Origin of the sequence: Foliimonas ilicis, assembly GCF_039939195.1 — a bacterium.
In the GTDB taxonomy this organism is placed as follows: domain Bacteria; phylum Pseudomonadota; class Alphaproteobacteria; order Rhizobiales; family Rhizobiaceae; genus Foliimonas; species Foliimonas ilicis.
Genome location: NZ_JBDUUH010000001.1, coordinates 882,501 through 940,054 on the forward strand (window position 1 = coordinate 882,501; position 57,554 = coordinate 940,054).

General features: G+C 56.1%; 54 protein-coding genes, 1 tRNA gene, 2 rRNA genes and 3 pseudogenes (2 of these 60 cut by a window edge). 33 read left to right on the forward strand and 27 right to left on the reverse strand.

What is annotated here, in order from left to right:
• The 3 genes from ABFT80_RS04425 to ABFT80_RS04435 all read left to right on the forward strand — a co-directional run.
• Positions 1–1,978 (forward strand): 23S ribosomal RNA (locus tag ABFT80_RS04425); it begins 827 nt to the left of the window's first position.
• Positions 1,979–2,233: 255 nt separating this feature from the next.
• A 5S ribosomal RNA gene (gene rrf, locus ABFT80_RS04430) occupies positions 2,234–2,348 on the forward strand.
• 164 nt (positions 2,349–2,512) lie between these two features.
• Positions 2,513–2,589 (forward strand) — tRNA-Met (locus ABFT80_RS04435).
• Between the two features lie 162 nt (positions 2,590–2,751).
• Here ABFT80_RS04435 and ABFT80_RS04440 read toward each other — a convergent pair.
• Positions 2,752–3,483: an HAD-IA family hydrolase gene (locus ABFT80_RS04440; protein ID WP_347970622.1), complete on the reverse strand. Its 732-nt coding sequence runs from the start codon at positions 3,481–3,483 to the stop codon at positions 2,752–2,754.
• A 138-nt stretch (positions 3,484–3,621) separates the two neighbouring features.
• Here ABFT80_RS04440 and ABFT80_RS04445 point away from each other — a divergent pair.
• Positions 3,622–4,682, forward strand: a protein-coding gene (locus ABFT80_RS04445; protein ID WP_347970623.1) for an IS630 family transposase whose coding sequence is annotated in 2 segments (ribosomal slippage) — positions 3,622–4,114 and positions 4,114–4,682 — 1,062 coding nt in all. Because the reading frame shifts where the segments join, the coding sequence is not laid out codon by codon here.
• Positions 4,683–4,722: 40 nt separating this feature from the next.
• Here the strand turns inward: ABFT80_RS04445 and ABFT80_RS04450 are convergent.
• The 7 genes and pseudogenes from ABFT80_RS04450 to ABFT80_RS04480 all read right to left on the reverse strand — a co-directional run bounded on the left by ABFT80_RS04450 (position 4,723) and on the right by ABFT80_RS04480 (position 10,690).
• Entirely contained in the window at positions 4,723–5,973 is a 1,251-nt protein-coding gene (locus tag ABFT80_RS04450) for a pyridoxal phosphate-dependent aminotransferase (protein ID WP_347970624.1), read from the reverse strand.
• Positions 5,974–6,065: 92 nt separating this feature from the next.
• A pseudogene (locus tag ABFT80_RS04455) lies at positions 6,066–6,296 on the reverse strand (nitrite/sulfite reductase); the annotation flags it as partial.
• Positions 6,297–6,746: a DUF2849 domain-containing protein gene (locus ABFT80_RS28040; RefSeq protein WP_455189867.1), complete on the reverse strand. Its 450-nt coding sequence runs from the start codon at positions 6,744–6,746 to the stop codon at positions 6,297–6,299.
• On the reverse strand, positions 6,688–7,911 hold the full coding sequence (gene hemA, locus ABFT80_RS04465; RefSeq protein WP_347970625.1) for a 5-aminolevulinate synthase: 1,224 nt from the start codon (positions 7,909–7,911) through the stop codon (positions 6,688–6,690). The genes ABFT80_RS28040 and hemA overlap by 59 nt, the downstream gene beginning before the upstream one ends.
• Positions 7,912–8,212: 301 nt before the next feature.
• Positions 8,213–9,118, reverse strand: a complete 906-nt coding sequence (gene dapA / locus ABFT80_RS04470; protein WP_347970626.1) for a 4-hydroxy-tetrahydrodipicolinate synthase — start codon at positions 9,116–9,118, stop codon at positions 8,213–8,215.
• Between the two features lie 36 nt (positions 9,119–9,154).
• Complete coding sequence (gene cysE, locus ABFT80_RS04475) at positions 9,155–9,991, reverse strand: serine O-acetyltransferase (RefSeq protein WP_347970627.1); 837 nt, start codon at positions 9,989–9,991, stop codon at positions 9,155–9,157.
• A gap of 9 nt (positions 9,992–10,000) precedes the next feature.
• Positions 10,001–10,690 carry a 2-dehydro-3-deoxy-6-phosphogalactonate aldolase gene (locus tag ABFT80_RS04480; protein ID WP_347970628.1) on the reverse strand — a complete coding sequence of 230 codons (690 nt, stop codon included), beginning with the start codon at positions 10,688–10,690 and terminating at the stop codon, positions 10,001–10,003.
• 324 nt (positions 10,691–11,014) lie between these two features.
• On the opposite strand from ABFT80_RS04480, the gene ABFT80_RS04485 reads away from it, so the two are divergent.
• Positions 11,015–11,248: a hypothetical protein gene (locus ABFT80_RS04485; protein ID WP_347970858.1), complete on the forward strand. Its 234-nt coding sequence runs from the start codon at positions 11,015–11,017 to the stop codon at positions 11,246–11,248.
• Positions 11,249–11,461: 213 nt separating this feature from the next.
• On the opposite strand, the gene ABFT80_RS04490 is transcribed toward ABFT80_RS04485, so the two are convergent.
• Positions 11,462–12,388 (reverse strand): IS110 family RNA-guided transposase, encoded by a 927-nt coding sequence (locus ABFT80_RS04490; protein ID WP_347970629.1) that lies wholly within the window; start codon positions 12,386–12,388, stop codon positions 11,462–11,464.
• A 197-nt stretch (positions 12,389–12,585) separates the two neighbouring features.
• Here ABFT80_RS04490 and ABFT80_RS04495 point away from each other — a divergent pair.
• Both ABFT80_RS04495 and ABFT80_RS28045 read left to right on the forward strand, forming a co-directional pair.
• A protein-coding gene (locus ABFT80_RS04495) for an IS3 family transposase (protein WP_347970630.1) occupies positions 12,586–13,763 on the forward strand; the annotation gives its coding sequence in 2 pieces (ribosomal slippage) (positions 12,586–12,841 and positions 12,841–13,763; 1,179 coding nt in all).
• Between the two features lie 148 nt (positions 13,764–13,911).
• Positions 13,912–14,418: pseudogene (locus ABFT80_RS28045) on the forward strand (aminotransferase class I/II-fold pyridoxal phosphate-dependent enzyme); the annotation flags it as partial.
• Between the two features lie 301 nt (positions 14,419–14,719).
• On the opposite strand, the gene ABFT80_RS04500 reads toward ABFT80_RS28045, so the two are convergent.
• Positions 14,720–15,625: a methylenetetrahydrofolate reductase gene (locus ABFT80_RS04500; protein WP_347970631.1), complete on the reverse strand. Its 906-nt coding sequence runs from the start codon at positions 15,623–15,625 to the stop codon at positions 14,720–14,722.
• On the reverse strand, positions 15,612–16,052 hold the full coding sequence (locus ABFT80_RS04505) for a ferredoxin family protein (RefSeq protein WP_347970632.1): 441 nt from the start codon (positions 16,050–16,052) through the stop codon (positions 15,612–15,614). Before ABFT80_RS04505 ends, ABFT80_RS04500 begins: the two co-directional genes overlap by 14 nt.
• A gap of 94 nt (positions 16,053–16,146) precedes the next feature.
• On the opposite strand from ABFT80_RS04505, the gene ABFT80_RS04510 reads away from it, so the two are divergent.
• From ABFT80_RS04510 to ABFT80_RS04530, 5 genes are read left to right on the forward strand one after another with little or no spacing between them, the layout of a single operon-like run.
• A complete protein-coding gene (locus ABFT80_RS04510) occupies positions 16,147–17,508 on the forward strand; it encodes an aminotransferase-like domain-containing protein (RefSeq protein WP_347970633.1) in 1,362 nt (453 codons plus the stop codon).
• A 16-nt stretch (positions 17,509–17,524) separates the two neighbouring features.
• The gene (locus ABFT80_RS04515; protein WP_347970634.1) at positions 17,525–18,523 is read left to right on the forward strand and encodes a carbon-nitrogen hydrolase family protein; all 999 of its coding nucleotides are present in this window, start codon (positions 17,525–17,527) and stop codon (positions 18,521–18,523) included.
• Entirely contained in the window at positions 18,511–19,926 is a 1,416-nt protein-coding gene (locus ABFT80_RS04520) for a cytochrome ubiquinol oxidase subunit I (RefSeq protein WP_347970635.1), read from the forward strand. The genes ABFT80_RS04515 and ABFT80_RS04520 overlap by 13 nt, the downstream gene beginning before the upstream one ends.
• A gap of 14 nt (positions 19,927–19,940) precedes the next feature.
• A complete protein-coding gene (gene cydB / locus ABFT80_RS04525; RefSeq protein ID WP_347970636.1) occupies positions 19,941–20,948 on the forward strand; it encodes a cytochrome d ubiquinol oxidase subunit II in 1,008 nt (335 codons plus the stop codon).
• Positions 20,948–21,091 (forward strand): DUF2474 domain-containing protein, encoded by a 144-nt coding sequence (locus tag ABFT80_RS04530; RefSeq protein ID WP_347970637.1) that lies wholly within the window; start codon positions 20,948–20,950, stop codon positions 21,089–21,091. Before cydB ends, ABFT80_RS04530 begins: the two co-directional genes overlap by 1 nt.
• A 773-nt stretch (positions 21,092–21,864) precedes the next feature.
• On the opposite strand, the gene tnpC is transcribed toward ABFT80_RS04530, so the two are convergent.
• From tnpC to ABFT80_RS04545, 3 genes are all read right to left on the reverse strand, one after another.
• Positions 21,865–23,505 carry an IS66 family transposase gene (tnpC, locus tag ABFT80_RS04535; protein WP_347970841.1) on the reverse strand — a complete coding sequence of 547 codons (1,641 nt, stop codon included), beginning with the start codon at positions 23,503–23,505 and terminating at the stop codon, positions 21,865–21,867.
• Positions 23,506–23,580: 75 nt separating this feature from the next.
• Positions 23,581–23,925 carry an IS66 family insertion sequence element accessory protein TnpB gene (gene tnpB / locus ABFT80_RS04540; protein WP_109462507.1) on the reverse strand — a complete coding sequence of 115 codons (345 nt, stop codon included), beginning with the start codon at positions 23,923–23,925 and terminating at the stop codon, positions 23,581–23,583.
• Positions 23,922–24,323 (reverse strand): transposase, encoded by a 402-nt coding sequence (locus ABFT80_RS04545; protein WP_288081970.1) that lies wholly within the window; start codon positions 24,321–24,323, stop codon positions 23,922–23,924. Before ABFT80_RS04545 ends, tnpB begins: the two co-directional genes overlap by 4 nt.
• 569 nt (positions 24,324–24,892) lie before the next feature.
• Here ABFT80_RS04545 and ABFT80_RS04550 point away from each other — a divergent pair.
• Entirely contained in the window at positions 24,893–25,357 is a 465-nt protein-coding gene (locus tag ABFT80_RS04550) for a nuclear transport factor 2 family protein (protein WP_347970842.1), read from the forward strand.
• Between the two features lie 329 nt (positions 25,358–25,686).
• Here the strand turns inward: ABFT80_RS04550 and pdxR are convergent, their stop codons facing one another.
• Positions 25,687–27,120 (reverse strand): MocR-like pyridoxine biosynthesis transcription factor PdxR, encoded by a 1,434-nt coding sequence (pdxR, locus tag ABFT80_RS04555; protein WP_347970638.1) that lies wholly within the window; start codon positions 27,118–27,120, stop codon positions 25,687–25,689.
• A gap of 451 nt (positions 27,121–27,571) precedes the next feature.
• Here pdxR and ABFT80_RS04560 point away from each other — a divergent pair, with 451 nt between their 5' ends.
• From ABFT80_RS04560 to ABFT80_RS04580, 5 genes and pseudogenes are all read left to right on the forward strand, one after another.
• On the forward strand, positions 27,572–29,038 hold the full coding sequence (locus tag ABFT80_RS04560; RefSeq protein ID WP_347970639.1) for an L-lactate permease: 1,467 nt from the start codon (positions 27,572–27,574) through the stop codon (positions 29,036–29,038).
• 291 nt (positions 29,039–29,329) lie between these two features.
• Positions 29,330–30,034, forward strand: a complete 705-nt coding sequence (locus tag ABFT80_RS04565) for a glutamine amidotransferase (protein ID WP_347970640.1) — start codon at positions 29,330–29,332, stop codon at positions 30,032–30,034.
• A gap of 244 nt (positions 30,035–30,278) precedes the next feature.
• Entirely contained in the window at positions 30,279–30,590 is a 312-nt protein-coding gene (locus ABFT80_RS04570) for a hypothetical protein (RefSeq protein WP_347970641.1), read from the forward strand.
• An 18-nt stretch (positions 30,591–30,608) separates the two neighbouring features.
• A complete protein-coding gene (locus ABFT80_RS04575; RefSeq protein ID WP_347970642.1) occupies positions 30,609–30,851 on the forward strand; it encodes a hypothetical protein in 243 nt (80 codons plus the stop codon).
• A gap of 538 nt (positions 30,852–31,389) precedes the next feature.
• Positions 31,390–32,335 (forward strand): annotated as a pseudogene (locus tag ABFT80_RS04580) (IS630 family transposase).
• Positions 32,336–32,442: 107 nt separating this feature from the next.
• Here the strand turns inward: ABFT80_RS04580 and ABFT80_RS04585 are convergent.
• Positions 32,443–33,141: a FadR/GntR family transcriptional regulator gene (locus ABFT80_RS04585; RefSeq protein WP_347970643.1), complete on the reverse strand. Its 699-nt coding sequence runs from the start codon at positions 33,139–33,141 to the stop codon at positions 32,443–32,445.
• 155 nt (positions 33,142–33,296) lie between these two features.
• Here ABFT80_RS04585 and ABFT80_RS04590 point away from each other — a divergent pair, with 155 nt between their 5' ends.
• From ABFT80_RS04590 to ABFT80_RS04640, 11 genes are all read left to right on the forward strand, one after another.
• Entirely contained in the window at positions 33,297–33,962 is a 666-nt protein-coding gene (locus tag ABFT80_RS04590) for an amino acid ABC transporter permease (RefSeq protein ID WP_347970644.1), read from the forward strand.
• A 15-nt stretch (positions 33,963–33,977) separates the two neighbouring features.
• Positions 33,978–34,628, forward strand: a complete 651-nt coding sequence (locus ABFT80_RS04595) for an amino acid ABC transporter permease (RefSeq protein ID WP_455189877.1) — start codon at positions 33,978–33,980, stop codon at positions 34,626–34,628.
• Between the two features lie 32 nt (positions 34,629–34,660).
• On the forward strand, positions 34,661–35,488 hold the full coding sequence (locus ABFT80_RS04600) for a transporter substrate-binding domain-containing protein (protein WP_347970645.1): 828 nt from the start codon (positions 34,661–34,663) through the stop codon (positions 35,486–35,488).
• 66 nt (positions 35,489–35,554) lie between these two features.
• Positions 35,555–36,364 (forward strand): carbon-nitrogen hydrolase family protein, encoded by an 810-nt coding sequence (locus ABFT80_RS04605; RefSeq protein WP_347970646.1) that lies wholly within the window; start codon positions 35,555–35,557, stop codon positions 36,362–36,364.
• Positions 36,365–36,394: 30 nt separating this feature from the next.
• Entirely contained in the window at positions 36,395–37,129 is a 735-nt protein-coding gene (locus ABFT80_RS04610; protein ID WP_347970647.1) for an amino acid ABC transporter ATP-binding protein, read from the forward strand.
• Positions 37,130–37,169: 40 nt separating this feature from the next.
• On the forward strand, positions 37,170–37,838 hold the full coding sequence (locus ABFT80_RS04615; protein ID WP_347970648.1) for an RraA family protein: 669 nt from the start codon (positions 37,170–37,172) through the stop codon (positions 37,836–37,838).
• A gap of 33 nt (positions 37,839–37,871) precedes the next feature.
• Complete coding sequence (locus ABFT80_RS04620) at positions 37,872–38,411, forward strand: MOSC domain-containing protein (RefSeq protein WP_347970649.1); 540 nt, start codon at positions 37,872–37,874, stop codon at positions 38,409–38,411.
• A gap of 11 nt (positions 38,412–38,422) precedes the next feature.
• A complete protein-coding gene (locus ABFT80_RS04625) occupies positions 38,423–39,400 on the forward strand; it encodes a PDR/VanB family oxidoreductase (RefSeq protein WP_347970650.1) in 978 nt (325 codons plus the stop codon).
• Positions 39,401–39,418: 18 nt separating this feature from the next.
• Positions 39,419–40,198, forward strand: a complete 780-nt coding sequence (locus ABFT80_RS04630) for an NAD-dependent epimerase/dehydratase family protein (RefSeq protein WP_347970651.1) — start codon at positions 39,419–39,421, stop codon at positions 40,196–40,198.
• A 117-nt stretch (positions 40,199–40,315) separates the two neighbouring features.
• A complete protein-coding gene (gene kdgD, locus ABFT80_RS04635) occupies positions 40,316–41,224 on the forward strand; it encodes a 5-dehydro-4-deoxyglucarate dehydratase (RefSeq protein ID WP_347970652.1) in 909 nt (302 codons plus the stop codon).
• 63 nt (positions 41,225–41,287) lie between these two features.
• The gene (locus tag ABFT80_RS04640) at positions 41,288–42,721 is read left to right on the forward strand and encodes an aldehyde dehydrogenase family protein (protein ID WP_347970844.1); all 1,434 of its coding nucleotides are present in this window, start codon (positions 41,288–41,290) and stop codon (positions 42,719–42,721) included.
• 461 nt (positions 42,722–43,182) lie between these two features.
• On the opposite strand, the gene ABFT80_RS04645 is transcribed toward ABFT80_RS04640, so the two are convergent.
• Genes ABFT80_RS04645 through ABFT80_RS04655 form a run of 3 tightly spaced genes read right to left on the reverse strand, consistent with a single transcriptional unit; the run spans position 43,183 to position 44,563 of the window.
• Positions 43,183–43,425 carry a hypothetical protein gene (locus ABFT80_RS04645; protein WP_347970642.1) on the reverse strand — a complete coding sequence of 81 codons (243 nt, stop codon included), beginning with the start codon at positions 43,423–43,425 and terminating at the stop codon, positions 43,183–43,185.
• 18 nt (positions 43,426–43,443) lie between these two features.
• Complete coding sequence (locus tag ABFT80_RS04650; RefSeq protein WP_347970653.1) at positions 43,444–43,671, reverse strand: hypothetical protein; 228 nt, start codon at positions 43,669–43,671, stop codon at positions 43,444–43,446.
• 58 nt (positions 43,672–43,729) lie between these two features.
• Positions 43,730–44,563 (reverse strand): DMT family transporter, encoded by an 834-nt coding sequence (locus ABFT80_RS04655; RefSeq protein WP_455189878.1) that lies wholly within the window; start codon positions 44,561–44,563, stop codon positions 43,730–43,732.
• Positions 44,564–44,751: 188 nt separating this feature from the next.
• Here ABFT80_RS04655 and ABFT80_RS04660 point away from each other — a divergent pair, with 188 nt between their 5' ends.
• Entirely contained in the window at positions 44,752–46,008 is a 1,257-nt protein-coding gene (locus ABFT80_RS04660; RefSeq protein ID WP_347970655.1) for an MFS transporter, read from the forward strand.
• Positions 45,998–46,780 (forward strand): YggS family pyridoxal phosphate-dependent enzyme, encoded by a 783-nt coding sequence (locus ABFT80_RS04665; protein ID WP_347970656.1) that lies wholly within the window; start codon positions 45,998–46,000, stop codon positions 46,778–46,780. Before ABFT80_RS04660 ends, ABFT80_RS04665 begins: the two co-directional genes overlap by 11 nt.
• A gap of 175 nt (positions 46,781–46,955) precedes the next feature.
• On the opposite strand, the gene ABFT80_RS04670 is transcribed toward ABFT80_RS04665, so the two are convergent.
• The 8 genes from ABFT80_RS04670 to cyoA form a co-directional block, all read right to left on the reverse strand.
• Complete coding sequence (locus tag ABFT80_RS04670) at positions 46,956–47,486, reverse strand: response regulator transcription factor (protein WP_347970657.1); 531 nt, start codon at positions 47,484–47,486, stop codon at positions 46,956–46,958.
• Positions 47,483–48,796: an ATP-binding protein gene (locus ABFT80_RS04675; RefSeq protein WP_347970658.1), complete on the reverse strand. Its 1,314-nt coding sequence runs from the start codon at positions 48,794–48,796 to the stop codon at positions 47,483–47,485. The genes ABFT80_RS04670 and ABFT80_RS04675 overlap by 4 nt, the downstream gene beginning before the upstream one ends.
• Positions 48,797–49,204: 408 nt before the next feature.
• A complete protein-coding gene (locus ABFT80_RS04680) occupies positions 49,205–49,804 on the reverse strand; it encodes an SCO family protein (RefSeq protein WP_347970659.1) in 600 nt (199 codons plus the stop codon).
• A complete protein-coding gene (locus ABFT80_RS04685; protein WP_347970660.1) occupies positions 49,791–50,624 on the reverse strand; it encodes an SURF1 family protein in 834 nt (277 codons plus the stop codon). The genes ABFT80_RS04680 and ABFT80_RS04685 overlap by 14 nt, the downstream gene beginning before the upstream one ends.
• Positions 50,621–51,001, reverse strand: coding sequence for a cytochrome o ubiquinol oxidase subunit IV (gene cyoD / locus ABFT80_RS04690; protein ID WP_347970661.1), 381 nt, complete (start codon positions 50,999–51,001; stop codon positions 50,621–50,623). The genes ABFT80_RS04685 and cyoD overlap by 4 nt, the downstream gene beginning before the upstream one ends.
• Positions 50,998–51,630, reverse strand: coding sequence for a cytochrome o ubiquinol oxidase subunit III (gene cyoC / locus ABFT80_RS04695; RefSeq protein WP_347970662.1), 633 nt, complete (start codon positions 51,628–51,630; stop codon positions 50,998–51,000). The genes cyoD and cyoC overlap by 4 nt, the downstream gene beginning before the upstream one ends.
• Before the next feature lie 4 nt (positions 51,631–51,634).
• A complete protein-coding gene (gene cyoB, locus ABFT80_RS04700; protein WP_347970663.1) occupies positions 51,635–53,638 on the reverse strand; it encodes a cytochrome o ubiquinol oxidase subunit I in 2,004 nt (667 codons plus the stop codon).
• Between the two features lie 41 nt (positions 53,639–53,679).
• Positions 53,680–54,747 (reverse strand): ubiquinol oxidase subunit II, encoded by a 1,068-nt coding sequence (gene cyoA, locus ABFT80_RS04705; RefSeq protein WP_347970664.1) that lies wholly within the window; start codon positions 54,745–54,747, stop codon positions 53,680–53,682.
• Between the two features lie 161 nt (positions 54,748–54,908).
• Between cyoA and ABFT80_RS04710 the strand changes: the two genes are divergently transcribed.
• The gene (locus ABFT80_RS04710) at positions 54,909–56,258 is read left to right on the forward strand and encodes an MFS transporter (protein WP_347970665.1); all 1,350 of its coding nucleotides are present in this window, start codon (positions 54,909–54,911) and stop codon (positions 56,256–56,258) included.
• A gap of 292 nt (positions 56,259–56,550) precedes the next feature.
• Positions 56,551–57,554: the start of a DUF2849 domain-containing protein gene (locus tag ABFT80_RS04715; protein ID WP_347970666.1), read on the forward strand. The gene runs 1,006 nt beyond the window's last position; only the first 1,004 of its 2,010 coding nucleotides appear in the window; its start codon is at positions 56,551–56,553; the stop codon falls past the right edge of the window.

Here is a 57,554-nt window from a genome sequence, read left to right on the forward strand (position 1 = left end):
GCCAATCAAACTCGGAAATAGCTGGTTCTCCGCGAAATCTATTTAGGTAGAGCGTCGACCGAATACCTCGGGGGGTAGAGCACTGGATGGGCTAGGGGTCCTCACCGGATTACCAAACCTAACCAAACTCCGAATACCCGAGAGTAATAGTCGGCAGACACACGGCGGGTGCTAACGTCCGTCGTGAAAAGGGAAACAACCCTGACCAACAGCTAAGGTCCCCAAGTTATGGCTAAGTGGGAAAGGATGTGAGGATCCCAAAACAACCAGGATGTTGGCTTAGAAGCAGCCATCATTTAAAGAAAGCGTAACAGCTCACTGGTCTAAATAAGGGTCTTTGCGCCGAAAATGTACCGGGGCTAAAGCCATACACCGAAGCTTTGGGTTTGCATGTTTACATGCAAGCGGTAGCGGAGCGTTCTGTAAGCTGACGAAGCCATACCCGTGAGGGGTGGTGGAGGTATCAGAAGTGCGAATGCTGACATGAGTAACGTAAGGGGAGTGAGAGACTCCCCCGCCGAAAGTCCAAGGGTTCCTGCTTAAAGCTAATCTGAGCAGGGTTAGCCGGCCCCTAAGTCGAGGCAGAAATGCGTAGACGATGGGAACCACGTTAATATTCGTGGGCCTGTGGGTAGTGACGGATCACGTGTGTTGTCAGGTCTTATTGGATTGATCTGGCAGCGAAGTGGTTCCAGGAAATAGCTCCCACTAATAGACCGTACCCGAAACCGACACTGGTGGACTGGTAGAGTATACCAAGGCGCTTGAGAGAACTATGCTGAAGGAACTCGGCAAATTGCACGCGTAACTTCGGAAGAAGCGTGACCCATATGTACGCAAGTATATGTGGGTGGCACAGACCAGGGGGTAGCGACTGTTTATCAAAAACACAGGGCTCTGCGAAGTCGCAAGACGACGTATAGGGTCTGACGCCTGCCCGGTGCTGGAAGGTTAAGAGGAGGGGTGCAAGCTCTGAATCGAAGCCCCAGTAAACGGCGGCCGTAACTATAACGGTCCTAAGGTAGCGAAATTCCTTGTCGGGTAAGTTCCGACCTGCACGAATGGCGTAACGACTTCCCCGCTGTCTCCAGCATAGACTCAGTGAAATTGAATTCCCCGTGAAGATGCGGGGTTCCTGCGGTTAGACGGAAAGACCCCGTGCACCTTTACTATAGCTTTACATTGGCATTCGTAGTGGCATGTGTAGGATAGGTGGTAGGCTTTGAAGCCAGGGCGCCAGCCTTGGTGGAGCCACCCTTGAAATACCACCCTTATCTCTATGGATGTCTAACCGCGGCCCGTTATCCGGGTCCGGGACAATGTATGGTGGGTAGTTTGACTGGGGCGGTCGCCTCCTAAAGAGTAACGGAGGCGCGCGATGGTGGGCTCAGACCGGTCGGAAATCGGTCGTCGAGTGCAATGGCATAAGCCCGCCTGACTGCGAGACTGACAAGTCGAGCAGAGACGAAAGTCGGTCATAGTGATCCGGTGGTCCCGCGTGGAAGGGCCATCGCTCAACGGATAAAAGGTACGCCGGGGATAACAGGCTGATGACCCCCAAGAGTCCATATCGACGGGGTTGTTTGGCACCTCGATGTCGACTCATCGCATCCTGGGGCTGGAGCAGGTCCCAAGGGTATGGCTGTTCGCCATTTAAAGCGGTACGTGAGTTGGGTTCAGAACGTCGTGAGACAGTTCGGTCCCTATCTGCCGTGGGTGTAGGAATATTGAAAGGATCTGTCCCTAGTACGAGAGGACCGGGATGGACGGATCTCTGGTGGACCTGTTGTGGCGCCAGCCGCATAGCAGGGTAGCTATATCCGGACGGGATAACCGCTGAAGGCATCTAAGCGGGAAACCCACCTTAAAACGAGTATTCCCTGAGAACCGTGGAAGACGACCACGTTGATAGGCCGGGTGTGGAAGTGCGGCAACGCATGAAGCTTACCGGTACTAATAGTTCGATCGGCTTGATCGTTCTCATTACTTATGTCCATCTAAAGCGCTCACGCATGAGCGGGCCTTCGGCCCTATGCTCCGCGAGGGCGCCGGACGACCGGCGACGCGCAGTCGCGCTTGCGGGCTTTGCCCGAAAGTAGCGATTAACGTCGTCAAGGCACAAACAAGACCAGCGAAAAGCTCATGAGCGGGCAGCAAACAGGATATCCCTATTCGCTACTCACTATTGGCTATTCGCTCAAAAAGCTTCTCGATAAAACATGCACTTTGCCGACCTGGTGGTTATGGCGGAGCGGCTGCACCCGATCCCATTCCGAACTCGGCCGTGAAACGCTCCAGCGCTGATGGTACTTCGTCTTAAGACGCGGGAGAGTAAGTCGCTGCCAGGTCTGCAAATTGCATGTGAAAATCTTCTCAACACAAAACAAAAGGCCCGCTCAATCGGGACCGCGGGCCGCGTAAGCGGCCCTTTGCTTTGGCAAAAACATCTGCTTTGGCAAAAAAAGGCGACACCGTCGCCCAATTCTAAAGCGGCATCGCCGCTTCTTGGTGACGCGGGGTGGAGCAGCCCGGTAGCTCGTCAGGCTCATAACCTGAAGGCCGCAGGTTCAAATCCTGCCCCCGCAACCAAATTTTAGCCCGCTAAGTCAATGACTTAGCGGGCTTTCTGCTGTCCTTAAAATGGTCCGAAATTCGGCGTAGGAATCATATCGGAATCAATAGGGCGGGTATTTTTGGTCCGGAATAGGACGGAATCGGCGGCAATTTGCGCCGACCTTTTTTCCCGCGACATCACTCGCTGGCTGGACCTTTGTCGCCAAGCACAAGGTCTACCAACGTCGAGAAGTCCGATATGACGGCTTGAACCCGAGGATCAAGCGCCGCCGGAGAGCCGCCGATCATATCGACGATGACAATCGGCAGACCAGCTGCTTCGGCAGTTGCGATGTCCACCCCGGTGTCGCCGACGAAAAGGGCCGATGACCTCGCGGTGCGTCTGACTGCTTCCAGCAAGGGTGCTGGATCCGGTTTGCGCGTCGATAATGTATCTCCGCAGATGACCGCGGCAAACACGTCCTCGAGTCCGAGCCTTTCCAGGAAAGGGATAGTGAGCTTCTCAAGCTTGTTTGTGCACAGTGCCAGCGCCACACCGGATGACAGGAGAGCTTGCAGCGCATTTGTCACACCTGGCCAAGCGCGGCTATGGTCTGCAAGGTGGTTTTCATAGTGGTTTATGAACACTGGGAAGTGGAGGTCGAAAATGTCTTCCGAGCAGCGTCCCGACGCCGCCAGTGCCCTGCGAACCAGCTCGTGAACACCGTCACCCACGAATGGCCGGACCTGGTCGACGGTCAGAGCGTTTCGCCTCATCTGCTGAAGCATGTCGTTTATCGAGGCGGCAAGATCAGGAGCTGTATCAGCAAGCGTTCCATCCAGGTCAAAGACGACCGTTCGATAGCGAGGTGCGCGGGCTGATTGGCCAGATGCTCTATGATCTGCATTATGCCTGTTCAAGATATTCACTCCGTCAGGAAACGCGCGGCGGCCTGGAATACTGCAGCTCGCCTCTGACTTATACCAGTCGTCATTGAGTATGACTCTGATGGGGGGATTCCCATCAGCCGACGAATCTGAATCTCTGGTGCAAACGGGAGGTTTGCGATGGGTTCAGCGCTTTCATTACGGTCGGACTTCGACGGAGCCAGGTTGCGGCTTCTGGCTCGGCAGACACGCGATGCCGATCAGGCGCGGCGGCTTCTGGCACTCGCATCGATCTATGATGGCGGCTCACGCGCCGATGCCGCCCGGCTTGGCAGTGTGACGGTTCAGATCGTGCGCGACTGGGTTGTGCGCTTCAATGAACGCGGTCCCGACGGCCTGATCAACGGCAAGGCCCCGGGCAAGCCTTCTCTCCTGAACGATGAACAGCGAACGGCTTTGGCGCAAGCCATAGAGCGCGGACCGACCCCGTATCTGGATGGCGTCGTTCGCTGGCGTCTGTGTGATCTTGCACAGTGGATTTGGGAAGACTTCCGTATCTCGGTGAGCGAGGAGACCCTGGGCCGCGAGGTGCGTGCCATGGGCTATCGCAAGCTCTCGGCTCGCCCAAGACATCATGCGCAGGATGCCGGGGCGGCCGGGGCATTTAAAAAAACTTCCCCGCCGCTGTGGCAGAAATCGCTGCAGGTCCCGCCAAGGGCAAAGTGATCGAGGTCTGGTTTCAGGACGAGGCTCGTATCGGGCAGAAGAACAAGATCACCCGCCGCTGGGCCAAGCGGGGATCAAGGCCATCCGCGCCCCATGACCAGCGAACGCGCTCGGCCTACATCTTCGGCGCGATCTGCCCCAAGCAGGGCAAGGCGGCGGCTCTCGTCATGCCGTGGTGCGACACCCATGCCATGAACCAGCACCTGATCGAGATATCCCGCAATGTCGACGACAACGCACACGCCGTCCTCATCATGGATCAGGCGGGATGGCACATGTCCAACAATCTCATCGTCCCAGAAAACATCACCATCCTGCCACTGCCGCCCAAATCGCCCGAGTTGAACCCCGTCGAAAATATCTGGCAGTTCATGCGGGATAACTGGCTTTCAAACCGTGTCTTCAAGTCATACGAGGATATCGTCGATCATTGCTGCTACGCCTGGCGAACACTGCAGGACCGACCGTGGAAGATCATGTCGATCGGAAGGCGTGAATGGGCACAAGGGTTCTAATCAATGACGGTTGGTATTAGTTCGGTTGCGTTAAGGTTGGCTACGGTGAACATGCATCGCGTATGGCAGCAAGCAGGAGGTCATTTTCTTGCTGCGTTCCGATGGAAATCCGAAGCTTCCGAGTCAGGCGGTCTTCATTGAACCAGCGGACATAGATATTCCGTGCCTGTAGTTCATTGAGAAGGCTCGCGCCGTTGGGCCAACGTGATTGCGTGGGAAGAGAGGCGAGGAGGAAGTTCGTTTGCGGCTCGATCACATCAAATCCGAGCAGCCCAAGATCGTGCCGAACCCGACCACGCTCTTGTCGGACATGGACCCAACTGATTCTCGCATAACTTTGATCCAGAAGCGCGGCGACCCCAAGATGTTGCGCGATCGCGTCGACGTTATACGAATCTTTAGTTCTCTCGACCATTGGCGCAATGAGACCATTGCTGCCGATCCCGTAGGCGAGGCGTAATCCTGCGAGTGCATATCCCTTGCTCAATGTTCGCAGCAAAAGAACATTGGGATGTTTGATGGTGAGTGCGATGGTGTCTTGCTGGAGAGAAGGGTCGACGAAATCGATGTAGGCCTCATCGATCAACAACACGCCGCGGAAGGCGGATGCTAGTCGTTTGATATCCGAAAGAGAGAACAGAGTCCCTGACGGTGCGTGGGGATTTGTTAGCAGCGAGAGTTGTGCTCCATCTGCATTCCATCGTTCCGCTGTCGCGTCAGAGATTTTCCAGTCTTGCGTCAAGGGGACAGCGCTCAACTCGGCCTGATGGATTTCGGCCAGAACCGAATAGACTCCGTAACTTGGCGTAATGATGCCGATCGGGCGACCTGGGTCGACGAACGTGGTGAGTGCCAAGCGCAAAAGCTCGTCTCCACCGTTTGTCGCGATGATCTGGTTTGAGGTTACGCCGTGAAGTTTGGCGGCCACTTCCCTGAACTGACGCGACAAGGGATCTGGATAGCGTTGGAGTGAGCGTGCTGTGATTTCCGCCAGAGCAGCCATGACCGTGGGGCTTGGAGGAAATGGGTTTTCATTAGTGTTTAGTTTGATAGACGTTTCGTCGGGCTGTGCGCCCGGAATGTATCCGCTAGTCGCCGCAGATGCATGCGCTCCATTGGTAATCCCTTTGCTGGAACCATACTGTCGCCCTCGGTGTACGAGGCGGTGTCGGGCTGCCGATTGAGTAGCTGTTACGCATGTCCATTGAGAGCGACCTGAAGGAGACGACGTTCCTTCGTCCAGTCCTGTGGCATGGTTTGAGATCGGACTGAGCCCGGTCGCCCTACGCACGACGGTTCCTCCGTCTCGTGTCCTCCGGGGCTGTCTGGAGTTCCGGCGAATGTCTTCCGACCCAAGATAGCGGCTTGCAGCCTCATCGTCATACCCGAGGTTAAATATCGCGCGACATAGGCGAGCTGGCGCATCTGCGAGGCGCTCAAGACACCATAAGGCAGCGCGACGCGCAGCATGTATCCATGGAGTTGGAGATATAGGCCGTTCATCAGCCGCAATGGCTTGAACTCCTCTTCGCTCAACTCCCCGGAAAGGCGCCGCCGTACTTGACCGCGAAATTGCTCTGCTCTGTCACGGAGAAACTGGCGGTCATATTCGTCCTAACGATGGATGCCGGCGAAGGGTGATGTCGAACTCGGTAGAGGGCGGTTCTGGCAGCGGAGGCGCCGCCCAACGCTCGTTGGGTGGAGTTCCGGTGAGGTCGGGGCGCACGCTTGGCCCGACGCCGCGCAACTTTTCTCGGCGAGCCTGGGGACGGGGGTGTTACCTATAATATTGACCGCGATGCCGCGAATGTCGACGGCAAGGTTGGAGTCTCGCTCCTGCAGGCGTTCAAGGGAAACAGGCAGAATTTCGTCATCGAGAACCAGAGCGGTATCGAGACGATCGCTCCATTGATCGGTGTGGTCGAGCCAGACGACGGCACCGTCGGTCAGGCGATTGGCTGTAATGACGCTTTGAGACATAGAATTCTCCTGGACAATGGTGCCGTCAGGCGGCTTGCCTAACGGCGGCCCAGCCCAGATCGCTCCCGACTGCGACGAGAGCATCGACCAGCGCTCGCATGTGAGCCTCGATGTGGAAAGGTGTCGGGGTAATACGTAGCCGTTCCTGCCCGCGCGCGACGGTGGGATAGTTGATCGGCTGCACGTAGATGCCATGCTCGGTGAGCAGGCGCTCACTGATGCGTTTGCAAAGATGTGCCTCGCCGACAATGACCGGCAGGATGTGGCTCGGTGTATCTAGTACCGGCAAGTTGGCATCCCTCAGCATGGCCTTCAGCAGCGTAGCATTGGCGGCTTGCCGTGCCCGTTCTTCTGGATGCGCCCTTACGTGCTGAATAGCCGCAAGCGCGCCGGCGGCGAGATGCGGACAGAGCGATGTCGTGAAGATGAAACTGTCGGCCATGCTGCGGATGACATCGATCAACATTGTCGGTCCGGTGACATAGCCCCCCATGACACCGAACGCTTTGGCAAGAGTTCCCTCGATGATGGTCAGGCGATCTGCAAGTCCGTCGCGTTCTGCAACACCTCCGCCGCCCTGCCCATAGAGGCCGACGGCATGAACTTCATCAAGGTAAGTCAACGCACCGTGTTTCTCCGCGACATCGCATATATCGGCGATCGGGGCTATATCGCCGTCCATACTGTAGACGCTCTCGAACGCGACGATTTTCGGGCGCGCGGGATCGATCTCGCTCATGAGTTCGTCGAGATGTGTGACGTCGTTATGCCGGAAGATAAACCTCTCCGCGCCGGATCTCCGGATGCCTTCGATCATTGAGTTGTGGTTCTGAGCATCGGAGAAAATCGCGCAGTTGGGCAGGACACGGCCAAGCGTGCCGAGGGCCGCAAGGTTGGAAATCCAGCCTGACGTGAAGATCAGCGCCGCATCTTTGCCGTGAAGGTCTGCCAGTTCGGTCTCCAGCGCGACATGCTGGCGATTGGTACCGGATATATTACGCGTTCCGCCCGTACCTGCGCCTGAAAGATCGATAGCTTTGTGCATTGCGGCGAGTACATCCGGATGCTGGCCCATGCCGAGGTAGTCGTTGCTGCACCAGACCGTGACGCGTTGTTTCTCTCCGTCTGGACGATGCCAGAGGGCGGTCGGGAACTCGCCTGATATCCGTTCGAGCTCCGCGAAGGTTCTGTAGCGGCCGTCGAGCTTCATCTCGGCCAGCAAATCTTCGAAGGTCTTGTCGTAATTCATGTCCGTACCCTTGGATCGTATGCGCGCTCTCTCCCCATCCAACTGGGTCTCGCCATACACTGTTTGCAGTTTATGTATGTTATTATGCCATACAATACAAGAATTATGTAGGTCCATGGCTTGCGCCGAGGTGTCGCAAGCATAGTTGCGACGCCTTTCCTCGTTTCGGGCACGGGCCTTGCCGAAGGCTAATCCGTCTGCGCCAAGGGCAAGCCCATCCCTGATTTCGATTGGTTTGACGACGTCAATCCAATGGCTGCATCTCTGGGTACGAGGGACCTTTGGCGTCCCATGGCAGTTCTCAAGCCGACGCTCGTTGAAGCGCTGCATCAATCATTTCGTGAAAGATCGGGTTCAGCGGTGTAAGCGGCGAACGGTAATGTGCTTCCAGCAGGCCAAGGCGTTCGAGCGCCCACTTGACCGGAATCGGGTTGGACTCCACGAACATTGCTTGATGCAGGGGAGCAATCCGCCTGCTGATCTCTCGAACTTCCTCGACGTTGCCCGATCGGGCAACAGCGCACAGTCGACTCATGATTTGTGGGATTACATTGGCCGTGACGGAGATGTTGCCTCTTGCCCCCATCAACATGAGCGCTGCGGCTGTCGGGTCATCACCACTGTAGACAGCGAAGTCCTCAGGCAGATCCCGCATGAGCATGACGCCGCGACCAATATCACCGGTCGCGTCCTTGATGCCGACAATGTTCGGAATGTCCGCAAGGCGCAGAACGGTTTCATTCGTCATGTCTGCGATCGTCCGGCCCGGCACATTATAGAGGATGAGTGGAATCTCTACAGTCTCGACGATCGTGCGGAAGTGCTGGAAAATACCTTCCTGCGTTGGCTTGTTGTAATAAGGAACCACGGACAGGGCGGCTATTGCCCCGGCTTCACGAGCATCGCTCGTGAGCTCGATCGCCTCACTGGTCGAATTTGCACCTGTCCCGGCGATGATCGGTATGCGACCGGAAGCGTGATCGACGGCGGCGGCGATGATGTCGCGATGTTCTGTCATCGAGACTGTCGCGCTTTCACCGGTCGATCCCATGACGACAAGGGCATCGGTGCCAGAAGCGATGTGCCAGTCGATCAAACGGCGATAGGTGGCCCAGTCGATGGCTCCGTCCGCGAGCATGGGAGTCACCAGAGCGGGGATGCTGCCATTGGGTAGCGTGCTTCTGGTCGTCGGGGTGGTGTCGGACATCTGATCCATGTTTGTGACCTTGGGTTTTCGTTTGCGCTAAAGGCCGACGTCAAAGAGGGGCTGCTCCTCGTCGAAGACCTGATCCATGGTGCGGGAGGGTTCAAAAGAGCGATTCTGGCTAAGCACGCGGGCTGGAACGCCAGCGACAGTCGAGCCGGGTGCAACGGGTTTTAGGACGACTGATCCAGCGCCGATGCGTGCGTTGGCGCCGATCTCGATGTTTCCGAGAATAGCTGCTCCAGCTCCGATCAGGACGCCAGATCTGATTTTCGGATGACGGTCTCCGGTCTGTTTGCCAGTGCCACCGAGCGTGACATTTTGAAGAATCGACACGTCGTCGTCGATGGTGCTGGTTTCGCCTATTACGATACCGGTCGCATGATCGAAGAATATTCCGACGCCCAGATGTGCTGCCGGATGGATGTCCACCTGGAACAGCCGTGAGGCGCATCCCTGTAAATATAAGGCGAACTCCCGGCGGCCTGTCTTCCATAAGGTGTTTGCGAACCGGTGGGTTTGGAGCGCCAGAAAGCCCTTGGCGTGGAGAATGACGTGCAGCGCCTTGCTGGTGGCGGGATCACGATCAAGGACGGCTGCGAGATCGAAGCTCGCGGCTGCCAGAATAGGTGGGCTCTCGACCAGCAAGGCGTGCAAAGTTGCCTGGAGCGATGACCCTGGCTGTGGTGGCGTCAGGAGACTCGCGATCCGCTTGACTATTGCGGCGGGTAGATCGTCCGACTGCGAGATGCAGTCAGCGATAACGGGCTCAAGAAAAGCTTCCTCGTTTGAGACCTGGTCAGCTTCGGACAGGATGCGCGACCAGAGTTGGCGCTCCGTAAAGTCGACGTTGATGAGGTTGCTCGTGGTGTGCATAGCGTCCCCTTATGGGCTTTCAGCGCTCTGGGGGGATGCCAACTCCCGCCAGGCTTGAACGAAAGCCGTGGCGCTGGCTGCGATTTCGTCGAGAGAGCGGCCCGGTCGATAAAGATTGCCACCGATACCGAATCCGCTTGCTCCGGCATCTCGCCAGGAGCGCATGGATTCGGGTGTGATTCCGCCTGTTGGCAGAAGTGGGATGTCGGCAGCAAAGACTGCGCGCCAAGCTCTGAGGACGGTGGGAGAGATCGCTTCGGCCGGGAAGATTTTCAATCCGTCGGCGCCGGCCTGGAGAGCTGCAAAGCCTTCGGTTGGCGTGGCAACGCCGGGGAAGCAGGCCATCTGTTGAGCATGAGCGGCGGTGACAACGGCGAGATCGGCGTGAGGCATGACTACGAGGCGTCCGCCGGCATCGCGAACTTGGGTAACGGCGGAAGGTGACATCACCGTCCCTGCCCCGATGAGGGCGTCCGCTCCGAATCGCCTCGCCAGCCGCTCAATGCTGTTTAGCGGATCAGGGGAGTTCAGCGGCACTTCGATCAGGCGGAAGCCCGCCGCAATGAGTACCTCCGTAACGGCCTCGGCCTCTTCCGGCGCAATCCATCGCAGAACCGCCACGAGGGGGCAGTGTGCAAGAGAGGCTTTGAGCGTCAGCGCGGAATTTTGGTCTGAGGACTGTGTAGGTCGACTATGCATTGTATGGCTCCTTTGGTTGAGGCCATACATTTCTCCGCAGAATTTCGCCCAAAATCACCCTTTGTTCGCGTGCACATTGCGCGTTTCGTCGCAAGTTAGCTTTGCTCGCAGATCTGATCTGATTGGGTTTGGATTATGCCTGTATGATGAGTGTATGGCGTTTGCCCATACTTATATTGCAATCGTGTCTTTGTCTAGGTGCGTCGGCAGCAGGAGCGGGTTTGGGAATGGATAATGCGGTAACTCAGGCGGGGCGGCAGGACGCCATTGCATTGCGCGCTTCCGGTTGAGTTGGTTGCGACAGCGGCACGGGCGAACGGGCTGTTGACCGTACTGGCCGGAGATAATGTTCTGCGCCTGTTGTCGCCATTAACCCTGACGGATTCAGAGATCGATGAAGGATTGGCGAGGCTGGAAAAGGTCAGCCCGTCACTCAAGCTTGGCGGGTCAGCACCTGCGCGTGAGGTTGGTGAGCATGTTTTAAACATTATCGCCGCCGCCGCCGGATCCCATCCTTGCGCTTGGGAACGCCGTGCGTTCCGACATGCGTCCTCTTAAACTCGATTGGGGGATCGGCGTTTTTCGTGACGAGAATGGCCACACGCCGATCATGGCAGCAGTAACAGAGGCGGAAAGGCGCCTTCTGGCCGAGCGCGATACGAAGACTTATGTAGGTGCCAAAGGGGATGCTCGGTTCGTCGAGCGAATCGGCGCGCTGCTAGTTGGGAAGTCGAATGGACTTCCCCTTCAAAAGTGGAGTATCCGTTTTAATCAAGCAGTTTTATCGGACCACATTCGTTCCTGTTTAAGCAGGGCGTTCGCGATTATAATAAGCTTTCGCATGATTGCGGTTATGGCCACTTTTGCAGGTTTTCCAAATTCTCTTAAAGCGGTGTACTTTTGCTTTAAATCCGGATTGAAGCGCAGAGCAACTACGGCTGGCATGTACATGGCGCATCGCAATGTCCTTCGCCCACCTTTTATGTATGCGTTGCCTTTCCATGTTCCGGACTGCCTGGTAAGCGGAGCCAAACCTGCGAGAGATGCGGCTTCTTTCGAATCCAAACTTCCGAGTTCGGGCATTTCAATCAACATTGTGATTGCGGTGATTGCGCCAATACCTGGAATGCTTCTGAGAATTTGATAGCGCCTGTTCAATTGATCATCACTTTCAATCAACTCGATCAGTGCGCCATCCAACTCGGCTAGCTGCTTCTCAATGAAACGAAGGCGAGCTTTTAGTTGACGTCTCACCAAAGCTTGCTGAGCTATTTGCAATCGGTTAGCCGTAGCTGTGCGATCCTTGATGAGCCCTAATCGAGACATCGATAGCTCTTTAAGCACATGTAATAGTTCGACTTTTACTGTGGTTTCTTTTAAATCAAGTGCGGCCTCCATCTTGGCGAGCATGGCCGCGTCTATTTTGTCAGTTTTTGCCATGAACCCTGCGGCTTCAGCGAAGCGGCGGGCTTGCCTTGGGTTAACTTTGACGAATGCTATTCCGGTCTCAGCAAGGGTTTTCTCAAGAACTCTATGGTAGGAGCCGGTCGCTTCAAAAATTACTTTGGTATGATCGAGCCAACGCAACAAGGCGCAGCATCCCCGGGGATTATTGGGAAATTGCTTATGCTCTTTTGTAGTTGTCTTATAAGCATCCAAAAAGGCTTTAGAAACGTCAATTCCGATAACGTCACGCATAATCTTTTCCGCTTCCTATTCTTGTCATACGGTCACAAAGACCAAGTATCCGTTCAGGACAGTTGAAAAGATAAGGGTGACCACACTCCACTTCGGTTCTTTAAACCAGGCCTTCTTCGATCCAACCCTTATCGCCACTGGCATGTTATTATAGCCTCGGCAAAAATTCATAAGACAAGGGCTTCTGTTAAATAAAAGTGACAGGAGAGTTAGAATTGAAGCAGCGAGAATTTACAGAAGAGTTCAAACGCGAAGCCGTTCGTATTTTAACGACGAGCGGTCGAAGCATTTCATCGGTTGCCGACGACCTTGGCATTGGCAAGTCAACACTTGACCGTTGGCGGCGTAATATTTCTGAGAAAGATTTGCTTTCTGGTCCGCATGAGGACATGAACCAGGAGCTTGCCCGTCTTCGAAAAGAAAATGAGCTTCTACGACAGGAACGAGATTTATTAAAAAAAGCGACGGCCTTCTTCGCGCGGGAGACAAGTCGATGAAGTTTGCGTTCATCGACACGGAGAAGGCCCATATGTCTCTGTCACGGCTATGTGCTTTCGCAGGTGTCAGCATCAGCGGCTATTATGCATGGAAGCATCGTTTGCCCAGTCGTCGTCAGCTTGATGACATGATTATCTTGGCCCACATTCGTAACCAGTTTGCGCTGTCGCGTGAAACTTATGGAAGTCCTCGCATGCATGTCGAACTGAATGAAGAAGGCATTCGGGCAGGTCGTCACCGCACGGCGCGACTGATGCGCGAAAACAGTCTTAAAGCCCGGCAGAAAACGCGCTTCAAACGCACGACCGACAGCAATCATGGCGAGGCTGTCGCTCCCAATCTTCTGGATCAGGACTTTACCTGTGATGGACCGGATCAGAAATGGGGTGTCGATATCAGTTACATATGGACCACCGAAGGCTGGCTATATCTGGCAATCGTTGTCGATCTCTATTCTCGTCGCATCATCGGTTGGGAAGCGCGTGACCGGATGAAAAAGGATCTGGCTATCTGTGCTTTGAATAAGGCTATTGCAATCCGGCAACCAAAGCCGGGGTTGATCCAGCACTCGGACAGGGGAAGTCAATATGCCAGTTATGAGTATCGCAAAATCCTCAGAGCTCACAAAATGCTTCCATCCATGAGCGGAAAAGGAAATTGTTACGATAATTCGATGGTGGAAACCGTCTTCAAGACGATCAAGTCGGAACTGATATGGAGAACTGTGTTCCAGACACGCAAGGATGCGATCAAAGCCATTGGCGAATATATTGACGGATTCTATAATCCCATCAGAAGACATTCTGCCCTCGGGTATAAATCGCCGGTGCAGTTCGAGACGGCGAACCGTAAATTAATGACAGAACCTCTCCACTAAATAAGGGCAAGTCCAGAATTCAGATAAGTTCGCTGGAATTCAGGCGACCGGCGGGACGGGCGCGCTCCGAATTCTTGCCGGCTTGATCGCTCGCGCAAGACCTGAAGCCACAATCTGGCTACCAGACCCTTCCTGAGCCAATCACCAGACAATTTTCGCAGATGCCGGGCTTAGGATCAATTCATACGCTTACTATGACCGTGCGCGATCCGGGATTAAGGTAGATGAAATGATGGCGGCCCTGAGCTGCTTTCCTGCTGGCGATGTGGACCTGTTGCATGGCTCCTGCCACAATCTATGTGGAGCCGATCTGTCACCTGACATATGGAACGGAATTGCACATCTCCTGACAGGGCGGGGTATCGTCCCGCTTATTGACCTTGCATATCAACGTTTTGGGCGTGGGCTTGACGAGGATGCCGAGGGCGTTCGCGCACTCGTGTCGCAAGTGCCGGAAATGCTTGTGGCGTTCTCTTGCTCAAAGAATTTCGGGCTCTACTCGGAGCGAACCGGATGGGCCCTTGTGATGACTGGGAATGCCAACATAGCTGCAAAGGCGGTAGAGCACATGGCGCTTGTCGCTCGTCCTCTCTATCGATGCCACCTGATCATGGCAGCGCAATCGTTCGTACCATACTCGAAGATCCGCTTTTGATGGCATCGTGGCGGAAGAGCTGGAGTGGGTGAGGCGGTCTATCGTGTCGAAGCGACGCCTGCTTTCGGAAGCGTTTCGGGAGGAAAGGGGTACGCAAAAGTTTGATTATCTGGGGCACGGGTCAGGTGTGTTTTCGCTCATGCGGCTCTCGCGAGAGGAAATAATTCAGCTACGCGAGGCGAGGGGGATATATGCGGTCGAAGACGAGCGCATCAATATAGCTGAACTTCCGTCGGCCAGAATAGCGGACTTCGTGGCCGCCGTTGCTCACGTGAGCGCGACACGAGTCTGAACTATAACGCTATTCCGCCTTATTCGTCTTCGCAAGTGCGGGATAGCGGTCCGCCAATCGACCGTTTATCCAATGTGTGCCTTCATCAATGCCGCCAAATGGATAGAGGTGGTAGAGGACTGGTCCAAGATTCCGGCCAGTCAACCCGGCGCTGATTCGATCCCAATAGCGGTCAGGACCAACCGATTGGAGGACGTTGACCAGAGACAGGCCGTACCGGCGCGCTATTCCGGCCGACGTGACCACACCAAACTGCCTGGCATATCTCAACAGCTTTCCTGCTTTTGCGGGACCGGGTATCCCGATGCGTACCGGCGCAGTGATACCCTCATCTCGCAATCGCTCTATCCACTTTACAATGGCATCGGCGTCAAATCCGAACTGGGTGGTAATCTCAATTGTGCATCCTGAACCCACGAGAAATTCATACTTCCATTTCAGGGACTGCCATAGCGTTTCGGTGTCAATCTTGGGGTGCCCCTCCGGGTATCCAACGATGCCAACGTGGCGAATTGCATGCCTTTGAAGAACATTGCTTTGCAGCAGGGCTATCGAGTCTTTGAAGGGGCCGGATGGCGTCGCTGGATCGCCACCGACCAGAATAAACCGCGACGGTGCGGCCTCGCTTATGAGAGCGCTTAGAAGACTATCCCGGTCCTGTTCTGAACGCAGTCGTCGTGATGAGATGATTGGGACCGGCTCGAATCCGCAAGATCGTATGACCTTTGCGGCATTAATGCGTTGGGCGTGGTCCTCGTTTCCTAGGAAGGCGATGTTGATTGGAGTGCCCCATGGGATCGAGGTGCGAGCAGCATTGATTTGCGCGATATCCTTTCCAGTTATCTCAAGCGTGTAGAGGCCGCCTTTCGGCGAGATTGCGGGTTGGGCCGTCCTGTTTGAGCTAGATGTTTCCATCGCCTGGGCTTTCTGAAAGGAAGTGATTCAACTTGTCTGGTTGCCCAATAAATGCGGCTGCGTCGCTCGGAGGCGACTTTGAGATCGAAATATTGGGCCGGTTGGCAGAAAAGCGAGCGTTGAGCTTCAGCCATTGGGCCGCGTCTGGCGCGCTATCAGGAGGAAGAGCTTCTGCCGGGCATTCTGGTTCGAGAATCCTACAATCAGCGGATTTGCGCGGATGGATTACCAGAATGTTCTCCCCGTCATAGAAGCAGTCGACGGCCCATACATTTGCAAAGTCCATTTTTTTGCAGGATATGCAAATTCCGGTGACGGCGTTCGCCATGCCTAGCCCCCCCTGACAGGTCTCCTGATCGGCTTTGCGGTTTGTTGGGACTGCTTCGAGCAGTGTGGTCGGCGCATCTTCCTGAGAACTGTGCGCCACCTATTCTCCGCTTCCCTCACTGGTCCATACATGCTATGTAAACTGTATGTCAATAAGCCATACAGTTTGAGAGGGCAAGATGTGGAAGCCACGAATGATCGAAAATGCGAGAATGAAGTATCTCGGTATCGTCGAGGCGTTGGAAGCCGATATCCGCTCCGGAAGGGTTGCGAGAGGCGATCGCCTTCCCGCGCAGCGGGCGATCGCCGAGGCGCTCAACGTCGATCTGACTACAGTCACGCGGGCTTTTAACGAGGCCCGTCGTCGCGGGCTTGTCGAGGCGCAAGCGGGTCGCGGAACATTTATCAGCGAGACGCTCGATGGTGCAGCCGCTGGTCAGGCGCATCCTCTGATCGACCTGAGCATGAACATTCCCTCGCAGCCATCTGATGTCGATTTCAGGAAGATATTTCCGAACGGCATCGCCGGTGTCCTCGGAAGCGCCCGAGGTTTACTCAGTCTTCACTATCAGGAAAGCACGGGATCTGAACCTGACAGGCAGGCGGCTGCAAGCTGGCTTGGCCCCCGGATCGAGGGCGTGACCTCTGATCGCGTGGTCATTACGGGTGGCGCGCAGAGTGCGCTGTTTGCGGTGTGTGAATTTCTGCTCAATCGCGGTGATGTGGTCGCTGCTGGTGCCATGACCTATCCGGGCCTCAAGGCGGTCGCCATTCAAAAAGGGGTGGCGATCGAGCCCTTGGCGATGGACGAGAAGGGCATCATTCCCGAAGCTTTCGAAAAGGTGTGCCGTGAGCGAAGCCCCAAAGCGCTCTATGTCATTCCAACGATCGACAACCCTACGACCGCAAGCTTGCCGGAAGATCGGCGGAGGGCACTGGCGACCATTGCGGTCAAAAATGGCGTAGCGATCATTGAGGATGACCCTTATGCGCCGTTGAGACCTGAGCGCGTGGTTTCGCTGGCTGAATTGGCGCCTGACAGCACCTGGCATATCGCCACTTTGTCCAAATGTGCGAGTCCGGCTCTGCGCGTTGCCTATGTCGTTGCGCCAAGCGGTACGAAAGCACTGCGTCTGGCCGGTGTGTTGCGCGCTACGATTCTCATGGCGCCTCCTTTGATGTCGGCTTTGGTGAGCCGCTGGATTGTCGAGGGGGCTTTGGACGAAATTACCCGTTCAATTCGTGAAGAAAACGCAGAACGTCAAAAGCTTGCGGCGTCCATTCTTGGTGATCTGGGGTACGCGGCAGATCCGTGGGGACATCATCTCTGGCTGCGGTTGCCGGAGCATTGGCGTGCAGCGGATTTCGCTGAGCATGCAGACCGGGCGGGTGTCTCGATTGTGCCGGCTTCCGCTTTTGCAACTGTTGCCCATCCTATCGAAGCTGTCCGCATTTCGCTGGGTGTGGCACCCGATCGTGAAGATCTTGAAGATGGCCTTACACAACTCGCCGGTCTCATCACGCAGCCCTCGCTCAGCACACGTGCGGTAGTTTAACTATAGGAAATTCGTCATGTCCCTTGTTAAAGCAGCGGTGATTCAAGCTGCACCAATCCTTTTTGATACCCCCCGGACCATCGACAAGCTGTGTGAATTGACACGCGACGCCGCCGGAAAAGGCGCAGATCTCGTCGTTTTTCCCGAAGCGTTTGTCGGCGGATATCCCAAGGGGTTGGATTTTGGTGCGCGGCTCGGACTGCGTAGTGCGGAAGGCAGGGAGGACTTTCGACGTTATTTCGAAAGCGCCATTGATGTTCCCGGATCTGAGGCATCGCGGATCGGAGAGATCGCGAGGGACAACGGCGTCCATATGGTGGTGGGCGTTATCGAGCGCGATGGGGGTACGCTCTATTGCTCGACCCTGACCTACGCCCCTTCAGGCCAGCTCCTCTACAAGCACCGCAAGCTGATGCCTACCGCGCTGGAGCGCCTGGTATGGGGTTTCGGTGACGGCTCCACGATTGGTGTGGTCGATACGTCGATTGGTAGGATTGGCAGCGTGATCTGCTGGGAGAACTACATGCCGCTGTTACGGGCGGCGATGTATGCTCAAGGTGTTGAACTCTATTGCGCTCCCACCGTCGATGACCGCGATGCCTGGCTTCCCACAATGCGAACGATTGCAGTGGAGGGGCGCTGCTTTGTCGTCTCCGCCTGTCAGTATCTCACGCGCGGCGATGGCCCCGCTGACTACGCGCCTATTCAAGGTGATGATCCCGGCACTGTTCTGATCCGCGGCGGCTCGTGCATCGTTGATCCGCTTGGCAATGTTCTCGTTGAGCCCGATTTTGCTGGTGAGACTATCAAGGTTGCGGAAATCGATCGTCGAATGATCGTGCGCGGAAAGTATGATCTCGACGTCGTAGGGCATTATGCTCGACCGGATGTTTTCCAGCTTGCGGTTGATACGCGCCCGAAATCAGCAGTCACGTTTTCGGCTCGAACAGGGGCTCTTGCGATCGAGGAGGATCAACCCGCCCAGCCACAGGAGGCTGTAAAATGTTCGGATTGACCGCGCTTGAACTTGCTCGCATCCAGTTCGGCTTCACCATCTCGTTCCACATTATCTTTCCTGCCATAACAATTGGTCTGGCAAGCTATCTTGCTGTGCTCGAGGGGTTGTGGCTCTGGAAAAAGAACACGGTCTATCGCGACCTCTATCACTTCTGGTCGCATATTTTTGCCGTCAACTTCGCCATGGGTGTCGTGTCCGGGTTGGTTATGGCTTACCAGTTCGGCACGAACTGGAGCTATTTCTCGGCATTTGCGGGTTCGATCACGGGGCCGCTTCTTGCCTATGAAGTGTTGACCGCATTCTTTCTTGAGGCTGGTTTCCTCGGCGTGATGCTATTCGGCTGGAATAAAGTCGGGCCGGGTCTTCATTTCTTCTCGACCATTATGGTTGCGATCGGCACGTTGATTTCTGCGACTTGGATTCTTGCCTCCAATAGCTGGATGCAGACGCCGCAAGGGTTTGAAATCGTCAACAACGTCGTCGTGCCTGTCGACTGGATGAAGGTCATTTTCAATCCCTCCTTCCCATACCGACTCGCTCACATGACGGTCGCTGCTTTTCTTGCCACGGCACTTTTCGTGGGTGCGTCGGGCGCGTGGCATCTGTTGCGCGGTCGTCAGGATGCTAGCGTCCGGAAGATGTTTTCCATGGCTATGTGGATGGTGTTGATCGTTACCCCGGCGCAGATCTTTGTCGGCGACTTGCACGGATTGAACACGCTCGAGCACCAACCGGCCAAGGTTGCGGCAATGGAAGGCCATTGGCGCAATGAACCGGGTGCCGGCGTACCGCTCATTTTGTTCGGCTGGCCGGACATGGAGGCCGAAGAGACCCGCTATAAGGTCGCGATCCCAAGGCTCGGCGGGCTGATTCTGACCCATAGCCTTGACGGCCAGTATCAGGGATTGAGCGAATTCGCGCCCGAAGATCGCCCGAACTCGACAGTTGTGTTCTGGTCTTTCCGTATCATGGTCGGGCTGGGCGTGCTCATGCTTGTGCTAGGCGCCTGGAGCCTCTGGCTGCGTTGGCGCAGGGGATTGTACGAACAAACTTGGTTTCTGCGCCTCGCGATATGGATGGGGCCGTCCGGTCTCATCGCGATCCTGGCCGGGTGGTACACGACTGAGATCGGTCGCCAGCCCTGGCTTGTTTACGGAGTGATGCGCACGGCTGATGGGGTCTCGAACCACTCGGCACTGGCACTGTCAGTCACCTTGGTGGCCTTCATGGTCATGTATTTCGCAGTTTTTGGCACAGGCGTTAGCTACATGCTGAAGCTGGTCGCCAAGGGGCCTGCCAAGAGTGAAGACGAGCACCCGCCACATGATCCGGGCCAGTCTCTACGACCGTCGCGACCGTTGTCGGCCGCGCCCGATAACATCGACCCAGCGATCGGTTGAAGAGGAGAAAGAACATGGGAATCGATCTTCCTCTTATCTGGGCAATCATCATCGGCTTCGGTCTCATGATGTATGTCATCATGGATGGCTTCGATCTTGGGATCGGCATCTTGTTTCCCTTCGTCCGCGACCGCGAATACCGCGACACCATGGTCAACAGTGTCGCGCCGGTCTGGGATGGAAACGAGACTTGGCTGGTGCTTGGCGGAGCCGCTTTGCTCGCCGCTTTCCCATTGGCCTATGCCGTCATCCTGAGCGCGCTCTATTTTCCGCTGCTTCTCATGTTGGCGGGGTTGATTTGGCGCGGGGTCGCATTCGAGTTCCGCTTCAAGGCGGATGAGGGGCACAAGGCGTTTTGGGATAAAGCCTTCATGTGGGGTTCCTACATTGCCACCTTTTCCCAAGGGCTTGCGCTCGGTGCGTTTATCAACGGCTTCGAAGTTCGGGATGGGGCGTATGTGGGCGGCATGTTTGATTGGTTGACGCCGTTCAGCCTGTTTACGGGCTTCGGTATGTTGATCGCATATGCGTTGCTCGGAGCGACATGGTTGGTGATGAAAACCGAAGGCGATCTCCAGCGGCGTATGCGTCAGCTGGGCCGACCGATTACGATTGCGGTGCTCCTTACAATCGCAATCGTCAGCCTCTGGACGCCTTATGCAAACCCTGACATCGCGGGGCGCTGGTTCGCGCTCCCCAACCTGTTCTTCTTTGCACCCGTGCCCATACTGGTTGGTTTGGCTACATGGGTGCTCCTCAAGACGCTTGCGGGCGAAAGTCATGCCGCACCTTTTATACTGTCGCTGTCGCTCTTGTTCCTTGGATATTCAGGGTTGGCGATCAGCTTGTGGCCAAACATAGTCCCGCCGGGAATTTCGATCTGGGCTGCTGCGTCGCCGCCTCAGAGCCTGGGCTTCGCGCTCGTCGGAGCGCTGTTCATCATCCCATTCATTCTCGCCTATACCGCATGGTCTTACTACGTATTCAGAGGCAAGGTGACAGTGGGGGAGGGGTATCACTAATGTCCGATGCTCCGCACGATCAAAGGCTATGGTTGCGACGTGTTGGCTGGCTGGCTTTGATCTGGGCCGGCAGCGTTGCGGCGTTGGCAATTGTGGCGGTTTTATTTCGGCTCCTGATGAACATGGCGGGAATGACGGTCTGACTGCCTGAGCGCTAGGACAAATCCTTTATTAGTGCGGCCAATTCTAGCAGCCGAAGGAACAATGATGTGGAGCCGCTCATCGTAATGTGGTGGCGATCCCGAGGGAATGATCATGAAGAATAACGCCGCCACGCCGGAGCAGTCGGTATCGGTAGTTGCGTGCCCCCTCAACTAAAGCGCAGCCCGCTAAGTCAATGATTTAGCGGGATTTTTGCTGTTTGAAGGATTTGGTAGAAACGGGAGCAGAATCATATCGGAATCAAAAGGTCGGGTAATTCTGGCTTGGAAAACGCAAGGGCGGCGGTGAATTTCGCATGCCCATAAAAAAACGCGACACCGCTATACTCTGCCGCTAAGGAGAAATATCGACAAAAATTTGAGGCATGGATAATTCGGGAGTGACGGTCCATCGCTACCCTGTTTGTCTGTGAGCTGATCCAGAGTAACGCCTTGTGCTTCTCGGCAGAGAAATCGAGAGTCGCACAGACGCGGAACGGTAGCAGCTCGTGCTCACCACCATAGATGGGATGAAAGGCTTCGCCACGCCGACTTCTCGTGCTTTGGCGAACCTGCCTGGCATCCGCCCGGAATCCAGGTATGGGTCTCCGCATGGGTTTGGTCGTTTGCCCATGGTGGGACACTCGCCTCCGAGACCTGTCGGCGGTGTTAGCCGCGCCCCTCGAGAAGTGTGAATGTCCGATCCGAGCAGCAACGCCGACGTCACAACAGGGGGCTGCGAAGTACTCGAAGTTGCCGCAGTCGATTGTAAGTGGTCAGCCGATGGCGTCGGACCTGAAGTTCCAGGGCATGAGGGCTTCGATGTCAGACGCGGGCCAGCCTTGAGCGATGCGGGTCAAGGTTTGGCAGAGCCAGGCGAGCGGATCGACGCTGTTCATTTTGCAGGTCTGAAGGAGAGTGGCCAATGTCGCCCAGGTGCGTCCACCACCTTCGCTGCCGGCGAATAGACTATTTTTTCTCGTGATTGTTTGAGGCCTGATCGCGCGTTCGACGATATTGGAGTCGATTTCGACACGGCCGTCCGCCAGGAACTGCTCCAGCGCGTCCCGCCGGGAGAGCGCATAGCGGATCGCATCGGCGGTCTTGGATTTCCCGGAGATTTTGCGCAGCTCTCTCTCCCACAGATCGAAGAGGCCGGTGACAATGACTGCGGACTTTTGCTGTCGCAGCGTCGCTCTGGTATCGGCGTCCCTGCCGCGAACCTCATCCTCGACCTTCCATAGCGCGCTCACGGCGACGACCGTATCCGTCGCGGCCTGCGAGACCCCGGTGATGTGCAGGTCGTAAAACTTGCGCCTCAGATGCGCCCAGCAGCCTGCGAGCTGGATCGTCTCGTTGTTGCCGCCTTTGGCCCGCGTCTTGGCCAGGCTGGTGTAGGCCGTGTATCCATCGACTTGCAGGATGCCATTGAAGCCAACGAGATGCCGCGCCACGCACTGCGCACCTCGGCTGTCTTCGAAGCGATAGGCGACCATCGGCGGGCTGGTTCCGCCATAGGGCTGATCATCGCGTGCGTAAGCCCAAAGCCAGGCTTTCATGGTCTTGCCCGAACCGGGCGCAAGGGTGGGTAACGTCGTTTCGTCGGCAAAGACCCTCTCGCCTTCCTTGACCCGCTCCAGGATGTAGTTGGCGCATATCTGAAGCTCGAAGCCCAGATGCCCCATCCATTGCGCCATCAAGTTCCGGCTAATCTCGACGCCATCGCGCAGATAGATCGCTTCCTGCCGGTAAAGCGGAAGGCCGTCGCCGTATTTGGAGACCGCAATATAGGCCAGCAGCCGCTCCGTCGGCAGGCCGCCTTCGATGATGCGCGCCGGTGCCAGAGCCTGGATCACGCCGTCACGCCCCCGGAAAGCGTATTTGGGGCGGCGCGTCACGATGACCCGGAACTTCGGCGGCACGACATCCAGCCGTTCGGAGCGGTCCTCGCCGATCAGCACCTTTTCCAGACCCTCGCATTCAGCAGGGATTTCCGGTTCGATGATCTCCTCAATGCGTTCGAGGTGAACGGCAAAGCCCTTGCGCGGACGCGGCGCACGCTTCGGCTTGTCCCCGGCAGCGCGATCAAGCTCGGACTGGATCGCCGAAAGACCCGTCTCGACCTCCTCGAAGGCAAAGGACACCTGCTCGTCATTGACGGCCAGGTGCAATCGCTCGGACCGCGTGCCATTCTGCGTGCGCTGCAGGACCTTCATGATCGTCGTGAGGTTAGCGATCCGCTCGTTGGCCGCCGCCTCGACCGCCTGCAACCGGATAACCTCTGCCTCGGAGGCGACGAGCCGAGCTTCTGTAACCGCTATCCGCGCCTCGTTTGCCGCCTGCTCGCGCGCCATCGCCAGGACCATCGCCTTCAGCGCATCGACGTCATCTGGCAATTCGGAAACAGGCAAAACCATGGGAGGAATAGAGCACAAAAGCGGCCGTTTTCCCAAGCGTTCCCGCCACATGATTCATCTTGCCGCAGGCCGGTATCAGCCCGTCAGCAGCGGTCGCCGGACCTTGGCTGGACGGATCTTTTTCCAATCCATTCCCGCCAGAAGCGCCATCAGTTGCGAATGGTCGAGACGCACCCGCGCCGCCGATATGCCCGGCCAGCAGAAGCTGCTCTCTTCCAGGGTTTTTGAATAGAGGCAGACCCCGCTGCCGTCCCACCAGACAATGCGGACACGGTCCGCCCGTTTCGACCGGAAGACGTAAAGCGCGCCATTGAACGGGTCGAGGCCGCCATCCCGCACCAACGCCATCAACGATGCGGCTCCCTTGCGGAAGTCGACCGGTTGGCAAGACACGTAAACCACAACGCCGGAAGCGATCATGCCTTGCGCACCGCGCCGATAATGCCCGCCAACTGATCCGGATCGATATCGCCGCGTACCCGGATGACGATATCGCCAACCACAATCTCCACCGTCGCGCCGCCGCTCACCTCAAAGCGCGTGAACTTCGCCGGCTCGCTTTCCATCATGGTTCGACCGCCCAATGGCACCGTCAATGGCGCCATCGTCCCCATGGAAAGCGCCTTCCTGCGCCACGCATAAAGTTGCGACACGTCCAGTTCATAGGCGCGCGCAACCTCCGCAACCGTCCCTCCGGGCGAAAAAGCTTCCGCCACAAGCCGCGCTTTCTCGTCATCAGACCAATGCCGCGGCGAACGTCGCGACGGCGTTGCCGTCAAAACTTCGAATGTCCGGACCTGATTCACCTTGTCGCTCATATGACTCTCCGCATGATTCATGCAGAAAATGAGCTTCCGCGAACAAACGCGCTACGTGGGATCGCCTACACGCTTACAGTCGATTTGCGTCTTCAAAGGGTCAAAATAGCCTCGCGGCCCATTCAGCCGCGAGATCGCTGATCTCGAAGGTGTGGCTTGAGCCAGATATGGAGGGCTTCCCGGATCTGCGTAGTGACGGCATGGCTCAACGAGCCAGGATCGGGATGTGCGACAATGATGAGTGCGTGCATGTCTGTCATATGCCGCAGTGTCTGGCGAGATCACGGCGGCGCAGGCGAAGGACGAACTGGGCGAAATCATCCTCACGATCATCGCACGGTGCCCCCAAGCCTCCGCAAGCGCTCTCTAGAGCAAGTCCTCGACGAGGATCAGTCCTTCCAACGCTTGGCGGCATTCACATGTAAGGCCCCATTGCCGATCGCGGGGACAACCCCCGATCATCGGGAAGTCATCAAGTCGTTTCATACCCGCTTCGTTGAATAGGACGAACTGTCCAATTTCAGGGAATTTATAGCTGAATTACGCTCGGAGGAAGAAGGAGTATTATGATGACACGACCGCCTCTTCCTCCCTTTTCTGAATCTACCGCAATTGAGAAAGTCCGCCTCGCTGAGGATGGATGGAACACGCGCGATCCACACAAAGTCTCGATGGCCTATACAGTAGATTGTGTTTGGCGCAATCGGGCAGAATTTCTAGCCGGCCGCGATGCAATCATAGAGTTTCTGACGAGGAAATGGGCGCGCGAACTCGACTACCGTCTCATCAAGGAACTATGGTGCTTCCGAGATAATCGCATCGCGGTGAGGTTTGCTTACGAATGGCGAGATGACAGCGGTAGCTGGTTTAGGTCTTACGGTAATGAGAATTGGGAATTCGACGAGAAGGGCCTGATGCGCCGCCGGATCGCGAGCATCAACGACAGCCCTATCCGCGAGTCTGAGCGTCAATTTCATTGGCCGCTTGGTCGACGGCCCGATGCTCACCCTGGATTGAGTGAATTCTCATTTTAACATTGATTACCGGGTGAGGGGCGGATGTTGTGTAGCGTGAGCAGGATCGTCTAGATGATCCGGCACGGTGTGGTGTACAGCCCAGTGATACGTCGGGGTGGGACAAGGACCGGACAAGACGCCCACATCCGGTTCATGCACTGGGCGCTCTGTGCAGTTTGACTACATTTCCCTCGTGGTGCCGACAGCAAGCCCCCGTGTTGTCAGCGACACAAGCCCCGCGTCATTTTCACAATGGACGCGCCATGACAGACCCTACTCATTCTCTCTTCGTACTGATTCGCAGCACTCGGGGTCTTCTGGATTTAATCGATGAATTCCGAGCGCAGTTAAATGGGTACGCTTTCCTTCAAAAGGCGAATGCACGAGTCCATCTCAGCTTCATTGATTGAAGCATAACCAAGTCGCAAGCATTCCGGCGGCTGCGTCGTATCGAGCATAAAACTGACGCCTGGTAAAATGGATAAGCCAAGCCGAGCAGCATTTTTCGTCCATGTCTCTGCGCTTAGCCCCTGTCGTAAGGATACCCATAGGGCCAGCCCGCCCGCTGGCAAAGGAATCGAGAGTTGATCCCCCAACTGCCCGGTCAGGAGTGTCGCGAGGCGATTCCGCCGTTCATGATAGACGCGCCGGACCTTACGAGCATGACGACGGATGGTTCCATCGGCAATTAGTTCACCAAGAGCGTTCTCCAGGGCAATATTGCCCTGCCGGTCAATCGCTTCCCTGCGATCTGCCATTCGACGAAGAATGGAAACAGGCGCCACGGCATATCCAAGGCGGATGCCCGGCGCGATCAATTTGCTCAGCGAACCGAGATAGACAATCTGGGTGTCGCCCGCTCTTGCCGCTAGGGGAAGCACCGGGCGGCCGTCAAAGCGATATTCATGATCATAATCGTCTTCGATGATGACCAGGTTGTGTCTGCGCGCGAGGTCGAGTAACCGCAGCCGACGGCCTGCGCCCATAGTGACGGTCGTTGGATACTGGTGGTGCGGCGTGACATATATGGCCCGCAGGCGCTTGTCCTCGGCCGCAAGTCGCTCCAGCGCATCAAGGTCAATGCCTCCCTCATCGACGGCAATGCCCTTGACCTCCACGCCAGCGGCACGGAACGCTGACCATGCCAAAGGGTAGCCGGGCGACTCGACCGCGATCACGGCGCCAGGTCGAGCAATCGCGCTTGCTGCGAGAAACAAGGCCATCTGGCTACCTTGAGTGACCAATATCTCATTGGGCGTAGTTGTCAGGCCACGTTCATCCTTCAGATAAAAGGAGAGGGCGTCCCGCAAAAATGAGCTGCCTCTCGGATCACCATAACCACCGTCTGTATAGAAAGACGGTGCCAGGATCGCGCGACGAAAGGCCTGACCAAGCTCCACCGTTGGCGCGAGTCTCGCATCAGGCACTCCATCAGATAACCTGTGTCCCGCGGCTGGCGGGAAGAATATCTCTTCACCGGACGCTCCGAACGCACTTCTTACTCGTTCCCTGCCAAAATCGGGGAGGTCTCGTGCAACAAATGTGCCGCGCGATGGTGTGGTGGCGAGCCATCCCTGCATGATCAGTTCCTGATACGCAGCATCGACAGTGTTTCGGTTGAGAGCCAAAGCCTGGGCTAGCGCCCTCGTGCCGGGTAGTGCCTCGCCGGGCTTGAGGCGACCGCGTTCGATCTCAGCGATGATGGAGCGCGCCAGCGCCAGAAAAATCGGCTCACGGCCCTGAGGCGTGACTTCCAGCGCTAGCGAAACTCCCTTACCCACCGGCCTATCTCTTTCCAACTAATGTTCAAATTGAGATAAGCCGGGGTGCGGCTCATTGCCATTGGTAAAATTGTCCCACGTACCAACGGAGAAGCGCGCCGAATTGATCTGAATGGGAGGTCGACCTCTCAGAGCTTCGTCGCCGGCACGAAAATACGGCAGGGATCGGTGGACTATCTGATTGCGTTTGCAGGTTGCTACGAAAGACGCCAGGAACTCGTTCAGTCGTTCGCCAGTCAGAGTCTGGACGTCATCGTCATACGTCAGCCACCATAATACCGCCCACCGGCCAGCCTTGGCAGTTCTCGATGTTTAGGAACGCACGGTTTGCGGTCTGGTCACCTGAACATATCCGGCCCTTCCAATATAGCTGCGCTACATCTCTTGTGACGCTTGGGCGTGGGCGCCGAAGGACACAAAGGCTCGCAGCGGCAGGGGCGTCGGTGGACAAGTGACGTATTTTCTGTGGTCCAGCCCGGCGCTGGCGGTAATTCTTTTGATCGCCAGCGGTCGTGTTGGCACAGTAATGGCCTCCATTTCAGGGGTCGTGATAGCGTTGGCTGTCGCTGTGACAACTGCCCCGGCAGGTTTTAACGCGTCCGACGCTATGACCGCCGCCGGGCGCGGTGCCTGGATAGGCTGGATTGTCGTGCCTTATATTCTGGGAGGCTTGCTTTTCTGGCAGATGGCGATGCGCACAGGAAACGCGCAAATGCCTGTCGAGAATGCCGCTCCGGGTGATGATCGAGCGAGACGACGCCTCCTGTTCACAGCGTGCTTCCTGATCGGACCGTTTGCTGAGTCGGCCACGGGCTTCGGAGTTGGCATCATCGGTACGTTTGTACTTGTGCGGCGGCTGGGATTGGCGCCCTCGTATCTTCTCAGCTTTTCCCTGCTCAGCCAGACGATGATACTTTGGGGAGGCATGGGCAGTGGCGCAATTGTCGGGGCCGCATTTGCAAGAACTGATGCCATCAGTCTGGCATTTCACGGCAGTTTCATCATGTTAGCCTTCAACCTTCTGTGGCTGCCACTCTACTGGCGTCTGGCCGAAAGAGCCGGGGTTCCGGCGAACTGGCCTGAGAGGTTGAGCGAAGCGGGCTGGCTCATCGGAAGCGTTCTACTGGTGTCGACATGTACGGCTCTGCTCGGCCCGGAGACAGCGATGCTTGCGGCTTACGGTCCGGTGATCGTCGCAAGATATCTTGCAGACGAACGACCGGGAGTCGGTGAGCTGATTGCAGCCGCGCGACGAATGATGCCTTTCACCCTACTAATCAGCTGGCTCGTCATAACGCGAGTCGTCCCGTCCCTTCAGCAGGGTCTGCAAGCACTCGGACGTGTGGAACCATTCGCGGGTACGCCGTCATGGTCGCCATTCTTCCATGCTGGCACGTGGTTGGTCGTGGCAGCGTTTGGGACCGCAGTGCTCCGCGGCCACATCAGTGACATCGCCGAAGAAGCGAAGGCAGCTTGGAAGACGGGCAGGCTTGCTGTACTGTCAATCATCATCTTTTCCATCATGGCTGAGATAATCTCAAGTTCGGGGATCGCGGGTGGATTGGCCTCTGGCCTATACGACGTGTTCGGGCGATGGGCGGTCGTGCTGACCCCTCAGATATCAGCCATTTTTGGAGCGCTCGCTAACAGTGGGAATGCCGCGAATGGGTTATTCATGGGGTCTCAGGTCAACCTCGCAGAGTCTGCCGGGCTGAATATCGCCGCTGTTATCGCGCTTCAGCACGTAGCCGCCCTTTCGCTAAACATGATCTCGCCGGTTCGGATGTCTATCGTGTGCGGCCTTGCTGGCACACCGGGCAAGGAAAGGGAGGCCTACCGCGTCATGGCCCCGTTTGCGTGTGTTATGATTCTGATTTTGCTTGCGATATCGTTCGCAATTGCGTTGAACGTGATTTGATGCCTTGACGGCAAGTCGATGCGAGAAGCGCATTGGCCGGGAGTCGACCAAGCTAAATCATCGGCCGCGGTATTCTTGTCAATAGCGGTGCTAGGACGAAGAAGGTTTTGCGCCGATCGGCTGCTCATTAGCAATCGATGCGCACACTGATCATTCATACCGGCGGAGTTCTTCTAAAAATGGGCCGTCCGCGCTGCCGGCCCACACAGGGCTCTAAAACCGGCTCTCCCGGGCTATATCATCAAAGCCTACTGACGACCGAACATTGTTGCGAACGGTTTTGAGAGCGCCATGCTGAGGACAGCAATTGCCATCCGCCACGTCCAATTTGAGCATCTTGGTACATTTGAGGCGGTGCTCGCAGGAGCTGGTTACAAGCTGCACTATCACGATGCAGGCGTATTCGATTTTTCCATGCTTGATCCGCTGGAACCTGATCTCCTGATGGTCCTGGGTGGACCAGTCGGCGCCTATGAGGTCGACGCCTATCCTTTCCTCCTCGAGGAACGTGCTGTGATCCGACGTCGACTTGAAAGTGATCGACCGACAATGGGTATCTGCCTTGGGGCTCAGCAGATGGCCGCCGCGATGAATGCCCCGGTGGTGCATATGGGGGCAAAAGAGATTGGCTTTGCCCCGGTCATTCTCAGCGAACATGGGCGGGCAAGTTGTCTACGACACCTTGAACATGTGCCTGTTCTCCACTGGCATGGTGATGCTTTTGACATCCCGAAAGGAGCGGTGAACTTAGCTGCGACAGAGGCTTGTGCCACGCAGGCCTTCTCAGTTGGCGACAACATACTCGCCGTTCAGTTCCATCCGGAGGCCGACGCGTGCACAGGCCTGGAACAGTGGCTAGTAGGCCATGCCTGCGAACTGTCGGTCGCGGGCGTGGATCCCCGTACAATCCGTAACGATGCGAGGCGACACGGTGCTGCTCTGCGTGAGGCCGCCCGCCGCATGTTCACGGATTGGCTTGCGGGAATCACGATATGAATACCCAAGCTTATCATCACAAGACACAGTTAGATCGTATCCCGACATGTCGGGCCGCAGCCGTCAGCCTGATGTAGTTCGGAAGGCGTGCTAAACGTCGCGGTGCAGACTGCACTGCTTCCAACCATTTGTGCCGTTTCCATTGCTCGTCACGTCTTATAAGGGTGAGCATGAGTTGCTCAGGGGCTAGAAGCGCGGTGAATATGGCTGGGCAAAAGAGCTGGCTCGGTTTGTCTGAACAGCTTTGGGGCTTGTCGATCAGTTGGAGGCGTTTTCACGGGCGGTTGATTTCGATCTGTTCCGGCAGGAGCTTGAGACGGCGCTTTCCTACAGCGATGGCTCACGTGACGGCCGCCCGCCGATCGACCCCGTGAGGATGGCGAAGGTTGGTTCGATCGGTCCGCTGTTCGAGCGCTTTGATACGATGCTGCGTGACAGCGGCTATATCCCTGTGTCCGGTCAGATCGTCGCAGCCTCGCTAGTTGCCGCTCCGCGTCAGCGCAATACGAAAGAGGAGAAAGCCGGCATCAAGGCCGGCAAGATACCGGAGGCCTAGAGGAGCAAGCCCACGAAGTTGCGCCACACAGACCGCGATGCGCGCTGGACTGTGAGGTTCACCAAGGCAAAGCCGCAGGAGGACGGCACGCTGCCGGTCGTTGATCTCGCCATCCCGACCTTCGGATACAAGAACCATACCTTAATTGATCGACGCTTCCGGCTGATCCGGCGTGGGAAATCCACGGATGCGAGCGCATATGACGGGGCCAGGTTGCGCGAGGGTTTGCTGGATCGCAGCAATACCGGCTCCTCCGTCTAGGCGGATACCGCATATCGCTCAGCCGCGAACGAGACCCTCATAGACGAGCACGTCTCGAAGGTGCATCACAAGAAGCCCGCTCCGGGGGATGTCGGCGCCAACCCGCCGAGTGAATGCCGGTAAGTCAGTGATACGTACGCGCGCCGAGAAACGTTGTCGCAGAACGGAAATTCCGAAACCTAAAAAGCACATGACGTTCTCACGGTGGAAATCGGGAAGTGAAAGCGAAACTCACGCTGTCGATCGCAGGTCTATCTGACCAGCACGCTCACTGCCGAAGTCAACAGCCGTAAACAGAGCTGGATCGACGAACCTGCTCCCCTGGAAATCCCGCCAAAGAGCAGCGCATAACTGCGCAAACTCCAAGCCAAACTATATCAGCCGTTAAAACGCGGTTATTAGAACAGTCCGCTTAAGTCGAAGACAATCGACTTGTCGGGGTGCATATTAGAGCGTTTCCCTCTCTGGATGAATCGGATGGGCTTTGCAAATCAACTCGTTTCTGATTCAAACTATCTGCCGATGGAGGTCGGCAGATATGTCAAAGGCTCTTTCTGTTGATCTTCGCACCCGAGTTCTTGCTGCCGTTTCGGCTGGTGCATCGCATCGAGAAGCTGCGGAACGGTTTGGCGTTGGTGTGGCGAGCGTCAGCCGTTGGCGGAACTTGCAAATTAAAAAGGGGAATATTTATCCCGGCCCCCTTGGTGGAGACCGTCATTCCCACAAGACAGAAGCCCACGCTGATCTGATTATGATGTGGCTCAGTGAGCATCGGGACGGCACCTTGTTCGAGTTGCGTGATGCTCTGTCTGTACAAGGTATTGTTATCAGTAAGTCAGCGTTACACCGTTTTCTTGTCCGGCATGGCCAGACGCGCAAAAAAAGACTGGCCATGCAGTAGAGCAAAGCCGACCTGATCTTTTGGAAATGCGCCAGTCCTGGTTCGACAACCAACTCGATCTCGATCCTACACGGCTGGTCTTTATCGACGAAACATGGACTGCAACCAATATGGCACGTACGCATGGACGCTGTCTCAGGGGCGAGCGGCTGCGAATGGGCTTCCCCCACGGTCATCGCAAGACAACGACGCTTGTTGCAGGACTGCGAAACACAGGGATGGTCGCGCCTCTTGTCATTGATGGACCTATCAATGGTGAATGGTTCGAAGCGTATGTGGGGCAAGTTCTCGCTCCGACGTTGAAGCCGGGCGATATTGTCATCCTCGATAATCTTTCAAGTCACAAACGACTGGCGGCACGCGAGATAATCGAAGCGTCGGGCGCGAGGCTGATGTTTCTGCCGCCCTACAGCCCGGACTTCAACCCTATAGAAAAGGCTTTCTCCAAATTGAAAGCCCTTTTGCGAAAGGCCGCAGAGCGAACCGTCAGCGGCCTATGGGACAGGATTGGCACAATCGTCGAACTCATGATCCGCAGGAGGCTCAAAACTACTTCGCATCCTGCGGATACGATCCATTATGAAAGGGAAACGCTCTAAACAGCTTGTGATCGCCGTACGAAGCCACGATGTTTAAGACCGCAGGGCATGGCTGTTCAGGCACAAAGGACGCACCTGCGCGATACTCAGCCTACCTCTTGTAATAATAATTGTATCGATAGAGGCTGTTCATGAGGTGAAAGCGCATCGCATCACGGCTCTCGACAAGATTACGGTCCCGTATTCCATCAAAGATGCTTTTGTGCTCTTTGTGAATTCCTCCGATATACTCGTGATCGAAGTGCACGCCATGTTTTTCTTGTAGCATTATTCTGGGAATAAGATGGGGCCCTAAGAAATCAAGAAACCGTCCGAAGTAGGAGTTGTTTGTGGCCTGTGCGATTGCACGGTGGAACTCAAAGTCCAGTTGAGGGCTCTCGTTTGCGATTGGATCGAGTGCCATGGCGTTCAGGCACCTCTCGATCGCATCCAGCTGTTCGGTCGTGCGTCTCTCGGCTGCTCGTCCCGCCGCTTCAACCTCGACGCCAATACGCAGTTCAATGATCTCGAGAGCTTCACTTAGGCGTTCTGGTGCGGGCGCGAAGAATTGCAGCGCCTTGCCGCGTCCGGTTGAGGCGACGAAGGTTCCGATGCCAGGCCTCGCCTCCAAAATGCCATCCGAGCGCAGGACCGCAACGGCCTCCCGCACGACCGTTCGACTGACCTCAAACTCGGCCTCCAGCTCCTTTTCCGATGGTATCCGGCTGCCGATCACATAAACAGCGTCACGGATCCGCCGTGTGAGTTCTTGCGCTATTTGGTCGGATAATGACTGTCGGTTCTTTCCCACCGCAACGTCTCCCTCTGCATCTGCCTAACCACAGATGCTTAGACCAACCAAACTTTTTCGTAAACACTAAAATGACATCATATGGCTATTGACAGATGTATAACCACCTGTTTACGTTTGGCTCATAATAAATAAATCAGGCCAGAGGGACGATTGTGACGTATCAATTCGACTATGGATCCGTGCTGGAGTATTGGCCCCGCTTCGTTGAAGGAATGTGGTCGACGATTTGGATCTCAGCGGTTTCGATGGCACTCGCTGTAACGGCAGGTCTCGCCGTGTATCTAATGCGAGTGAGCGAACACGGCTGTCTCAACAGACCCGCAGCCGCGTTCGTCCAGATCGTCAGAAACACGCCTTTTCTAGTTCAGATATTCTTCATCTTCTTCGGATTGCCCTCAATCGGGCTTAGCATCACTCCGATCGCCGGGGCTTTGTTAGCCCTCACAATCAACGGCGCCGCCTACATCTCGGAAATCTTCAGAGGAGGTTTTCAGTCGCTTGGCAGCGGTCTGGCAGAGGCAAGTAAGGCGCTTGGGCTGACGCGCTCGCAGATATTTATCTACGTGCTGTTCAAGCCGGGTCTGCGCGCCATCTATCCTGCTTTGACGAGCCAGTTCACATTGCTCTTGCTGACGTCCAGCGTTGTATCGTCGATCTCGGCGGAAGAACTGACAAGTATTTCACAGCAAATCGAGATGGAGACCTATCGAAGCTTCGAGGTCTTCTCGTTGACCGCCCTGCTCTACTTGGTGATTTCCTACCTTTTCGCACTCGTCTTCACTGTCTTTCAGAGACGTTTCCTCAATTACCCGATCTGACGGAGGACGACCGTGATCCATTCGATTTCTTTCAACGAACTTCAGATGATCGCGACCGGGGCGATGTGGACAATCGCCCTGTCGGTCATAGCCCTGGTGAGCGGAACGATATCCGGTACGCTCGTCGCTTTGGCGGTAACAAGCCGCAATATTATCGTCGTCATTCTCACGCAGCTCTTTGTACGGATCTTCCAAGGGACGCCGCTGCTGCTCCAACTGTTCGTCATCTACTTCGGCGTAGCCCTGCTGCATATTCCGATCGGCCAGTGGGCAGCGGTGGCGATCGGATTTTGCCTGCATGCCGCAGCGTTCATCGGGGCGATCTTGGGTGGTGGCATCAAAGCAGTACCACGCGGCCAGACCGAGGCCGCGAATGTGCTCGGACTTGGATATATACACCGGATCATCTTCATCATCCTGCCGCAGGCCTTTCGCATCACCACGCCAGCGCTTGTTGGTTTTGCCGTAACGCTCGTCAAGGGCACGTCGCTTGCGTCCATTATCGGCTTCACCGAGCTGACGCGTGCTGGCCAATTGGTATCGGCCTCTACGTTCCAGCCGCTCATCGTCTACGGCATGGTGGGCGGGATCTATTTCTTGCTGTGCTGGCCGCTTTCAACCTGGGGCCAAGGCCTCGAAAAAAGAATGGCACGGTCGGCAAGGTAACCGAACTCCACTCTCAAAAAAGGGGAACTAAAATGAATGCAATACTCTCAAGACTCCTGTGCCTCGCCTCGTTGAGTTTAGCGCTAGTGGCAGGCAACGCGTTGGACGGCACCGCGCAGACCTTAGATGGGATCAAAGAGCGAAAAAAAATCATCATAGGCATTCAGGCGGAAAACGTGCCTTGGGGGTTCGTCGATGACAAGGGCCAGTTGGATGGCTATGACATCGACATTTCGAAGATGATCGCACGTGACCTCGGCGTTGAGCTCGAACTAATTCGGGTGACAAACCCGAACCGCATCGCAATGCTGTTATCTGGAAAAGTTGACGTGCTGGTTGCCGTAGTTGGCATGTATCCGGAGCGTGCCAAAGTGGTCCAGTTCTCGAAGCCGTATTCGACGCTAGACGTCAACGTCTATGCGCATAAGGACAGCGACATCCAATCTCTGGGCGACCTGGTCGGCAAACGGGTTGGTCTTTCGCGCGCAGCCGCTGAAGACGTGGCTATGACGAAGCAAGCTCAGCCGGGAACGATCCTTCAGCGCTTTGACGATCACCCTGCAACTTTGCAGGCACTTATCTCCGGCCAGGTCGATGCGATCGGCGGTGCCAGCACGTTTGCCAAGATACTCGAGCGTGCTGTTGGAAAAGACATGTTCGAGCCCAGAATCCTTCTCCAAAGACAATATAACGGCGTGGCAATGCGCCCGAATGATCGCGACATCAACGTCTGGGTAAACGCTTTTATCGACCGCCATATCACCTCTGGCGAGATCGCCAAAACCTACGAAAAGTGGATCGGAGGCACGCTACCTGATCTGCCGGAGGAACTGGCCGGAATTCCGTTCACGGTCCAATAACCAGCGCATATCGCGGCGCATCGAACCGATGCGTCGCAACTCCCAAAGTTTCAAAGGACTAATTCGATGAAGATCGGCGTCGCACAAATCGGCTCTATAAAGGGCCGGCCAGACTTGAACGTCACTACAATCATCGCCGCGATGGCGGACGCTTCCAAACAGCAATGCCGACTTCTAATCACGCCGGAATGCGCGTTGAGCGGCTACATGTTCGAAACACGTGAGGAGATCGAAGCTGTTGCCATCAGCGTCGAGAGCGCCACGGTGGCTGATCTCGCCGCAGCATGTTCAGAACTGAAGATGCATATCGTTGTAGGCTTGTTAGAAGCAGATGGCGACAAGATCTACAATTCCGCTCTGACGATTGGGCCAAAGGGAATCTTGGGCGTGCACCGAAAACGGCATCTGCCCCTTCTTGGCGCAGACCGTTTCGTCGATCAACCCCAAGACAGTGTACCGCCAGTCTATGATACGGAGATTGGTAAGGTTGGGGTAGCGATATGTTACGAGATCCGCTTCCCTGAGGTGATCCGAACCCTGGCCCTGGCGGGTGCCGATATAGTGGCACTGCCAACGGCGTGGCCGACGGAAGCACGCATGTTGCCTGAGATATTCACCCGCGTCCGAGCTGCTGAAAACTTCGTCTACTTCCTGGCAGCCAATCGCAATGATGTGGAAGGTTCCGCTGAATTCATGGGTGAAAGCCAGATCGTCGCACCGTCGGGCCAGCTTCTCATCAATGGCGGTGTTACCACGGGCGTCTACTGCGCGGATTTCGACGCCGATCTCGCCAGGCGTAAATCTATCATCCGCGACCCAGGTGTTTACGAGGTCCATCCCTTCAAGGACCGGCGACCGCAAACATACATCCTGTGAGATTCGGAGTCATATTGGAGGGTGAATTCAGTGACATTTAATTTGCAGCATGCCCCAGGCTCATCGATCGAGGTCCAGGGCATCCATAAGCGCTACGGCACTTTGAATGTGCTCAGCGATATCAATCTGGAGATTGGTTCGGGTGAACGGCTTGTGGTCTGCGGACCATCTGGCTCGGGGAAATCTACGCTCGTTCGCTGCATCTCGGCGCTCGAACGTTTTGAGGAAGGCCGGATCCTGTTCGATGGTAAGGATGACAAGAAGCTCCGGCCAGAGATTGGCATGGTGTTCCAGCAGTTCAACCTGTTTCCTCACCTGACAGTCCTTGGCAATTGCACGCTGGCGCTCCGTCTGGTGAGGCGGTACAGCGCGGCAAAGGCCACCGAGCTCGCGATGGATTATCTCTCACGTGTCCGTGTCGAGGGCCATTGTAACAAGTATCCGAGCCAGCTGTCTGGCGGCCAGCAACAGCGCGTCGCGATCGCTCGGGCCTTGTGCATGCAGCCAAAGATCATGGTATTCGACGAACCGACGTCTGCTCTTGATCCGGAAATGATCAGTGAAGTCCTGGACGTCATGATCTCCTTGGCTGGGACGGGAATGACGATGGTATGCGTCACCCATGAGATGGGCTTTGCCCGCAAGGTTGCCGATCGGATCGTATTCATGGACGCTGGCAAAATTGTCGAGGTATCGAATCCCGAACGCTTCTTCAGCGCACCGGAACATCCGCGTGCGAAGCGCTTCCTCGAACAGGTCCTCTGAACAGGCAAAAACCTAGCAACCATTAGGACAGGAGTATCATATGCTGATCCACGATCGCGCCGCCTATCCCGTGGCCGATGATATCATGACCGCGCTTGGCAAATCGTCACCGGCTTCCTTTGGTCATCATCTGGAAGGGGGAATTGTCGGCGGTGGCATTCGCCATTTGGCGGGCGCACAGCATATGGTTGGGCGCGCTGCAACGCTCGATTTACCCTTGCCGGACGGTATTCCACTTCACTTGGCCCTCGATCACATAGAACCTGGTGATGTTGTCGTCATTGCCAAGGGAGGCGACGACAAGTTCGCAAGCGTCGGTGAGATGACTGCCCGCATGAGCGCCGCCAAAGGTGCTGCCGGTTTTGTCGTTGACGGTTCTGTAACCGACATCCGGGAGCTTCGCGAGATCGGGCTACCAGTCTATGCCAAGTCGTTGTCTGTCGCCACGCACCGCCCGCTCAACCTTAGCAGGGCTGAATTGTTCGGAACGGTCTCGGTTGGCGGTGTGGTCATTAGGGCCGACGATATCATCCTCGGCGATGAGAATGGCCTTATTGTACTTGACCCCGCCATGCCGAACCTCCCGGCTCTGGTTCGGCGGTGCATTGCCGACGAGGAACGCGAGGTCGTCTGGCGCGAACGGCTTTCTTCGGGGGTCGCATTATCGGAGCTCAGCAATGCGCGGACAATTGCGGCCAAGAAATCATAAATCGGCCCCCGCGCTTCTAGGAGACGTTATCAGATGGCGGAAATAGTAGCTGTGTGCAAAAGCGCCAAGCATACTTTCATGAAAGGCGAGGAAGCAGCCATTACCCTGATCGCGGGTATCGGCGTCGAAGGCGATGCCCATTCGGGCACGACCGTAAAACACCGGTCGCGTGTGCGCGCCGACCCGACCCAACCGAATCTGCGGCAAGTCCATCTGATCCCTCTAGAGATCATCGAGGAACTGAACCGGCAGGGCTTCATGGTGAACGCCGGCGAGATGGGCGAAAACATTACCACGAAAGGACTTGATCTTGCGGGGTTGCCGCAAAACACGATCCTGACCTTGGGTGATACCGCCCGTGTCCAGGTGACTGGTTTGCGGAACCCGTGCTTCCAGCTTGATGATTTTCAGCAAGGCTTGATGACCGCCGTCCTAGGTCGAGATGAGGCGGGCAATATCCTTCGCAAGGCGGGGATTATGACGATCGTACTGGAGGGTGGCGTGGTTAAACCAAGTGATCCGATTTCCGTCTCTTTGCCCGCGCTGCCACATGTCTCACTTGGACCCGTCTGAGGAATTGCACCATGGAACACGTGCTTGAAGAAACGACGCCCGTCGGGCGAATGCGCCTGCAAGTCCGGCAACGGAGATTTGTTGCTGAGGAGGTCGTGACGTTTGAGCTTGTTTCCCCTGACGGCTCTGCACTGCCGGCATTTTCGGCCGGGGCACATATCGATGTCAAAGTACCTTGCGGCAGAGTGAGAAGCTACTCACTTTGTTCCGATCCGATGTCGAACGATCATTACGCAATTGCGGTCAAGCGCCAGGCGGAGGGCAAGGGCGGGTCGACTAGCATGGTAGATGACTTGCAAGTCGGTGACGTTATTTGGACATCGCTTCCAAAGAACGACTTCGCACTGACGGAAGGTTCTGAGCGTTATCTCTTCATTGCTGGCGGCATAGGGATCACGCCGATCCTTTCGATGATCAGGCGCCTCGAGCGCTACCAGCCGTCGAGCTATCAGCTCCTGTATCTGACAGCGACTCCGGAGCAGACACCTTTTCTGGAAGAGTTGAAGAAGGAGAGGCTGAGTGGTGAGATCCTTATCCATCACAGCAAGCAACCATTATCGGCTCGATTGGACATTGGCGGGTTCCTGGAACAGCAAAACGGTCGCGAAATCTACTGCTGTGGTTCCGACAGCTTGATGCGCTCGGTCAGGATGGCCAGCCGTCACTGGTCGGAGCAAAGCGTCCACTTCGAGAGTTTTGGATCGACAAGAAGCGGTGAAGTGGCCGGTGGTGCGGCGTTCGAGGTTCATTTTGCAAGATCGAACACAACGCTTGTCGTCGAGCCTCATGAGACGATCCTGACGGCCGCAATCAATGCCGGGATCGCGATTGACAGCTCCTGTAGGGGAGGGTCCTGCGGCACGTGTGCTGTGCCCTTGCTCACTGGCCAGGTTGACCATCGTGATTTTTATCTCAGCGTCGACGCTCAGAAAACAAGAATTATCACCTGCGTCTCTAGGGGCAAAGGCTCGATCGCAATCGATGCCTAATCAAAACGGAGAAAGAATATGACACGCCGAGTCCTATTGACTGGTGCTGCGGGTTACTTGGGAGTGGTCCTGCGGAGGTCATTGTGCACAGATGTTGAATTGCTTCGCAGCTCGGATATCGTGGAAACCGACGGTCAATACGCGAACGAAGAAATCGTTCTAGCGGATTTGACAGATCCTGGCGCCGTGGATGCCCTCGTTCAGGGTGTGGATGCGATTGTGCATTTCGGCGGAGTGTCAACGGACCGCGATTTTCAATCGGTATACACGGCAAACATCTTGGGAACGCAGCATCTTTATGAGGCCGCGCGTGCCCATCGGGTTAAGAGGATCGTGTTCGCAAGTTCGGTGCATGCTGTTGGTTTCTATAAGCAAACCGAGGTCATCGACTCGAAGGTTCCGCTTCGGCCTGATTCATTTTACGGCCTTTCGAAGGCGTTTGGGGAGAGTCTCGCGCAGCTGTACTGGGATAAACACCAGCTCGAGACTGTTTCAATCCGCATTGGCTCCTGCCTACCCGCTCCGAAGGACCGCCGCCACCTATATACATGGCTGTCGTTTGACGACTTATGCCTACTAGTGAAACGAGCCCTTTCTGCTGCGCGTGTCGAGCACACGATCGTCTACGGCATGTCAAAAAACTCTTGCAGTTTTTGGGACAATAGGCAGGCACAGCATCTCGGTTACCGTGCAAAGGCAAGCGCAGATATTCATCTCGATAGCATAACCATGGAGCCCCATGGGGGAAACCTGGAAGACGTCGCTGTCAAGTATCAAGGTGGTGTTTTCGCAAGATAGTGCGTGCGATTGCCTCATCGCATTTCTCACTCTCTATGAGAATAAACGGCGTCTCCAATCACTTAATCCATCAACACGGTTGCGCGAGATTGCGCTCCCACCACAGGAGGTAAACCCATGAAAACTCAAGACTTGAAGCATGCACTGGGAGCGGGGCTGCTTTCCTTCCCTGTGACACATTTTGATGCTGAAGGACGATTCAAGCCGAAGACCTACGGGGAGCACGTCAACTGGCTTTCTGGCTACGAGGCGACGGCTCTTTTTGCAGCTGGTGGGACCGGCGAATTCTTCTCGCTGACGCCTGAGGAAATCCCGCAAATCGTCAGGGTTGCCAAGGAGGCCGCGGGAAGCACTCCGATCGTTTCGGGCTGCGGCTATGGTACTGAAATCGCAGTGTCCATAGCCAAGTCGGCCGAGAAAGCCGGAGCCGATGGTATTCTGCTCCTGCCCCACTATCTGATCGATGCCCCGCAGGAGGGCTTGTTCCGGCATATCAAGGCAGTTTGTCAGGCGACCGGCATGGGCGTCATGGTCTACAACCGAGATAACTCGGTACTACAGGCCGATACGCTTGCACGGCTTTGCGATGAATGCCCGAACCTCGTCGGATTCAAGGATGGTACCGGGGACATTGCCCTCGTCCGACAGATTACAGCAAAGATCGGTGATAGGTTGACCTATCTGGGTGGTATGCCAACCGCAGAACTCTTTGCAGAGGCCTATCTGGCGGCGGGCTTTACGACGTATTCGTCTGCAGTGTTCAATTTCGTGCCGGGTCTTGCCGTAGAATTCTACAAGGCGTTGCGTGCGAACGAGCGGGCGAAGTGTGAAAAAATCCTGATCGACTTCTTTTATCCGTTCATGACGATACGGAACCGGGCCAAGGGGTACGCAGTATCAGCCGTGAAGGCGGGCGTACGTCTGCAAGGTTTTGATGCAGGCCCAGTTCGCCCGCCGCTTCAGGACCTGACAAACGAAGAACTGGCGATGTTGGAAGCGCTGATCGCGACAACCAAGCGTTCCTGACACAAATGCCGCCCGCGGTTAAACACGCGGGCGGCTCCCAGAAATCTGGAGGAGGAAATGACTGTGAACATTCATCAAAATCTCATTGACGGCGAATGGGTCGGCACCGAAGCATCGCAAAACATCAGCCCGTCTGACACGAATGAGATGGTGGGTTTGTATGCGCAGGGGAGTACAGAGGATACGAAGGCTGCGATTGCCGCAGCCAAGGCAGCGTTTCCGATATGGTCGCGCTCGGGCATTCTGGAGCGTAACGCCATCCTAAAGAAAGCTGCAAATGAGATACAGGCCCGTAAGCACGAATTGGGGAGGCTGCTCGCCCGCGAAGAGGGCAAAACGTTGCCGGAGGCGACCGGTGAGGTGATCCGCGCCGGGCAGATCTTCGACTTCTTCGCTGGAGAAACGCTGCGCCTTGCCGGGGAGGTGCTGCCGTCGGCACGCCCAAACATCGGAGTCGAGATCACCCGCGATCCGCTAGGCGTCATCGGTATCATAACACCTTGGAATTTCCCTATCGCGATTCCGGCCTGGAAGATCGCGCCGGCCTTGGCCTATGGCAATACGGTGGTGTTCAAGCCAGCCGATCTGGTGCCGGGATCTGCCTGGGCCATCGTTGATATTCTACACCGCGTAGGCCTTCCTAAGGGCGTGCTGAACCTTGTGATGGGTCGCGGCTCGGTTGTGGGACAAGCCATGCTCGACAGCCCGGACGTGGCCGGGATCACATTCACCGGTTCGACCGGCACTGGCAAACGCGTAGCGCTCGCCTCTATCGAGCATAACCGCAAGTTCCAGCTGGAAATGGGTGGCAAGAACCCAATGGTCGTCCTTGATGACGCCGACCTCAATATGGCAGTCGAAGCTGCCGCCAACTCAGGCTTCTTCTCTACCGGCCAGCGCTGCACTGCGTCGTCGCGCTTAATCGTCACCGAAGGCATCCACGACAAGTTCGTCGCCGCGCTAACCGAGAAGCTGGAGACATTAGTTGTCGATAATGCGCTGAAAGCGGGAACTCATATCGGCCCGGTGGTAGACGAGAGGCAGTTGCAGACGGACATGGACTTTATCGGTATCGGCAAGTCCGAAGGTGCGAAGCTTGCTTTCGGCGGCGATTTGGTTAAGCGCGACACGCGCGGCTTCTATCTGCAGCCGGCATTGTTCACTGAGGCTAGCAACCAGATGCGTATTTCACGCGAGGAGATATTCGGTCCGGTCGTAGCGGTCATCAGGGTCAAGGATTACGACGCAGCGCTTGCCGTGGCGAATGACACGCCGTTTGGTCTTTCCGCTGGAATCGCTACAACCAGTCTAAAGCATGCAACGCACTTCAAGCGAAACTCAGAAGCCGGCATGGTGATGGTCAATTTGCCGACCGCTGGTGTCGATTTCCATGTTCCCTTCGGTGGGCGCAAAGGCTCGTCTTTCGGCTCGCGCGAGCAAGGCAGTTACGCCAACGAGTTCTACACCACTGTCAAGACCGCCTATACGCTTGCGTGAGTTGGTTGCTCAGGTTCACTTCAACCAATTTCCTTTTCAATCGTTGTAGTTGGACTGTTCTAATAACCGCGTTTTGACGGCTGATATAGTTTGGCTTGGAGTTTGCGCAGTTATGCGCTGCTCTTTGGCGGGATTTCCAGGGGAGCAGGTTCGTCGATCCAGCTCTGTTTACGGCTGTTGACTTCGGCAGTGAGCGTGCTGGTCAGATAGACCTGCGATCGACAGCGTGAGTTTCGCTTTCACTTCCCGATTTCCACCGTGAGAACGTCATGTGCTTTTTAGGTTTCGGAATTTCCGTTCTGCGACAACGTTTCTCGGCGCGCGTACGTATCACTGACTTACCGGCATTCACTCGGCGGGTTGGCGCCGACATCCCCCGGAGCGGGCTTCTTGTGATGCACCTTCGAGACGTGCTCGTCTATGAGGGTCTCGTTCGCGGCTGAGCGATATGCGGTATCCGCCTAGACGGAGGAGCCGGTATTGCTGCGATCCAGCAAACCCTCGCGCAACCTGGCCCCGTCATATGCGCTCGCATCCGTGGATTTCCCACGCCGGATCAGCCGGAAGCGTCGATCAATTAAGGTATGGTTCTTGTATCCGAAGGTCGGGATGGCGAGATCAACGACCGGCAGCGTGCCGTCCTCCTGCGGCTTTGCCTTGGTGAACCTCACAGTCCAGCGCGCATCGCGGTCTGTGTGGCGCAACTTCGTGGGCTTGCTCCTCTAGGCCTCCGGTATCTTGCCGGCCTTGATGCCGGCTTTCTCCTCTTTCGTATTGCGCTGACGCGGAGCGGCAACTAGCGAGGCTGCGACGATCTGACCGGACACAGGGATATAGCCGCTGTCACGCAGCATCGTATCAAAGTGCTCGAACAGCGGACCGATCGAACCAACAAACCAACCTTCGCCATCCTCACCGGACCAGCCAGATCGTCTTGGCGTCGGGTACACGATCAGACAAGCCGTCCGCAAAAACGGTAGAATATCGCGGTGCCCAGAACATACGCTTTTATGCGCGTCTCGCTGTCCATATCCCCGCGAGAATGATCGCGCCGCCGGCGCACTGTACCAACGTCAATGCTTCTCCGAGGACGATCCATGCCAACATACCGGCGACCGCAGGCTGTAGTAGTAGTGTGAGAGACGAGAAGCTTGCGGGCAGCCATGCAAGCGCGTGTGCGATCAGGCTTTGTCCCCCAGCCTGGCTCACCCATGACAAACCGAAGAGCATTGACCAACCTGCAATCGTCGCAGGCAGCAACGCAGGCTCCGTCGTCCAGGCGAAAGGCAGGATGCATACAGCGGCTGCGCTTGTGCTCCACATCATGATGATTGGTGCGGAGAAATTCTTCCGTGCTTTCTCCAGCATCATTACATAGGCGGCATACAGGACGGCGGCCGACAGAGCGATAGCGTCGCCCCGAATCGTGCTGGCTCCGGCGGAAAACGAGCCGCCTTGGAGCAGAACGACGCCTAGGATAGTAGCTGCAAGGGCTAGAACGAAAATGCGTTTTGGCGCTTTGCCCAATACCAACCAGCTGTATAGAACCACAAAAACTGGTGCAAGATTCACGAGCAGCGTGGAATTCGCGACTGAAGTTAGATGAAGTGATATGTGCCACAGGGCGAGTTCGGCCCCTAGAACTACTCCGGGAAGGCTGACTGTAGCTATTTCTCGCCATCCTGAGGGACGCTTGGATCCAATCCTTGCTTCCCTCCGCTCCAGGAACGCCAGTGGAAGTAAGGCCAGCGTGAGCCGCCAAAAGGCTGTCGAAACTGCGTCGAGCTCGGAGAGGCGGACGAAGATCGGCGAGCAGCCGATCAGAAGGCCGCCCAGTAGCAGCGCTACTAATGCCTGCTGCTTCTGCTTACCGGTCGCTTTGTCTTGAGCTGCTACAGAATGATTATTCGTTTTCTCCAACTGGCCCACCCATCTACCAAAAAACCGGCTGTTTCAGATGCGCCAGCGTGAGGCTAAATAGTTAACTGATCAAGTCTGACAAATTGTCCTTGCCAAAACTGCGAGACCGAATGGACCAGCCGTTGACCTCTCACTGTCGCCGCCAGACCCATTTGGCGGTTCTCTTGGTCCTAAGTCTTACGCACCTGCTTAACGACCTCATGCAGTCGCTGATCCCGGCCGTCTATCCCATACTCAAGGAAGCGTACGCGTTGGATTTCGTGCAGATTGGAATGATCACGCTGACCTTCCAGATTTCGGCATCACTTTTGCAGCCTATCATTGGTCATTACACTGACAGCCACCCAATGCCTTATTCGACTGTCGTGGGAATGGCGTTCACGCTCGCGGGACTAGTCGGACTCGGCCTCGCATCGAGCTATGGATTGATACTACTGGCGGCTGCATGTATCGGTATTGGTTCCTCGATATTCCATCCCGAAGCAACGAGGATGGCACGCAACGCCTCCGGCGGTCGTCAAGGCCTCGCTCAAGGTATCTTCCAAGTAGGTGGCCAGATGGGAGGTGCTCTGGGACCGCTTCTTGCGGCACTTGTCATTGTTCCACGCGGGCAGGCAAGTCTCACCTGGTTCGCGCTCGTTGCCTTGTTAGCTATCGGACTGATGATATGGTCTGCGGGACGCCACATAGAGATCCGCAAGCAGGTCGCATCTGCCAAAGCAGTCGTAGACGATAAACTTTCAGGCCGCCAGCTGCACGCGCCCAAGACTGTGTTGCTCGGGCTAATTATACTCAGCCTGTTGATGTTCTCTAAGAATGCGTATGTCGAGAGCTTCCGATCCTTCTATACCTTTTATCTCATGGATCGCTTCAGCCTTCCTATTCAGACCTCACAACTGATGCTCTTTGTGTTTCTTCTAGCTTCCGCGCTAGGCGTTCTGATTGGAGGTATTCTTGGAGACAAGATTGGTCGCTATCGCGTCATCTGGATTTCAATTCTCGGGCCACTGCCCCTCACGCTTCTGCTCCCTTATGTGGGATTCGTCTGGACAGGAATTCTGACCGTTCTAATCAATCTAATTATGGCGAGCGCATTCGCCTCGATCCTTATCTACGCCATGGAGCTGGCACCCAACCGTATCGGTCTGATTGGCGGTCTGTTTTACGGCCTGAACTTTGGCATGGGTGGAATCGCCGCCGCGATGCTAGGTGGGATGGCCGACACCATAGGTATTGAACAGGTCTATCGGCTCTGTTCCCTGCTCCCGCTTGCAGGTCTTCTTGCCTGGTTCCTCCCCCGACTGGACGACCGGCATGCCGGGCAGGGAGATTGGCCAACGACAGAAAGTGGCTTTGATGACAAGTAATTCTACAGTGATCTCAGCACGGGACCATGAACGTTTTGGCTTAGATCCAGTCTCGACTTTCGAGACCAATCTTGCCTCTGTGGAAGCGCGCATCGCTGCTGCTTGTATCCGCTCGGGACGTGATCGTAGCTCTGTTCGCCTCCTGCCCATTACAAAGACGGTGCCTGCCCACATTCTACGTCTCGCCTACGAGGCTGGTATCCGCACGTTTGGTGAGAATAAGATTCAAGAGGCCACCGGCAAACGCGAGGCTCTCAGCGATCTCTCAATTGGGTGGACCGTTGTTGGTCACCTCCAGAGCAACAAAGTCAAATATCTGACGCGCATCGCTCGCGAGTTTCATGCTCTCGACAGTTTGAGGCTCGCAGACTTACTCAACCGTCGCCTAGAGCGAGAGGAGCGTACTCTCGATGTCTACGTTCAGGTGAATACGTCGGGCGAAGAAAGCAAGTTTGGACTCGCTCCGGACGACCTCCCGCCTTTCCTGGAGGACCTCAGTAAATTCCCGCGCCTGCGACCCCGCGGGCTTATGACGCTTGCGCTATTCAGTCCGGACATGAAGAAAGTGCGGCCATGTTTTGCGATGCTTCGGTCATTGCGCGACCAAGCTGCCAAGCAACATCCCCGCGTTACTGGCCTTTCTATGGGGATGACGGGTGATTTCGAGGAAGCGATCGAAGAAGGCGCGACCGTCGTCCGTATCGGGCAGGCCATTTTCGGCAAACGTCCGACGCCTGACAGCATGTACTGGCCCGCCTCTGTCGACAGATAACAAGCGAGCGCTTTTTGGATCAGTGCGACCACAACCAAGTGGCGGACTGGTCGACCAACTTACTACTGATCGGTGGCGGACTAAACCGCGATGCGGAGCGCTCTCGTTTCGGCCGCTACGATCCGAGAAGACTGCCGGAGACCTTTTCGGCGTTAGTGCGCGAATGCCTCGGCGGCTAACTTACCCGACGCTTCTCCAGCTTGCGAGCCAATGTCCTCCTATGAAGCCCCAGCCGTCGAGCTGTTTCTGAGATATTAAATTCTGTTTCGACCAGCGTTTCGTGGATGCGTTCCCACTCCAGGTTTTTGAGGGAAGTCGGGCGACTGGCGAGAGGAACCTTGGTATTGCCTTCCGAATGATGCAGCGCCTTGATGATATCGTCAGTATTTGCCGGCTTCGCCAGATAGTTGCACGCCCCAAGTTTTATCGATTCAACAGCAGTTGCGATGCTTGCGAATCCAGTCAGCACAACGATGCGCATCGTCGTGTCGTGTTCATGCAATTCTTTTACGCAGTCCAACCCCGACGCACCGGACAGCTTGAGATCCACCACGGCAAACTCAGGCGTCATATCCTGAAGCATGTGTGTCATCGTGGGATAGTCGCGACAAATGCACACTTCATATCCTCTCTGCTCAAAGGACCGGCGCAAGGCACTCGCTAATACGAAGTCATCTTCAACGATCAGGAGGGTGCCCTTGCTCATTGCGTGTCACACGTGATCGTGTTCAAAGGTAGCAATAGGGAGACCTGTGCGCGACCGTTAGGGATGGCGTTTGATACCGTGGCCTTTCCGCCAAGCTTGCGTACGACATTGAATACGAGAAAAAGGCCAAGCCCCGCGCCGGGCCGATCTTTTGTCGAGATATATGGCTTGCCTGCATTATTTAGAACCGCGTCCGGAAAGCCCGGTCCGTCGTCCTCGATTGTGAGAAGGACATCGTCGCCGCTCCGCCGCACGGACATTGCAATCTCGGAGCGGAACGCTTCAAGCGCGTTGTCCAGCAAATTGAAGATAGCCTGCTGTAGCGTCAGATCGATTATGATGGGAACATCAGGCGTGAAGTCATTAACATAGGTCAGGGCGGCGACGCCCCTCGTCGCCTGCCATTCACGTGCCGTGTCATCAAAAAACTCATTCAATGATGTCCGGATCGTGCCTTCGCCTCTGGCTTCTCCTGCAGACGCCAGGATCCCTGAGACTATCGTCTTGCAGCGCTCGAGCTGGCTCTGCAGGTGCCCCATATCGGTGAGCAGATTTTGGTCTTTATTCAGGGCGGGCAGGTGGCTCCAGTCGTTAAGGATGACGGACAGGGTTGTCAGAGGGGTTCCAAGCTCGTGAGCTGCGCCGGACGCAAGCAAGCCCATTCGTACTACATGGTCCTCCTCGACCGCCTGCTGACGAAGCTCGGCTACCCGAGCGTCCCGCGCTGCGAGATTGCGTGTGATCCTGCCAACGAAGAGAACCAGAAGGCCCCCCACCAGCAGAAAGGAGACGTACATTCCCTGTACATGCAAGCCCGTCGGCAGATGGTCGCTCTGGAGATGAAGCTCCATGGGGACGTGAAAGAATATGAGGAAGGCAAAACAGATTGCCGTGACCACCATGATCGTCCAAGTCCGCCATCCGCGGAAAAGGACAGTGGAAATGATGATCTGAAGCAGATAGATGAAGACGAACGGATTTAACGCGCCCCCGCTCAGGTAAAGTAAAGCGGTTAGCGCTAAAACGTCTCCAAGAAGATCGACAAAGATAGCCGTCTCTGAAACCGATTGCGCGGAACGCGTCCTTGCGATCCGGACTATGTTGAGGAGAACAAGAAAGCCCACGACGCTGGCCATCTGATAGACGGGCAAGTCGATGCCCAGCCAGAATTGCACCAAGACGATGGTGACGATCTGGCCTATGATCGCGAGCCATCGTAGCTGAACCAGAAGCAGGATGTTTTTCTGGTTGGTGCCATCACTAGGTGGAGCTCCAGGCTCGCGCCCGGTTATAGCGCGCAAGAGTGACATGAATTCCCATTTTCCACCAATGCGGGCCTCACGATGCCCGCGCAGAAGATTTGAGTGTCCGCATATGCGTTTCAGCTGGTGATCGGCATGCTCATGAATGGCGTTAGATAGCCCCCCCGGTCCAAGTGGATGACGGCGCATGGAAACGAAAGTCTTTAGCGAGAGGGCTAGCTTTTTCGCGGCCCCTAAGCCTTGCTCAGAGACGTACCAGCTGCCACCCCCGATATTTGATCGGCGATACATTACACATCATCTTTCGCGTTCGATTTTGCATCGGCAGGCGAGCAGACCCCTATGGTTGCTTCGGCTAGGCGCACGTAGTTGTGCATCTGGCCGGAGCAGTGACATCGGAAGCCGTGTTGATGAAGGGCCGGTTATGTCTAGGCGGATAGGCCGGCGGCGCTCCGTCTATAACTGGGTGGAGGGTGTTTCCAGCAGCACTTGCCGAATTTTTGCCACTGCATCGTCGGGATTCATGCCGTAGGGGATCATGCCCGCCACCTTGCCGTCCGTGCCGATGAGAAGGACTGAGGCAGTGTGACTGACGCTGTAACTGTCACCGGACGTGTTTACATCAGCGGTTATAAGCCAGGCGTCGGCAAACTTACGCATCTCGCCCGTGTTTCCCGTAACGCCGACGATCCGTTCGGAGAAATTTGCCACATAAGATTGCATCGCTTCAGGGGAGTCGCGTTCAGGATCGATGGTAAAAAACAGAGCTTGCAACTCGGCTCCATCCTCACCGAGGGTTTCCAGCCAATGAGTCATGTCGGCCAACGTCGTGGGGCATAGTTCGGGGCAATGAGTATAGCCGAAATAGACCAGTGACGCGCGCCCTTTGAAACTGGTTTGATCGACAATGTGGCCGTGGGTGCCTTGCAGGGTGAACGGTGTGTCGGGTGAGCCGACGTCCTTCGCCAAGGACGTCCAGACTAAAACGCCGACGAGCAGTATTACGAAGATGGAAAGCGCACCACCAATAAGCAGCCGATCATTACGAGCGGTCATACCGACCTCCTTGAATAAGCGCATGTTTTTTGTTCGGGAGGCGCTGAGTTCTTACTATGCGCCGCCTGCGGATATCGTCCTTCACGGCGTACAGCGTTGCGCAGGCGACCATCGCTGCAAGCGCGAACCATGTTAGTGCATAACCCAGATGTGGATTGCGGAAGGAGAGGACCGTTAGCCCGCCGACGGGATAGCCGCCCGGATTAGCGGCCGCGTCAGCGTCGATGAAATATGGAGCGGGTTCACGCAGACCTCTCGCTTTCGAAATCGCTGCTACGTCGCGTGAATACCATCGATCATGGTTCGGATCGTTGGTACGCATGAAGCCGCCGTCTGGTTCGCTGAGGCGTAGGAGGCCAGTAAGGTCGATCTCACCTTCAAGCTGTCCGAGTGAGCGGGACGTTACATTCGCCCGGTCGCGGGGAACGAAGCCGCGGTTAATGAGAAATGAGCGGCCTGCTTTATCGACGAGCGGCGTCATCACCCAGTAGCCGGAACCATGGTCGGTTACGGCCTGAACGAGAGTCTCGGCAGCATGGACGAATGTGCCCACAACACGGATGGGGCGGTATTCATGGTCCGGGGCCAGACCCAAGTCCCATGCTTCGCCCACCGGCGGCGCTACTGGACCTGACTGAAGCCGTGTGTCGACGCGTTGGATCAAGCCGAGTTTCCATTCCAGACGCTCAATCTGCCAAAGCCCCAAAGCCAACAACAAGCATGTCATTGCGAAGCCGGACACGGTGACAAGGACAGTGGCGCGTGCGCTTCGCACGCGTGGCTCTTGCTCGTCTCTGTACGGTTCCGGCCCGGCCATCATCGGTTGCCTGCCATACCATCGGACATGGGCATCATGTTCGTGTTGAGATGGAACATGACCCAGAGCGAGCCGGCGAGCATAATCACACAGATGATCAAAGTGAAAATGAGCGCGATCATGTTCCAGCCACCTTCCGAGCGACCGTTCATATGAAGAAAAAATATCATGTGAACAATGACTTGGATGGCCGCGAAACCCATGACAACAAGGCCGAACAACTGCGGCGAGACACCAGGGCCGGTTATTGCCATCCAGAAGGGAACGGCGGTGAGCACGACTGACACCAGGAACCCGATAAGGTAACCCCTGACCGTGCCGTGGGCCTGCGCGTCGTGATGGTGTTCGCCGTGAACGGCGCCGGCAGCGTTTTGGCTCATGATGCGGACCCCAGAATATAGACGAAGGAAAAAACACCGATCCAGATGATGTCGAGGAAGTGCCAAAACAGGGACAGGCACATCAGGCGCTTGCGATTGGCCGGTATCAGCCCATGCAAGCTGACTTGCGACATTAGGACACCAAGCCAGATGCATCCGATCAAAACATGCAGCGCGTGTGTTCCGACGAGAGTGAAGAAAACCGACAGGAACGCTGAACGTTGTGGGCCGGCCCCGATTTCTATCAGATGGTGAAATTCGTAGAGGCTTACCCCAAGGAAGCCGAGACCAAGCACCCCTGTTGCTGCGAGCCATGCCATCATGCGTCTCTGGCGCTGCTGCTGCATCGTAATCATGGCCATGCCGAAGGTCAGCGAGGAAACCAGCAGCAAGGCTGTTGCGACAGCAATTATGTTGAGATCAAAAAGATCTGCTCCAGATGGGCCGGCGGCGTAAGACCGTCCATAGACGCCGTAGCAAGCGAAGAGCACTCCGAAGATGAGGCAATCGCTCATCAGGTAAATCCAAAAGCCGAGCATCGTACCGCCATCGGCGGGACCATGATGGTCGTCCAAGTGGAATGATGCAGACCGAGTCTCGCCGGGGACCAATTGTTGGGTTTGCGTCATGGCGTCAGGCTCCTGTCGTAAGGTTTCTGGTGCGCTCATCCTCGACGGAGGACACCTCATCGATCGGAATGTAGTAGTCCCGATCGTAGTTGTAGGTGTGGACGATGGCATAGAGGAGCATGGCGGCGAGGGCGACGGCGGCCAACCACCATATGTACCAGACCATGGCGAAGCCAAAGACTACGCTGAGAAGCGCAAGCACGACCCCAGCCGCGGTCCCACGGGGCATATGGATGGGCTTGAACCCCTTTACAGGACGCTGGTAGCCACGCCGCTTCATATCCCACCATGCGTCAAGGTCATGGACCAGGGGGGTGAAGGCAAAGTTGTAAGCAGGCGGCGGCGACGAAGTTGACCACTCAAGCGTGCGAGCATTCCATGGGTCGCCAGTCACGTCCCGCAGCTCATCACGCCGACGGATCGAGACATAAATCTGGATCAGGAAGGCAACGATCCCGACAAGGACGAGGAGAGCCCCAAACGCAGCGATCAGGAACCAGATCTGCAGCGAGGGATCCTCGACGTAGTTCACGCGGCGTGTCACCCCCATCAGGCCCAGAATGTAGATTGGGGTGAATGCGAACCAGTAACCGGAAAGCCAGAACCAGAAGCTTATCTTGCCCCAGAATGGATCCAGTTTGAAACCGAAGGCTTTCGGGAACCAATAGGTGATTCCTGCGAACAGCCCGAAGACCACGCCACCGATGATGACATTATGGAAGTGGGCGACCAGGAACAACGAATTGTGGAGCACGAAATCAGCGGGAGGTACTGCGAGCATCACCCCAGTCATGCCTCCGACCGTGAACGTCACCATGAAGCCGAGGGTCCATAGCATCGGAAGCTCGAACCGGACGCGGCCACGATACATGGTGAAAAGCCAGTTGAATATCTTCGCCCCCGTAGGGATCGAGATGACCATCGAGGCGATGCCAAAGAAGGAGTTTACGCTCGGGCCGGCTCCCATCGTGAAGAAGTGGTGCAACCAGACTAGATAGGAAAGGATAGTGATACAGACGGTCGCGTAGACCATCGAACTGTAGCCGAAGAGGCGCTTCCCCGTGAAAGTGGCGACTACTTCGGAATAGATTCCAAACGCCGGCAGGATGAGAATGTAAACCTCTGGGTGCCCCCAAATCCAGATAAGATTCACATACATCATCGGGTTGCCGCCGAGATCGTTGGTGAAAAAATTTGTCCCGACATAGCGATCGAGCGTCAGCAGGGTGAGGACTGCCGTCAGCACGGGGAAGGAAGCAACGATCAGGACGTTCGTGCACAAAGCAGTCCAGCTGAAGATTGGCATCTTCATCATGGCCATGCCCGGAGCACGCATCTTCACGATCGTCACGATCAGATTGATCGCAGACAATGTCGTTCCGATACCCGCGACTTGGAGAGACCATATATAGTAATCAACACCGACGCCCGGACTATAGGCAGAGCCAGAGAGCGGCGGATAGGCAAGCCAGCCGGTCCGCGCAAACTCACCGACGAAGAGCGAGATCATCAGCAGCACAGCGCCGGCGGTCGTCAGCCAGAAGGAGAAATTGTTGAGGAAAGGGAATGCTACGTCGCGTGCTCCGATCTGGAGGGGCATGACGTAGTTCATCAGTCCCGTTATCAGCGGCATTGCGACAAAGAAGATCATAATGACGCCGTGTGCCGTGAAGATCTGGTCGTAATGATGCGGCGGCAGGAATCCTTCGTTCATACCGATCGCAAGGGCCTGCTGCGCTCGCATCAAAAGTGCATCCGCAAAGCCGCGGAGCAACATCACGATCCCCAGGACCATGTACATGATCCCGATCTTTTTATGATCCACCGACGTGAACCATTCACTCCACAGGTACCCCCAAAGACGGTAACGCGTGAGCGCCCAGAGCACGCCAGCTCCGATGACCGCCACGGCAATGAAGGTCACCAGGATAACCGGTTCTCCGATGGGGATGGCACTCAGATTCAGGCGGCCGAATATCAGTTCTGTGAGACCGAGGTTGGAAGGCATTGTGTGATCCGATCGCTGGATTTTGACTGGCCGCGCGGCCGCTATTCGGTGGGCTGCGGGGACGACGCCGCATCTTCAGGCACTACAGTCTCGTCACGGGGCTTGGCGTAGCCCGAGGGGCCATGCCCAAAGTGAGTGCCATGCACCCGCCGCGCATCGTAGATCAGCCGGTCATAGTTGTTGGCGCTGCTGAGACCACTGCCTCCTCGCCTGTCGATGAACATCATCTCGTCGGCGCACATGCGTGATGAATCGGCGCACAGATTGAGTACGGATGCAAATAATCTTGGATCGACGGTCTGGAAGTAGCGGACCGGTTCGCGTTCGCTTGGTTTCTCGATCTCGAGGTACCGATCGCGAGTGAGGGGCTCACCTTCGACTTTGACCCTAGCCACCCAGGCGTCGAAATCCTCGTTCGACATGCCGTGAAAGCGGAAAACCATGTTGGAGAAGCCCGGCCCGGAATAGTTCGAAGAAAGGCCGTTATAGTTTCCCTCTTCATTGATGACCGCGTTCAGCTGCGTCTTCATGCCGGGCATCGCGTAGATCATTCCAGCCATGGCGGGAATGTAAAAGGCGTTCATGATCGAGGTGGAGGTCAGCTCGAAGTGGATCGGCGTATCTACGGGCGCCGCCAGTTCGTTCACGGTCGCGATGCCGTGATCCGGATAAATAAACAGCCATTTCCAATCCAGCGCGACCACCTGGACCTTTAACGTCTGGGTCTGCTCGGTCACTCTCTGGGTTGCGTTGATGCGCTCAAGTGGACGGAAAGGGTCCAGCAAATGCGTATAACGCCATGTGACCGCGCCAAGCACGATGATCATGAGCAGTGGAACCGTCCAGATCAGCACCTCAAGATGGGTGGAGTGGTGCCAGTCGGGTTCGTATCGTGCTGCTTTGTTCGAAGCGCGGTAGCGCCAAGCGATGAACAGGGTGGCAGCGATCACCGGCACAATCAGCAGGAGCATGAGCCCGGTCGTGAAAAACAGCAGGTCGGATTGCTGCGAGGCCACGTCGCCCGAGGGGCGCAGGACCACCATTTCACAACCGCTCAGAAAGAGAGAGGTTGTAGAGACAATAATAAATTTGGTGGATTTCGAGCGCAACGCACGTCCCTCCGGCTACTAGGTCAAGCTCATGTACAAAGCTGACGCCGGATCGGGCATTGGACGTTTTGTCCACTACGCCTTGCGTGAAGTTTTAGTCCAGAAGAAGTCCCAAGAATTTTCTAGCGCAGCGGGCCAATTGCCTATCAGGCAGACGAGGGATGCCATCGATGACTTCATCCAGCACGACGACAGCATCGTCTAGCGGCGATCAGCATTTGCATGATCTCGGTTCTACCGGAGGGCACGGGACGGTCTCTCCTGGAGAACTCGCGATCGGGGTCGTAATCGGCAGAGCCTCCGAGGCGTTTGACTTTTTTGTTTTTGGTATAGCGTGCGTGTTGGTGTTTCCAGCAATCATCTTCCCATTCGCCGATGCATTGACTGGTACGCTCTATGCGTTCGCAATATTCAGCTTGGCGTTTTTTGCGCGCCCCGTTGGTTCGATTGCTTTTCTCTGGATCGATGCGCGATATGGTCGAGGTACCAAGCTTACCCTCGCGCTGTTCCTGCTTGGCGGCTCGACGGCAGCAATTGCATTTCTGCCCGGCTATCAATCCATCGGTTCGGCTGCGGTTGCCTCACTCATTGTCTTTCGACTTGGTCAGGGATTTGCCCTCGGGGGCGCCTATGACGGGCTGGCGTCTCTCTTGGCGTTGAACGCTCCACCGAACCAACGTTCATGGTATGCGATGATCCCCCAGGCGGGAGCGCCAATTGGGTTTGTCGTTGCCAGCGGCCTTTTTGCCTATTTCTATCTTACGCTTTCGCAGCAGGACTTTCTGGGATGGGGCTGGCGATACCCTTTCTTCGTGGCTTTCGTGATCAACATCGTCGCCCTCTTTGCGCGACTTAGGCTGATTGCGACGGAGGAATATGAAAGGCTTTACGAGGACCATAATCTTCGGCCGATCCGGATCGGGGAACTGATTGAGCGTCGGGGTCTCCATCTTATCATCGGTGCATTTGTACCTCTAGCAAGCTTCGCACTTTTTCATCTCGTCACCATCTTTCCTATCTCGTTTATTGAGCTTTATTCGGATCGATCGATTGGTGAATTTCTTCTAACGCAGCTGTCGGGCGCGGTAATCTGCCTGATCTGCGTAATGCTGTCGGGCGTCATCGCTGATCGGATTGGCCGGGCCCGGCACCTTGCGTTATGCGCTGTAGGGATAGGGATGCTGAGCATAGGGACCCCGTTTCTCCTGGGCGGTGGAACCGCGGGCCAGACAGGATTCATTCTGATCGGTTTTGCTTTGCTCGGGTTGTCGCACGGCCAGGCAGCAGGTGCTGTCGCGTCAGCTTTCGCAGAGCGCGACCGTTACACGGGCTCAGCGCTGACGTCGGATCTCGCCTGGCTGTTCGGAGCCGGATTGGCACCTTTGGTTGCTCTGGTACTTACCGCACGGTTCGGTGTTGGATCGATTGGTCTCTATCTGATGTCGGGTGCGATCTGCACTCTATTTGCCCTTTGGATTAACAAGCGGACCTCGCAAGCGTCATCGCTTTGACCAGACGTGAGGAAATTGAGGAGCACGTGCCAAAGGCAACACGACGCACGTCTTTTGATCAGGCATTGCGAGGTTGAACGTGAATGGAAGGGTGCGGCCTATCGCACCATTTTTAACCGGCCCTCCGGCTGTCGAAGTTTCTGTCTTATTCACGACGTTACAGATCTGTCCTCAGGAGAGGGATGTGCAGCGGCGCTGATCTACCCGACACACAGGCAACTTCGCTGAGGGCCTCTCGGGATTACGTAAATCTCAGGTCGCTTCGGAGGCGGCAGACAGTTTAGGAGGAAATATGCCGCAACAAGTCATCACGGCCAACCGACTCACCGACGGTGTGGTGGTTTGGTTGGGCGCGGAAGAGCGTTGGAACGCCGAACTCGACCGCTCTTCGATCTTCGATGAAATTCAAGCTGCAGCGTTAGTCGCCAAGCTAGCAGATCGTGACACGAACATCGCCGTGGATGTGCGCGCCGTACCGGTAGAGGCCGTGGATGGACAGGTGGTACCTACGGAACGTCGCGAGAGGTTGCGAGCTGTTGGGCCAAGCGTGCGTGCGGATCTTGGCTCGACACCACCAGAGGAACGGTGGTCATGTGGTCCTCTTCCTCCGCCGCCTTCATCCTATTCTACCTCACCCTTCGCCGGCATTTATCGGTACGACGAGTATGACAGACAATTCCTTCGGGATCGCGCGGCGCAGTTCCGCAATCAGGTTGAACGCCGCTTGTCAGGTGAGTTAAGCGAGGACGAGTTCAAGCCGTTGAGGCTGATGAACGGGCTTTACCTACAACTCCACGGCTATATGCTGCGCGTAGCTCTGCCTTACGGTGTCGTGAGCGCGTCCCAAATGCGGCAGCTCGCCTATGTGGCGCGTTATTATGATCGCGGCTATGGTCATTTCACGACGCGGCACAACATGCAGTTTAACTGGCCCCGCCTCGCTGATGCACCGGATATTCTGGCAGTGCTAGCTGAGGCGGATCTCCACGCGATCCAGACAAGTGGCAATTGCGTAAGAAACGTGACCACGGATCATTTCGCCGGAGCGGCTGCCGAAGAAGTCGTAGATCCTCGCCTGTACGCCGAAATCCTTCGACAATGGTCAACTGACCATCCAGAATTCACGTATTTACCCCGCAAGTTTAAGATTGCCCTCTCTGGTAGCCCACAGGACCGTGCCGCTGTGCGTTTCCATGACATAGGCATTCTGGCGCGCCGAAACTTGAAGGGGGAGGCCGGGTTCCAGATATTCGCAGGCGGCGGGCTCGGTCGAACTCCAATTGTTGGCACGATGGT

Coding starts and splice junctions, on each gene's coding strand:
- ABFT80_RS28040 (WP_455189867.1), bottom strand. CDS start 6,746: ATGCTCTCGTCGCAGTCGGGAGCGATCTGGGCTGGGCCGCCGTTAGGC.
- hemA (WP_347970625.1), bottom strand. CDS start 7,911: ATGAATTACGACAAGACCTTCGAAGATTTGCTGGCCGAGATGAAGCTC.
- dapA (WP_347970626.1), bottom strand. CDS start 9,118: ATGTCCGACACCACCCCGACGACCAGAAGCACGCTACCCAATGGCAGC.
- cysE (WP_347970627.1), bottom strand. CDS start 9,991: ATGCACACCACGAGCAACCTCATCAACGTCGACTTTACGGAGCGCCAA.
- ABFT80_RS04480 (WP_347970628.1), bottom strand. CDS start 10,690: ATGCATAGTCGACCTACACAGTCCTCAGACCAAAATTCCGCGCTGACG.
- ABFT80_RS04490 (WP_347970629.1), bottom strand. CDS start 12,388: ATGCGTGACGTTATCGGAATTGACGTTTCTAAAGCCTTTTTGGATGCT.
- ABFT80_RS04500 (WP_347970631.1), bottom strand. CDS start 15,625: ATGGAAACATCTAGCTCAAACAGGACGGCCCAACCCGCAATCTCGCCG.
- ABFT80_RS04510 (WP_347970633.1), top strand. CDS start 16,147: ATGATCGAAAATGCGAGAATGAAGTATCTCGGTATCGTCGAGGCGTTG.
- ABFT80_RS04515 (WP_347970634.1), top strand. CDS start 17,525: ATGTCCCTTGTTAAAGCAGCGGTGATTCAAGCTGCACCAATCCTTTTT.
- ABFT80_RS04520 (WP_347970635.1), top strand. CDS start 18,511: ATGTTCGGATTGACCGCGCTTGAACTTGCTCGCATCCAGTTCGGCTTC.
- cydB (WP_347970636.1), top strand. CDS start 19,941: ATGGGAATCGATCTTCCTCTTATCTGGGCAATCATCATCGGCTTCGGT.
- ABFT80_RS04530 (WP_347970637.1), top strand. CDS start 20,948: ATGTCCGATGCTCCGCACGATCAAAGGCTATGGTTGCGACGTGTTGGC.
- tnpC (WP_347970841.1), bottom strand. CDS start 23,505: ATGGTTTTGCCTGTTTCCGAATTGCCAGATGACGTCGATGCGCTGAAG.
- tnpB (WP_109462507.1), bottom strand. CDS start 23,925: ATGATCGCTTCCGGCGTTGTGGTTTACGTGTCTTGCCAACCGGTCGAC.
- ABFT80_RS04545 (WP_288081970.1), bottom strand. CDS start 24,323: ATGAGCGACAAGGTGAATCAGGTCCGGACATTCGAAGTTTTGACGGCA.
- ABFT80_RS04550 (WP_347970842.1), top strand. CDS start 24,893: ATGACACGACCGCCTCTTCCTCCCTTTTCTGAATCTACCGCAATTGAG.
- ABFT80_RS04565 (WP_347970640.1), top strand. CDS start 29,330: ATGCTGAGGACAGCAATTGCCATCCGCCACGTCCAATTTGAGCATCTT.
- ABFT80_RS04600 (WP_347970645.1), top strand. CDS start 34,661: ATGAATGCAATACTCTCAAGACTCCTGTGCCTCGCCTCGTTGAGTTTA.
- ABFT80_RS04605 (WP_347970646.1), top strand. CDS start 35,555: ATGAAGATCGGCGTCGCACAAATCGGCTCTATAAAGGGCCGGCCAGAC.
- ABFT80_RS04615 (WP_347970648.1), top strand. CDS start 37,170: ATGCTGATCCACGATCGCGCCGCCTATCCCGTGGCCGATGATATCATG.
- ABFT80_RS04620 (WP_347970649.1), top strand. CDS start 37,872: ATGGCGGAAATAGTAGCTGTGTGCAAAAGCGCCAAGCATACTTTCATG.
- ABFT80_RS04625 (WP_347970650.1), top strand. CDS start 38,423: ATGGAACACGTGCTTGAAGAAACGACGCCCGTCGGGCGAATGCGCCTG.
- ABFT80_RS04630 (WP_347970651.1), top strand. CDS start 39,419: ATGACACGCCGAGTCCTATTGACTGGTGCTGCGGGTTACTTGGGAGTG.
- kdgD (WP_347970652.1), top strand. CDS start 40,316: ATGAAAACTCAAGACTTGAAGCATGCACTGGGAGCGGGGCTGCTTTCC.
- ABFT80_RS04660 (WP_347970655.1), top strand. CDS start 44,752: ATGGACCAGCCGTTGACCTCTCACTGTCGCCGCCAGACCCATTTGGCG.
- ABFT80_RS04665 (WP_347970656.1), top strand. CDS start 45,998: ATGACAAGTAATTCTACAGTGATCTCAGCACGGGACCATGAACGTTTT.
- ABFT80_RS04670 (WP_347970657.1), bottom strand. CDS start 47,486: ATGAGCAAGGGCACCCTCCTGATCGTTGAAGATGACTTCGTATTAGCG.
- ABFT80_RS04675 (WP_347970658.1), bottom strand. CDS start 48,796: ATGTCACTCTTGCGCGCTATAACCGGGCGCGAGCCTGGAGCTCCACCT.
- ABFT80_RS04680 (WP_347970659.1), bottom strand. CDS start 49,804: ATGACCGCTCGTAATGATCGGCTGCTTATTGGTGGTGCGCTTTCCATC.
- ABFT80_RS04685 (WP_347970660.1), bottom strand. CDS start 50,624: ATGATGGCCGGGCCGGAACCGTACAGAGACGAGCAAGAGCCACGCGTG.
- cyoD (WP_347970661.1), bottom strand. CDS start 51,001: ATGAGCCAAAACGCTGCCGGCGCCGTTCACGGCGAACACCATCACGAC.
- cyoC (WP_347970662.1), bottom strand. CDS start 51,630: ATGACGCAAACCCAACAATTGGTCCCCGGCGAGACTCGGTCTGCATCA.
- cyoB (WP_347970663.1), bottom strand. CDS start 53,638: ATGCCTTCCAACCTCGGTCTCACAGAACTGATATTCGGCCGCCTGAAT.
- ABFT80_RS04710 (WP_347970665.1), top strand. CDS start 54,909: ATGCCATCGATGACTTCATCCAGCACGACGACAGCATCGTCTAGCGGC.